The following is a 53,994-nucleotide window of genomic DNA, read 5'->3' as shown; positions in this document are numbered from 1 at the left end:
CCGATAGCCTTATATCCCCTACCTAAAGGAAGGGGCTTTACGGCTTCTTTGGTAATGTTGGTTATGCAGTTGTTACAACAGCTTATGCAGCAGCTGAATCAAACCAACACTCAGCAGCCCAGCACGCCTACACCTTTGACTCTAAGCCAATCTGAACAAAGCATTCTCAATAGCAGTTTTGCGGATACCAAAAGCAAAGTGCTGGCTTTAGATGGCAAGGATCAAGACGGTAAATTAAGTGTTGGCGATACGCTAATTGTCCAAAACCTAAATGGACAAGAATTAAACCGCAGCACCCTCACCACTGACGATATATATGAACTACGTTTTCGCGAAAATATGCTGAAAAATGGTTTAGCGGTTGAATCAGGTTGGGAATTTACGGATCAACTTATCCGCATTAAAGAGGGCGGCTTAGACCAACCTGAAACCCGTATGTTTACTGGCGCTAATGGTCAAACAGGCACCGAGCAAGTGTTAGAGCGTAATCAGTTTTGGGAAGTGGTCGAGCGTGATAACAATCGCTATTTGCTCATGCGTACTAGCAATGACCAAGGCCAAACTATTCAAGCCTCTGATGCGCTGAATGATATTTTCAGCCATCGCGATAGCTATGCCTTTGACTGCGCTAGCCCTATGTCACTACTTAATTTAAAAAGCAGCTTAGACACAATTGGCGTAGATGATTTTAACCGTCATGCTGGACAGTTAATGCTGGCCTCTTGGTTTGATCAATATGACTCTTCTAAGTTCGATGGTGGCTATCTCGCTAAAGTCAGAACTGCTGAAGCTGGTGAAATCACCATTAATGGGATTCGCAATTTAGCGGGAGAAACCGCACTGTTTGATCCAACTAAAGGCGATAAGCTGATTGCTGGCAATGCCTATTACTTTGACTTACCAGGTGATACCAGCTCAGCCGTACAAGGCTGGAACGCTTTGTACTTAGGTCAAAATGAAGATGGCAGCCATGACTTTTGGAGCAATAGTATTGGCGCGGTTACAGTAGACTTTGCCAATAATAGTTATCTAACAACTGGCTTCCTCAGTGGTTATTACCTAGGTGCAGTGGTTTCTGATCCCAACACGGCACGTTTACAAGCTTGGGACACTGATCAATCGGTCGTGAGTTAATGCAGATAAACGGCGTAATTTGCAGCTCAGAGTGCTTGTCTATAAACTTGGCTTATAAGAAATTTTATAAGCCAGTTGCACAATCTTTCACAAATGTACCAGCAAGCGATGTTCAACGAATAGAGCTTGGTATGGGTCTGGACATTGTAGGCCATAAAGATAATAACAATGACTGATGAACGCCGCCGTATAAAGCTTAAACCACTTGACCCACCCTCATGGACACCTGCAGCGGTGCGCATGAATAATTTGCTGTTGAATAAAACGCAACCCTTTGCATTTTTTCTCAGTGAAACTAAAGCTTTTCGCCTACAGATTTTTCCTACTGAGCCAGATGCTCCCGCGGTTTTACCCATTGGCCTTACCTTAGGTATTGGAGATACGACTGCTGGTCTATGGTTATCTGACTGGCCCTTACTCGATCAAATTCGCACCTTTATTCCGGAAGGAATGCTAGCACGCCTACCAGAAAACTTAGGGATTGCTTTAGCTGAAAATGCCCTCGATCTACTGATTACGCGGATTGAAAATGGACTAGGAAGTAAGATCAAAATTCAATCTTTATCAGCTGATAAAAACAGTAAGGTCTATACCTTACCACTTAGTTTTGAGTTACTCGAAGGTCGACGTGATGCACCACAACAGGAACAGATGACCCTCATTCGTGGCTTATTAATGGTTGAGGAGCGCCTTTACCCATTGATTCAAGAGCGCCTACGCTTTTGGCCCTCTGATAGCGAAGCGCAATGGGAAAGTTTGGAGGCTAATCTCTTTCTCGAAATTGGCACTGCCACGGTTTCCGTACAAGAAGTTAATAACTTTGAAGCTTCCGACATCATTTTATTAGATGAAAGTGGCTTCCGCAGTGAAGGTTTAATTCGTCTACGTCTCAATACCCTGCTTTATTGTGGGGCACAACTTATTGCTGAACCCAACCGGCAGATCACCATTACGACGGACTGGAATATTATGAGCGACAATGATCAAAAACAAAGCGTCCAACAAATCAATCAACTGCCTGTGCAATTGTCGTTCGATTTAGGGCAGAAAACACTGTCATTTAATGAAGTAAAGCAGCTACGCCCTGGCTATGTCATTGACCTCACCCAAAGCTTGCCTGAAGTTGTTCAGATTCGTGCCCAGAATAAACTGATTGGCACCGGCGAGTTAGTCGATATTAGTGGGAGAATTGGGGTGCGTATTCTCAGCCTGTTCGGTAATCGCTCGAAAGCAGGTTAGGCAGCATGGATGGAACATTTCCGAATCCCATATTACTAGTTGGGCTGCTGACACTATTAGCCTTAGCACCCTTTCTAGCAATCTTGGTGAGTTCTTTTATTAAGCTAGTGGTTGTCATGCAATTGACCCGCAGTGCCTTAGGTCTACAACAAGAACCACCGAATATGGCTATCAGCGGTATAGCGATTATTCTGTCGATTTACATTATGGCTCCCGTTGCAATGGAGACTTATGAAATCTTTCAGAAACAAGGGGTGCAGATCACTGATATTCAAAACCCGAATTTCACCACGGCTTTAAGCGAAAGTGCGACACCTTTACAAAACTTTTTGACTAAGCACTCTTCTGAAGCAGAACGTAATTTTTTTGTTAAAACCACTCAACAAATTTGGCCAGCTAAATACTCGCAGGATGTGACTGAACGGCATTTACTGGTCTTGATTCCAGCTTTTCTAGTCAGTGAGTTGACCCTAGCTTTTCAAGTAGGCTTTCTCATTTACCTGCCCTTTATTGTGATTGACTTGATCGTTTCAAATATTTTGCTTTCTTTAGGCATGATCATGGTTTCACCTGTCACCATTTCTTTGCCGTTTAAATTGCTGCTATTTGTGATGATTGATGGTTGGTCACGTTTAATTCATGGCCTATTACTGAGTTATACCTGACATGGATGAGAATAGTTTTTTATTTTTCACTGCTCAAGCCATGAAACTGGTGTTGTACTTATCGATGCCCGCGATTGTGGTCGCTACTTTAGTTGGCTTAATCATTGGTTTATTTCAAGCTTTAACCTCGATTCAAGAACAAACCTTACCACATGGTTTTAAGTTAGTAGCAGTGATGGTAGCCATTGGCGTCACGGTACGCTGGCTAGGGCCTGAACTCTACAATTATACGATTGGCATCTTTGATCAAATCGCCTTGGTGCATCGATGATTGATGTCTGGCACGCTTGGTCATTAGCTCTGATTTTAACTGCCCCTAGAATTTTAGTGGCCTTCATGGTCATTCCCGTTTTTTCTCAGCCGATTTTTCCTGCCATGATTCGTAATGGGGTCATGGTGATCATTTCACTAAGCCTAGTACCACTCACTAAAGAGCAGCTCACGGGGATTACCTTAGACATCCCGATGTTTGCGCTCTTAATCTTTAAAGAGTCAGTCATTGGTTTATTACTAGGTTATGCGATGAGTTTGCCTTTTTGGGCAGCACGTGGAGCGGGTTTAGTGATGGACATGCAGCGTGGTGCGATGACGGGTATGTTTTTTTCGTCTGCACTCGGCAATATGGTTTCACCTTTGGCTAATCTATTAGGGCAACTCGCAATCACTTTGGTGTTTACCAGTGGCGGATTTATGTTGTTGCTGCAAACCTTGATGTTCAGTTATCAAGTTTGGCCTTTGGATAAATTTTTTCCTGATCTCACGCCTGAAGCAGCGAGCTTTTTCGTCAAGCAGTTAGATGCATTGATGTATACCTCGCTCCTCATTGCGGGTCCTTTTATCGGCATTATGCTTATCATTGATATTGGCACAGGTCTGGTTGGGCGCTATTTGCCACAACTTAATATTTTCTTACTTTCAATGCCGATTAAAAGCGCCTTGGTGTTTTTAATTTTAATCGTTTACATCGGCATTATTGGCCGTTACTTACATGATAGTTTCCTAGATTTCGGTGCCAACCTAAACCTACTGCAAAGGTTAGTTGATGGCGGAAAGTAGTAGCGAAAAAACCGAAAAGGCTACCCCCCAGAAAATTCGCGATGCGAAGAAAAAAGGGCAGGTGCCAAATAGTAAAGATATTCCCGGTACACTAATTTTATTAGTTTCTATCATCTATTTGTGGGTGATGGGTGATTGGATTTTAGTCAAGATGACTGAACTCTATATGATCAGCTACCAACTGCCTACCCTTCCCTTTAATCAAGCTCTAAGTGCTGCACTGAAAGTTTCTTTAGAAATTGGCTTATTTACGATTGTTTTACCCTTTGTGGGTTTAGCCACCATCATGGGAATTCTTGGAAATATTGTACAGTTCGGTATTTTATTTTCCTTTGACCCAGTTATTCCACGTTTGAGCAAGGTCAATCCGGGTGAAGGCTTCAAACGCATCTTTTCCATAAAGCAGTTTGTTACTACCCTGCTTTCTTTGGTTAAAACCTTAGCTATCGGCCTAGCACTTTATATTGTCATGCATGTCGGTTTCTTTCAGTACATGAATGAGATCAAGCAATGCGATATTCCCTGCCAAAAGGAAATCACGGTTGAGCTTCTCAAAAAGCTGATGATGATGATTTTGCCTTTAATCATCACGCTTGCTGCACTGGATTATATTTTTCAAAAAGTTCAGTTTGAAAAAGATCAACGCATGACTAAAGAAGAAATCAAGCGTGAGATGAAAGATGCCTATGGCGACCCACATGTACGGGGTGCTCGTCAAGGCATGCGTCGTGAGCTAACGGAGCAGGACATTCATTCAAGGATTAAGACAGCTCGTCTGGTGGTCATAGACATCGGTCTAGCTGTTGCTCTTTACTATGAGCAGGATGTTACGCCTTTGCCAGTTGTCGTTGCGATTGGTAAAGCGGGTATGGCGCGTAAGATGATTGAGATTGCTCAGATTGAGAATGTACCAATTATCAGTGATGCGCGCTTGATAGCTGATTTGATTGAAGAGGGAAAAATTGATCAGTATATCCCCGCATCCACTATCGACCGAGTCGCTAAAGCTATGCGCAATAATAATAAACGATAATTGATAACTCGGTTGCTCCCTATACCTGCATATTAGACAGAGACGATGGATACTCAGGAACAACAAACAGCCAGTGTCAACAGGGATAATGCTACAACCAAGGATGGAAACAAAGCTAGCCAACTCTTAACGAGTACGCTAGATCGGATTCGTTCAGGCGAGCTAAAAGCACGCTTGCACTATTTCCTTTTTCAGCAAACTCAGCAAGCTAAAGAATCAGACAGCCTACTCTCCAAATATAAACGACGTCTATTGGATGATTGGCAATTATGGCTTGGGTTAGGCATGTTCTTAACTGCTTTAATGATGTTTGCCAGCCCACAGAAAACTTGGATTTGGCAATTACCTTTAGTGCTGTTTTCAGTGGTATTAGCACCCATTGTGTTTGAAATTCCTGCTGCCCTAAATAGCTTATTTGGCCATACAGAGCATCAACATTTAGTAGGTAAAATCGTCACTTTGACCCGGCCGATTGTTGATCGGCGGGGGCAAACTATTTTAGAAGGCCGCGAATGGTTAGTTTCTGGCCCAGATTGCCCTACAGGTGCTGAAGTTAAGATTGTTACCTTAGATGCCAAAACCCTTTATGTCATCCCAAAAGCAGGCTTAAGACGAGCAAACGCATGAGTATCGCTGAGAATAGTATTCGTATTGCGCGCCAAACTGACCACACTGTAATTACTTTGCAAGGTGTGTTAGATCAAGAGCTAGCGGGTAATTTAGTACCCCTGGTTTCAAAGGTGTCACCACCTATTACTTTTGATTTACGCCAAGTCAGCTATGTGACTGCAGCTGGCTCACGAGTCATTTTGGGGTACTACCAAACCTTTGGGGTTAAACCAGTTTTACGCAATGCGAATCAGAATATCATCGACTTGCTAGAGCTAAGTGGCACTTTGAATTATGTCAGCCTCGCTGAAGACGAGTCTGCCTCTACAGCAAATTAAGCGAGGTTTCTATGCAAACGGCTCAATCGCAAAGCTTGCTTCATAAAATTACTCGACGTAGTGACTTGGCCTTAGCAGTTTTGCTGGTCATGGTTATCTTTATGATGATCATGCCACTCCCTACTATAGTGATTGATACCTTAATCGCTTTTAATATGTCACTAGCTATTATTATGTTGATGCTAGCGATTTATTTACCCTCGCCGCTTTCCTTTTCATCTTTTCCTTCGGTATTGCTCTTAAGCACACTGTTCCGCCTCTCCCTAAGTATTGCAACCACACGGGTGATTCTAAGTGAAGGTGAGGCCGGCCATATCATTCAGACCTTTGGGGAGTTTGTTGTAGCGGGTAATATGATTGTGGGGATTGTTGTCTTCCTGATTATCACTATTGTGCAATTCATTGTTATTACCAAAGGCTCCGAACGGATTGCCGAAGTTAGTGCCCGTTTCTCTTTGGATGCGATGCCAGGCAAGCAAATGAGTATTGATAGTGACCTGCGTGCTGGAGTCATTACTATGGCTGATGCACGAAAACGTCGCTCTAACCTAGAAAAAGAAAGTCAACTTTTTGGTTCTATGGATGGTGCGATGAAGTTCGTTAAAGGCGATGCAATCGCGGGCTTAATTATTATTATTGTCAATATTATTGGTGGTATCGCCATTGGTAGCTTCCAGCGTGGTATGCCCATTGGTGAGGCAATGCAGCTTTACTCCCTACTCACGATTGGTGACGGTTTAGTTTCACAGATTCCTGCACTCTTTGTGTCTATTACTTCCGGTATTATTGTCTCACGTGTGACTGTCGATGAAGAAAGTAACCTTGGTGAGGATATTGGGCGTCAACTTTTAGGTCAACCCAATGCACTTTTGATTGGTGCGACTGTAGTTACCTTGATGGGTTTAATCCCCGGTTTTCCTACTATTGTCTTTTTCTTTTTAGGTGCAGTCCTAGGTTTAACTGGCTTCCTCTTAAAAAGAGTCCAAAATCGTTTTGAGTTTGGTGCAGCAGACGAAGTAACCGTAATTGGCAATCAACGTGCAGAACTCTTAGCTAGTGGTGGTACTTCATCTGATATGGATGCTTTAGATGTCATGCAGCCTTTAGCTCCGGTATTAGTTGAGTTACCTGAAACCGCCCGCGACAGCATTTCTTTACCTGAACTCAATACTAGCTTTGTCTCAGTGCGCGAAGATTTCTATAAAGATTTAGGTGTTAGCTTAGAGGGTATAAGTATCAGCTTATCTAAGCAAATCGAGGACGATACTTATCGCATTTCGGTTCATGGTATTCCAGTGGGTCAGGGACAATTAGGCATTAAAAAACCACTATTAGCTCAAACTGAAACCAGTACTAGTCCCAATAGCAGCCAAAACGCTTTACCACAAGTTTTGAGTCGTGGCTTAGACAAACTCAATCCCAGTCAAATTCTCACTCGTCATGTCGCTTATATTCTGCGCCGTCAAGCACCAGAGTTTATTGGTGTGCAAGAAATTCATGCACTGATGGGTAAATTAGAAGCGGCTGGTTATGCGACCCTTGTGCAAGAGGCTCAACGTGCTGTCAATAAAACTCGTATGGTTGATATTCTAAAACGATTATTAGGCGAGGGTATTTCAGTTCGTGATATGCGCCAGATTCTGGGTACTATGGTCGAGTTTGGTGAAGCTGAAAAAGATAATGGCGTGCTCACTGAACGTGTCAGAATTGGGATGAAGCGCCAATTATCTTATACCTATACCAATGGTACTGGACGTTTACCCGTGTATCTCTTCGATCCAGAAAGCGAAAAACTGGCTCAATCCAGTGTGCGGCAAACACCTGCAGGCGTGCATTTAGCACTTACGCCAGATGTCAGCCGTAATTTAACTAATAACCTACGCATGTTAGAAGAGAATAATCGCCAGTTGATGAATGAAGGCTCGCGCCCAGTAATTCTCACCAGTCTTGATTTACGTCGGCATTTACGTACTCATTTAGCGGCCGAGTTTCCCGATCTACCGATTATGTCCTTGCCTGAGCTGACACCTAATGTCTCAGTGCAGCCAGTTGGTGAAATCCGTTTAACGCAGTAGGTACATTTATGTCTTTAGAATACATTCCTACTCGTATGAAAACCTCCATCAAGAGCCATAATATGTTGGTGCTACATGGAAGAATTGTACAAGTCACTGGCACTATCGTGCGCGCCATTATTCCTAAAGTAAAACTGGGCGAACTTTGCATGCTACGTAATGGCAGTGATGATCCACCTGTTCCTGCTGAGGTGATTGGTTTTGAGCAAAATATTGCCTTACTTGCTCCTATTGGTGATATGCAAGGTGTATCAGTACATACCCAAGTTACTGCCACAGGCGAAATGTTAAGAGTTGGCGTGGGCGAAGATTTAAAAGGCTGTGTACTAGATGGCATTGGGCGCATTCAAAGCATGGGTGGCAAATCGGATATTGCCATTCAAGAGTATTATCCTTTATACGCCTCACCTCCTGATCCTCTGACTCGGCAAATGGTACATGAACCTCTAGTATTGGGGGTTCGTGCCCTAGATGGCTTAATTACTTGTGGGGTTGGTCAACGCATTGGTATTTTCGCGGGGGCTGGGGTGGGTAAAAGCTCGCTCCTCAGTATGCTAGTCAAACATGCCGAGGTGGATGTGTATGTGATTGCTTTAATTGGCGAGCGTGGCCGTGAGGTACGCGAGTTCATTGAGGAATCCTTAGGTCCCGCAGGGATGGAGCGCACGATTTTAGTCGTGGCAACTTCAGATCGCCCACCAATTGAGCGCTTAAAAGCAGCCTACGTAGCTACGGCAGTTGCTGAGTTCTTCCGTGATCAAGGTAAAAAAGTCTTATTGATGATGGACTCACTCACCCGCTTTGCACGTGCTCAACGTGAAATCGGCTTAGCTGCTGGCGAAGCACCAGCTCGGCGTGGTTATCCGCCGTCAGTGTTTTCAGAACTACCTAAATTAGTGGAACGTGCTGGTTGTGGTGCACAAGGCTCTATTACTGCTTTTTACACTGTACTAATTGAGGGGGATGATATGTCTGACCCAGTGGGTGACGAAGTACGCTCCCTGTTGGACGGGCATGTGATTTTATCGCGTGATTTAGCCTCCTCTAATCATTATCCAGCGATTGACTCCTTAGGTAGTTTAAGTCGCTTAATGCAACGCATTGCCGCACCTGGCCATCGTCAAGCGGCTGCACATATCCGTAAACTCTTAGCCAAACATAAAGAAATCGAGTTCTTAGTCCGTGTGGGGGAATATCAACGCGGTGCTGATCCACAAGCCGATGAAGCTTTAGCTAAAATTGACGCCATCAATAAATTCTTGAAGCAAGATCCCGATGAACACTCTAGTTTCCAAGAAACGGTTGGGCGCTTAATTCAAATTGCTGGATTTACCGGATGAGTCTTGTCGAGCTACAGAAGATTCGCGAGCGCCGCTTAGAAAAAAAGCAGACTGAGGTCATGCAATGCAAACAAGCGGTGGCAGATGCTGAAAGAAACTTGGCGCAAACTATTGTCAAAGTTGACCAATTTCGGCAGTTTCGCCTGAATCACCAAGAAGAATTATTCAAAGGTTTACAAGCACAAGTCTGTACGCCGCATGTCATGCAGGAATATCAAACCAAACTATTTGCACTTTCCCAACAAGAAGAACACTTACGCGCTGCTATTCCTAATGCACAGAAATTACTAGAGCAAGCTAATCAAACCCTTGCTAAGGTACGTGCTGAGATGAATGCTTTAGCGATGAAGAATGAAAAAACCAAAGAAATTGTCGAAACCCAGCACAAAGCTGAAGTGCAACTAGCATTATATGTTGAGCAAAACCAAGACCCTTAATGCAGAAAATTCAGCATCAAACCTCACTCCACATTCTCACTAAATTGCTATAAGCCGTACTCAGTTGCGCAAGCTCATCTCGCGGATAACGCTTGATGGTGCTTAACTTGTTGTGCTGCTTTACCTCAGCTACTCTGCCATCCAGAAAATCCGCATTACGCAATAAACCCTGCACTTCCTGTAAGCGCACGGCATCTAGGATATTTGGAATCACTAATAGCATTAGCCTCTTCTCATGGCTTTGAGGCCATCAGCTAAGCTCGGATACAAAAGTTGCAGATTCAACTCTTTTAACAGTTTAGAGTTATGAATCCGGCGCGACTCTTGTAAATAAGACAGCATGCCCGCACTCACCACACTACTCGCTTCCGCTAAACTGACCTGCGGTGGTCGCGCTAACTGTGCAAAATCTGCAATTTGATTAAAGTAGTCTGTCAGGGTGGAAGGATGGCCATCACAAGCATTATAGATACTGTGCTTAGGCGCAAGCTGCATCGCTTGCACACAGATACGCGCTAAATCATCAGCATGAATCCGATTCGTCCACGGCGCTTCAGCTGCTAATAACACAGGCTCAGCGCGGTGTAAACGCTCTAGAGGTAAGCGTTCGGCGGAATAAATTCCAGGAACTCGTAAAATGACCCAATCACCTTGATAGGTTTCACCCCATTCTTGTAAGGCAAGCTCAGCATCTACGCGACGTTTGGCTCGGTCAACCATAGGCTTAAGCGGTTCAGACTCATCAATCCACCGTCCCTCACAATCGCCATATACACCTGTGGTCGAAATCAGTAGGATCCGTTTGGGGGCTTTTTGTACGGCTAGTAGAAAACGGCGTAAGCGACTATCAATCAAACCCTGATTGGGTGGTGGCATGAACCAAAAAATCTCAGAGCCTTCAAAGGCGTTTCTTGGAAAAAAACAGCCTTGATCCAGATCACCTAGGCGCATGGCAATGCCTTGTTGCTCACCTAAAGCTAAAGACGCTTGCCCACGTACCCAGCCAGTAGCCTGCACGCCCTGACTTTGATATAAACGAGCAACGCGCCGACCTATATCGCCGCACCCCATTATCCATACTCTCTTCATGAGCACTCCCAATGATTGATGCAGGCAGTATAAACGAAATCCCTTTAGGCAAAACTAAGCGTGTAGCACTAGGTCAGGGGCAACGTATCTTGATTTGCAATGTGCATGGCGAACTATTTGCGGTGGATGATCGCTGCACCCATGAAGATTCTTCGCTGTATTTAGGCTGCTTAAAAGGTGAGATTATTCACTGCTCATTGCATGGTGGGCAATTCAATGTAAAAACGGGTGCAGCCGTAGCTGAACCCGCCGAAGGTAAACTGAAAACTTATCGCCTGACCATCAAAGATCAGCGTATTTATATTGATCTCGAGGCTTAGGGCTTACGGAATTTTTGTAACTCCGTTAATAACCAAGTTGAACTCGTTTGTTTGGCCTCATTCGGGCATTGCACCTGATAAGCAAGCCCCGTCAATTCACTTTTGGTCGCACATAAGCGTACAAAATCTTCAGCCGTCTTGATCTTGTCTTTGAAATAATCGTATTTACGTTGTACATGCACGACCGCTTCACTACCCTTATAGCTCAAGCCATTGCGTTCATACTCACAAGGCGTGGTCTTGATGTAGCTTAAGAGGTGTTGGATTTCTGTATTGGCATCACCCGCCCAAGCCTGTACAGCCAACATGCTCCACAGCCCTACTAAACCTAAAAGAATACGCTGCATCGAGGAAACTCTTCTGATTAATGATCTTCCGCTTAGAAGGTGGGATTTTCGATAAAGTTCAGTACAGGACAGAGTAAATATTTACCGCTAAACTTAAAGCATGAAACCATTGCTGATCATTGCTAATACGCCTTCACCCAATACTTTACAACTGCGTACTGCCGTTGCTACTGGTGCTGCGTCAGCAGAGATCGAGTTAATCGTTTTGACACCCTTTGAAGCTCAGCCGGAACATATTTTGCAAGCAGGCGCTTTGATTTTAGGCACGACTGAAAACTTTGGTTATATGAGTGGTGCAGTCAAGGATTTCTTTGAGCGGATTTATTACCCATGCCTTGAACACACTCAAGGTTTACCGATAGCGCTGTATGTGAAAGCAGGCAATGATGGCACTGGCGCTTTAACGAGTATGGAGCGAATTATTCTGGGCTTGCGTTGGCGGCAAGTCCAAGCTCCCTTGGTTATGAAAGGAGCAGTGAAGCCAGAGTTTTTCGAAGCCTGTACCGAATTAGGTGCAGGCATGGCAGAAGGTTTAAAGCTAGGGATTTTCTAGCGAGTTAAAATGGTATGCAGCATTTTCAAGCTTAAGCCAATCAATAACACCGCAAAGACCTTTTTCAAAGTCGCCACCGGCAACTGATGCGCAAGCTTAGCCCCCAAAGGTGCGGTGAATACACTGACTAAGGCAATCGAAGCGGCAGCGGGTAAATAGATAAAACCGAAAGTGTATTTCGGCAAACCTTCCACCCCCATCCCACTGACTAAATAGCCAATCGTGCCCGCAATCGCTATCGGCAAACCAATTGCAGCAGAGGTGGCAATTGCTTGCTGAATCTTCACATTACACCAAGTCATAAACGGTACTGACAACGAACCACCACCAATCGCAACTAAAGCAGACACACCACCAATAACTAAGCCTACTCCACTTAAACCTAGCGGGCTTGGTAATTGGCGTGAAGGTTTAGGTTTCACATTCAACCACATTTGCACAGATACATAAGCCATAAAGACAACAAAGAAAATCGCCAATGGCAAAGAAGGAATATAAGCCGCAAGCATGGCTGCACCAAATGTACCCAACAAAATCCCAGGCGTAATGCTTTTGACAATAGGCCATTGAATCGCCCCATGTTTTTGATGCGCGCGTAAACTTGACGCAGACGTGACCACAATCGCAGCCATTGAGGTGGCGAGGGAAACATGTACTAAATGCTCAAAGGGCAAACCTTGAGCAGCAAACATCGCGGTTAAAGCCGGTACCATAATCCCACCACCTCCAACCCCTAGTAACCCTGCAAAGAAGCCAACCACAGCCCCTAAGGCTAAATAAGCCATAAACCATTGAATATCAATCATTTAAAATACTCTTCATTCCACAGGTTAATTGGCGCAAATCCGCCTCAGACATTAAATAGGCTGGCATGATGTAAACTAATTTACCAAAGGGTCGAATCCATACGCCCTCTTCTACAAAGCGCGCTTGTACTTCAGCGACCTTCACAGGCGCATGCAACTCAATTACCCCAATCGCACCGAGCACACGCACATCCGCAACTTTCGGATGGCTTAAAACGGGCAATAATTCTTCCTGCAAAATCGCTTCAATCTGCTGTACTTGAGCCTGCCACGGTGAGGACAAAAGTAATTCAATACTGGCGCAAGCCACCGCACAGGCGAGCGGATTTGCCATAAACGTCGGGCCATGCATGAGCATCGGCGCTTCACCTTGGGAAATACCCATTGCGACTTTGCGGGTGGCTAAGGTCGCAGCCAAACTCATATAGCCACCCGTCAGTGCTTTGCCGACGCACATAATATCCGCGCTAATACCAGCATGCTCTGAGGCAAATAACTTTCCCGTTCGCCCAAAGCCAGTTGCAATTTCATCTAGAATCAGCAGCACTTCGTATTCATCACACAAACGCCGTACTTGGCGTAAATACTCCGGCGAATAGAACCACATGCCGCCTGCACCTTGGACGATAGGCTCTAAAATTACGGCGGCAATTTCAGTTTGATGCGTTTTTAGTAACTGTTCAAATTCGACTAGATCTTCTGGACTCCAAGGTTCGGCAAAGCGCGTTTCTGGGCGCGGTGCAAAGATCTGTTTAGGCAGGATGCTTTGAAAAATATGGTGCATTCCATTGACAGGATCGCAAACACTCATACAAGCAAATGGGTCACCATGATAGCCACCACGAATCGTAAGTAGTTTGTGCTTATTGGCTTGGCCTTGCGAATACCAATATTGCAGTGCCATTTTGATTGCCACTTCAATTGATATTGAGCCAGAATCGGCTAGAAAAACATGCTGGAGCGGCTCTGGGCTTAAATCGACTAGATATTTACCTAAGCGCGCCGCAGGTTCATGCGTGATCCCACCGAACATCACATGACTCATTTTGCCTAGTTGAGTTTGAATAGCTGCATTTAAATAAGGATGGTTATAGCCATGAATCGCACACCACCATGAACCCATGCCATCAATCAGTTCACGCCCATCGGTAAGCTTTAAACGTACTCCATGCGCAGACTCGACTGGGTAGCACGGTAACGGATTATGCATGGAGGTATAGGGATGCCACAGATGCTCACGGTCAAATTGAAGCCAGTCTTCAACCGTGTTAAACGCTGGTGTATTCATAACAAACTACTTAGTGAGCCACAAAAAAAACGGGGAGCAGCCTGATGGCTCTCCCCGCTTAGACTATAACCAAGTTTTAGCCTAGCGTCACTCTTGAGTAGTAGCTTGCCCAGTGACAATCGGTTGAGCTGCCGCAGTTGTTGCTTCTGGCTCAGCCTCTTCAAGCGCTGGCACGCCACTATCGACTGTTTCAATCGAATCGGTTTCTTCTGCAGGCATATTTTCAGCGACACAAGCATCAACAAATTCAGGCACTTTTTCTTCAGCAACTTTTTCATCGGTTGCGAACTCTTCGCACGCAATCCGAATCTCTGCTTGGAGTTCAGCTAAATCCATTTCTGGATTAGTGGTATCGACCGCATCCGCTGCCTCATCAGTGACATTAGCTGTTTCTAAGACTTCTGGCGCTACTTCAGTAGCGGCTGCTTGGCTTGTTGTACCTGCAGCGAACACGCTCGCAGAGCTTAGGCAAAAGAAAATGGCCGCAAGGGCTAAGTTTGTTTTTGTTAATTTCATAATAAATCGGTTTCCTGAACAATATACTTTCTAAATCTAAATTTAAGCCCCAATCGGCGTAAAACTGCTACTTGATAGACTCAAACCCTGAGCTTAAGTTCCACGCTATGCTGGCTCTTATACGCCAGTCCTCAGAGGCTCGCAATAGGACTTCTGCACAGCAAATGCGCTAAACTTTAGTCTTCCTAATTCTTTATCAAAGGCGAAGTTTATGACCGCAGCACTGCATCAGCTCAAAGTGATTGAAATGGCTGGTATTGGCCCCTGCCCCTTAGCCGGGCAACTCTTGGCTGATTTAGGTGCAGAGGTCATTGTAATTGATCGTGCCTCAACGCCCGCTGACCCGACTGATATTAATCGTCGGCATAAACGTTCGATTGCCCTCAATTTAAAAAGTCCCGAAGGTTTAAAAGCTGCCCAGCAATTGATTGCCCAAGCCGATGTTTTAATTGAAGGTTTCCGTCCCGGAGTCATGGAAAAACTGGGTTTAGGCCCTAATGAATCGTTAAGTGCCAATCCTAAACTTATCTACGGGCGTATGACGGGTTGGGGGCAAACGGGGCCTTTAGCCCAAACCGCTGGACATGATCTAAATTACTTAGCCATTACGGGTGCACTGCATCCAATTGGAGCAGCCGAGCAGCCACCCGTTCCACCTTTGAATTTAGCCGCTGATTATGGTGGTGGCACGATGTTTTTACTGCTGGGTATCTTAGCCGCTTTATACGAGCGCAATACCTCAGGCCAAGGCCAGGTGATTGACGCGGCGATGGTGGATGGTGTACCTGCGATGATGGGTTTATTGCATACCTGGTTTGCCCGTCAATGGTGGACAACTGAACGCGAATCTAACTTCCTTGATGGGGGTGCACCTTTCTATCGTTGTTATACGACAGCGGATAATAAATACATTTCAGTCGCGCCTTTAGAGCCACATTTCTTTAAAGAACTGCTCGCCCACGCAGATCTTCCGGCTGAGCACTACGACAGCCAATATCAAAAAGACAATTGGCCAGAACGCTCACAGCAATATGCAGACATCTTCCGGAAAAAAACTCAAGCCGAATGGCTAGCGATTTTTGAAGGTAGCGATGCTTGTGTAGCCCCAGTTCTAGATTTTAATCAGGTTGAAGCACATCCACATAATGCGGCGCGGGGAAGTTTTGTGCGAGTGGAGAATGTCTTACAATCTGCACCAGCTCCACGTTTTAGCCGCACGCCTGCAAAAGCACCGATTGCTCCTACTGCAGTGGGCGGCGATACCAATCTGCTCCTAGCGGAGCTGGGCTACAGCCCTGAGCAGATTGCTAATATGCGCACAACCGGCGCTCTTACTTAAACATTAAAAGCATTCCGAAAGCGTTGCTTAATCACTGTATCAATCGCTTGCTGAAGAACCTGTTTAAACACTTCAGCTTGCGGACTTGGCAGGTAGCTTAAATATAAAGAAGTAGTTAAAGCTTCGATGAATTGAGGCAATACCCGAACTAATTGCCCTGTTTGCAAAGATTCCTGTATCGCAAAATCGACTAACAGCGCTAAACCTAAACCCGCCTTAGCCCCCTCTTCTAAAGCAAAGGTATTGCCTAAGACGAGCGTACGATAGTCAGTCGTGAGGCTCAGGCCTTCACTAGCTAATAACTGATTCCAGCTAAAATATTGCCCTAGTCCGCGTACTAATATTTGATGGGATTTTAAATCGCTCAAGTTTTGTGGTGCAGAATATTGAGCTAAATAAGTGGGGCTAGCGACCACTGATTTATGCGCTTGTGCAAACAGTTCATGCTGCAAACGCTCCGCATAAGTCACGGTACGAATCGCAAAATCGAAGCCATCAGCAATTAGATCAACGACTGCATCGCTCACATCTAAGTCAATTTTTAAATGAGGCGCTTGAGTTTGTAACTCTCTAAGCACATAGGGCAGCACTTTGCTGGCAAAATCGACTGGCGCGGTTAGTCGCAAAGTGCCCGTTAAAGTTTGCGGTTGCAGGCTTTGTAGCACATGCTCCAAGCGTACTTCACAGGTTTGATATTCAGCCGCTAACTGCAAACCAGCATGAGTCAGATACACCCGACTCCCTGAATGACGTACTACCAAGAGCACATCCAGCTTCATCTCCAATTGACGAATTTGATAACTCACTGCCGCTTGGGAAACGAACAAGCTCTCTGCTGCCAGCGTAAAACTTTGATATTTCGCTACTGCTGCAAAATAAGGTAGATGCGCAATCAAATGAGCAGGAATCGCCATAAAATAAAATTTCTTTGTTTTTAAAATGAAAAAGATTCGTTTTATTTATTTTAAGAGAGCTTGCACACTAAGGCTATCAATTTTAGTGAGTGATAAACCATGCCTGCTGTAGGTTTAGCCCTGTTAGGTTTCTTTAGTTTTACACTGATGGATTTGAGTATTAAGTGGTTGTTGCAAAGCTATGGCCTGCTGCAAGTTACTTTTTTTAACTGCCTGTTTGGTTTGCTTGGTTTATTAATTTGGACGTATCCCAACTTTAATCTATTGAAAACACAACATCCTCGTATTCATATCTTGCGGGCTGTGCTTGTATTAATTGCAGACTTATTAGCCTTTTATAGTTACGGACAGCTACCACTCGCTGAAGCCTATACTTTGATTTTAACCATGCCTTTATTTACAGCCTTGTTTGCTTTCTTACTTCGCCAAGAGCAGGTCAGGCTGCAAACACTGTTACTAACTGTCTTGGGTTTTATAGGTGTCTATATCACCCTGAATCCAAGCTTTGGAAGTTTGAAACTGGCTCTGTTGACTGCTTTGGGTTGTGCAATTATTGAAGCTACTAGCTTTTTATTAATTGCTCGCTATCGAGAGCAAGAAACACCACAAAGCTTTGCCGTGTATAGCCTCAGTTTAGTTGTGTTAGTGACAGGCATTTATACTCTCTTCCATTACCAACCTATGAGTTTGATTGCACTGACGCTTAGTTTGGGTGGCGGTCTTTGCTATGCCCTAGCGATGGCCTTGGTGGTTTCCGCTTTCCATCGTGGTTCAGCTACAGCCGTCAGTAGTATGCAATACACCCAACTGCTTTGGGGAATGTTATTGAGCTTTTTGCTTTGGCATGAACTCCCCAGTAAGCACGCACTTGTTGGAGGCTTGTTAGTAGCAAGCGCGGGTTTGATGTTGCTTTACACGCAGCGCCCCAAGGCTAAGCAGATCAAGCAGCAGCTACTACCGGACGCATGACTCTCTGCTCGCGAATCGGTAAATTAGCAATCGCAGCCATCGCAGCTAGGGCAATATCGGCATACCACATCCAAGTGAAATCACCGAAGCGGGTAATCGCCCAGCCGCCTAAATAAGCACCAAGGAAGCCACCAATTTGATGCGTGAATACAGTTAAGCCAAATAAGGTCGCAAGATAACGCACACCGAATAATTTACTCACAATCGCTGCGGTTGGTGGCACAGTTGCCAACCAAGTAAAGCCTAAACCAATCGCAAAAATATAAAACGTCCATTCGGTACGGGGCATCATTAAATACCAAGCCACTAATAAAGCGCGCGAGCCATACATAGCAGCTAAGACATATTTACTGCGATAACGAGAGACACAATAACCGGCATAAAGACTACCAAAGATATTTGAAAGGCCAATAATTGCTAATGACCAACTAGCGACGGTCGGGGGCAAACCACATAAATTAACTTCACCAGGCAAATGCGTCACCAAAAAAGCAATATGGAAACCGCAGGTGAAAAAGCCTAAATGCAGCAGTAAATAGCTTGGGTCTTTCATTGCTACTTTGATCGCTTGCCAGACACCGCCATCATTAGTTTTCGGTGCAGGAACAAATTTCTCTTTCCCCATTAAACGTGCGATTAAGGGCAAAGCCGCTAAGGTCAGCACCATCATTGTCCACATCGCGCCCATCCAACCAAAGACTTGAATGCACTTTTGCATAATCGGGGCGAAGACGAATTGACCGAAAGAGCCACCTGCATTTATTACCCCTGAAGCTTCTGCGCGTGCTTCTACCGGCAAACGTTGTGCTGCTGCCCCAATTAATACTGAGAAACTTCCCGCACCCGAGCCAATCGACATTAATAAGCCTAAGGAGATAATTAAGCCAAAACCGGAACTCATGAAGGGCGTAATGCCGACGCCAATCGCTAATAGAATTAACGCAAACACCAAAATCGCTTGTGGGCCATAACGATCAGAGAGCGCTCCTGCCACTGGCTGAATCGCGCCCCAAGTAAATTGACCAATCGCTAAAGCTAAGCTAATCGTGGTAATTGCCAAACCCGTGCTGCTGGTCAGCGGTTCAACAAACAGTCCTAATGATTGGCGCGTCCCCATCGTAACCATCAAAATCCCAGCAGCTGCTAAAGTAGTGAGCAGTACATCGGGTCTGCGTAAAGCCTGAAACATGGCAAATCCTGCGGTGTGCTTTAAAGTGGAGTTATTTTAGAGAGACAAGTACAAAGAACATAGCCCATAATCAGCGTCACTCAGTCAACGGATCATTGACATGCAATGGCTTAGTAGTTGGGATAGTCTGGTAAAAACCGTCGAAACTGGCAGTATGAGTGCAGCCGCTTTACGTCTAAATTGCACCCGTGCGCAAATTAGTAAACAAATCGGTGACTTAGAGCGCAGCTTCGGCACTAAACTGTTTGAGCGCGCTCATCGGAAATTACAGCTCACACCTGCGGGCGAAGTCTTTTATCAACAAGCACGCCAAACCTTAGTTGCAGTGCGCAATACCGAAGTGGCGATGCAGAATTTGGGCGCAACCGAGCCGCAAGGCATTTTGCGAATTAGCGCAACAGTCACTCTAGGCCGTAAATATCTAACCCCGCTGCTACCCCAATTCACTGCACGCTATCCACGCTTGCAAGGTGAATTGATTTTGACCGATCAAGTCCTAGATTTGGTGGAACATAATCTCGATATTGCCTTACGTATTACTCGCCAGCCCCCTGAAGATGTGATTGTTAAACGTTTAGGTGCACTCAAACGTGCCATATGCGCAACCCCCGAGTATTTTCAACGCTATGGAATTCCCCAAACCCCTCCAGACTTAAGTGAGCATCGCTGCTTTAGTTATTTGTTGCTGGATAATTATCGTTGGCATTTAACCGATGCCGCAGGCTATGAATTCCATATTCCCATTCAGAATCGCATTCAATTTAATGACTTAAGCAGTATTTTCACCGCCACTCTTGCCGGTGAAGGGATTGCGATTCTGCCACGCTATCTGTGTGGTGATGCGCTCAAGCAAGGTCTATTGCAAGAAGTACTGAGTGACTACACGCCGCATCTAAATTTTGGTCAATATCTGTATGCTTGCTATTCCCCGAGTCGAGTGCGTGTACCGAAAGTACAGATTTTCTTAAGCGAGATTGAACATTTATTTAAGCTAGTGCTCGAATAAATCAAGTATAACTCGCGAGGACTGCTCATGTTTAAACCTATTCATCTCTTTCTCAGTTGTACTTTAGTGCTACTGACCTCAATGGCACAGGCTGAAGCACCCATATCAGCCAATAAACTTGAAACGATGCTCGCAGATGCTTTGCGCTATGACTCGGCTAAAGCAGAGCGGGTTGGCAACTCAGGTAAAGCCATTCAAGCTTATATGCGCGCAGGTATCGTGAATAAGAAACCGAATGTACGAGTTGACTACACCGACTATTACTTAGTGAAAAAGCCAGCAAGCTTTATGGGGCATGCGCTTTTTATGATCGAAGAAGAGTATATGACCCAGTATATTGGTTGCTGTGTGAGTGAAGGTGCAGGTATTACGGTACGAGTAAAAGGCGATGATACTGCGCTGAACGATTTTGCGAAACGCAATGCCTGCTCAGTAGAAAGCAAAGTGGATATGTCCGCGCAGTTGAAGTATTTAGGTCTCAAGGCAGAACTTCCAGCAGGTAACTATACTAGTCTAAGCTGCCGAGATCGGGATGTAGTCTTGAAAAGTGAATAAGTTTTAGTATTTAAAAACACCAGAGCCTAAGACTCTGGTGTAGCTGGTTTTATCCTTACAACCAAACCTTCGTGGGTGATGTGGATTTGGTTTCAGGATTTTGCTTTTGTGTTGATTGCGGAGGAATTCTGTGTTGATGCCTTGGAGTTGCTTGTCCAGTGGGAGGCTGCATTTGTAATGCTGGCGTGCCTTGGAAAAACTGCTGCATCATTTGCTGCATCCACGGATCATTCTTAAAAAAGGGGTCATTGAAAGGATCCAATGCCCCAAACTGCGAAGTGAAAACAGCATCTGGTTTTTCATTTAAAGCCTGTAGCAAAGTTTGCTTATGCGGCTCTGGTAAGGTTTTTAACTGCTGAATCTGTTGTTGAACCTCAGCATGCGTGCCTTCAAAGCTAAATTTTTGCTGCTGATTGACTTGATCTTGATAGCTAAAATCAACATGCACTTTGCCATCAGCTAAAGCCGTAATCTGAACCGACTGCGACTGCTCGACAGGTTCAGCTTGTGGTTCTAAATTTGGTGTGACTGGTTGATGTTGAGCAGGTGCTGGTGGGGCATGATGTTCTACTGCCCATAAAGGTGCTGCTAATAAAAGACTTAAACTGATTGGTAAAACATAACTGTACTTCATGATTGGCTCCCATTCTTAGAAACCGATCTGCTGTTCAGCAGGTCATGGCGGCAATTTTAGGTGTTTTTAGACGGGCGTCCAGTTACGGAAAAGTAAGCGGTTGGTAATGGAAAGGTAATGTTTTACGGCTGTTCAAACTTGTGTTTAGATTAATAGTTCAATTGCTTACACCACTGAGATCACTAGCAGCTTCGGCGGATTGTTTGGCTTGCTCTCGGCACAGGCTATCGACTAATTTTAACAAGGTTGGTAAGCGATGCACTCCATGCATTTTTAAAATAGCGCTTTTCGCCTCATCTAACTCAAGACCAAGACTACTGATAAATAAGGGATTTTGGCTAGCACCACGTAAGATTTTCGAATCCTCGCTAATTCCGATAAAAGCTCTTTTTGCCACACCTATAATTTTAACTTGCTGCTTAAGTGCCTTATACAGATAACTACCTAAACCAGCTCTACTCTCTCCAAGCATGACATAACCGTCAATAATAATGATTTCAGGTAGGAGCTTATGTTCCTCTAAAAGCTGCAAAATACAAGGTAGCTCCCTTTTATAAAATTGCCCTGGTTCATAGTCGGCGATCCCTGCTAGCTGAGTATGGTAAATATCCTCAGGCTGCTCAGTATTCCATTGAGTAAAGCTGAGCGCAGACCCAAAAGCCTGATCATTTAGATAATGCACATCTATCGCAAGAATCACTTGTTTAGTTCCTAAACTGTCTAAGCATCTCAAGTAGATAAAAGGTAGTGAGCCTCTAAAAATAACTTAGTATTTTATTGTCAATCTAGCATCTACTTGCACACTCAAGCTGGCTTACCTGACCATCTGCAGGTAATAGATTTTTTAGTCCTGACTCAATTCAATTAGATTGCTAATTAATGTATGAGGTTTTGCTAGGTATCTTGAGAAGGGGTAGCATTTAGCACTTTCAATTCGCGTTGTGAAAAATCATGCCAACCATCGAAACCTTGCTGACATTTCTTTTGGCTCTTTGTCTACTGGAGTTATCTCCGGGGCCAGATATGATGATGGTGATGGCGCGTGGGATTGGTCAGGGACGTAGAACCGCGCTTTTTACGGTGATTGGCATGATCTTTGTGTCAGGCGTGATTCAGGTATCTATGCTAGTCCTAGGCTTGGCAAGTCTCGTACATGCTTATCCCCTAGCCTTGGATTTACTACGCTGGGCAGGTGCTCTGTACTTAATATGGCTTGGCATAAAGCTATTAAGAGGCAGCCAATCTGCTAGCACACGCATGAACCAGAAAAAAGGAATTTCTGACTGGCAAGCCATCAAAGATGGTGCAGTAAATAATCTAACTAACCCCAAATCCTTATTATTTATGTTCGCCTTCTTGCCGCAATTTGTTGATCCTACGCAGGGGCCAGTATGGTCGCAATTACTACTTTTAGGCATCCTACAAAAACTGACCGGTATATTTTCATTAGGCTCAGTAGCCGTAGCCTCTGGAGCCTTAGGCCAATGGATGGCACGTCATGCTAGAGTCATGATATGGCAAGAAAGATTTACTGGCCTTGTGATGATAGGGCTTGGCGCTAGGCTTATATTCTCTGGAAACAATTTACCAAGCCTCTCTAAATAAATTTGCTACCACTTTTTAGGGGCAAGTCTTATTTACCCCTCTTAGTTTTAAAACTAGCAGTTAGCTTACAGCCTTTTTAGAAGTACCCAACCACCCACAACTACTATTTCATCGTCACCATTTCTTCCGCACTAACCGGATGAATCGCAATCGTGTCATCAAAGTCTTTCTTCGTAGCGCCCATTTTTAGCGCCACTGCAAAGCCTTGCATCATTTCATCCACGCCTTTGCCCATTGCGTGACAGCCAACGATTTTCTCATCTTTGCCGACCACAATCAGCTTCATATAAGTTTTTACTTTGTGCTTCACAAACGAGTAATACATGGAATTGAAGTCGGTTTGATAAACTTTGACTTCAGCGCCGTATTGCTCGCGGGCGGCTTCTTCGGATAAGCCAATCGTGCCAATCGGTGGGTGAGTGAACATCACAGTAGGGATTAAGTTGTAATCCACTTTGCGGTCTTTCATGCCGCCAAATAAACGATCTGATAAGCGCCGACCTGCGGCAATGGCAACGGGCGTTAATTGCACACCCCGCATATTAATAATATCGCCAATGGCATAAACACCTTTGACCGAGGTTTCCTGATATTCATTGACGTCAATTAAACCATTTTTTGCAGGTTTCAAACCGATTGTGTCTAAATCAAGATCATCCGTATTCGGAACACGGCCAATTGCCCAAAGTAATTGATCTAAATCTTTTAAGGTTTCACCGGTTTGATAGTGTACGGTTAACTGGCCATTCGCTTGTTTTTCAACGCTGGTGATTTTGTCATTATCATGGAAAATTAATCCATCGGCTTCCATTTGCTTACGCAAGCCGCGCTGAATCATTTCATCGAAGCCAATTAACACGGGAAAACCTTGATGCAGCACATGGGTTTCTGTGCCTAAGGCATTTAAAACACCGGCTAATTCCAAGGCAATATAACCGCCACCCACCACAGCTACTTTCTTTGGTTGCTCTTCTAAGGCAAAGAAACCATCCGAAGTAATACCTAATTCTGCGCCGGGGATATTTTTAATGTCTAACGGGCGGCTTCCGGTCGCAATCACAATATGGTCGGCAGTGTAGCGCTCACCATTCACTTCAAGTGTATGTGCATCCAGAAAACGCGCTTGGCCGTGAATGAGATCAATACCCGCTTTGGCTAAAAAGTCATCGCGATACCAGTCATTAATACCACCGATCATATTTTCACGTTTCATAACCAACTTCGTCCAGTCGACGCTGCCGGTTTTAATATCGAAACCATAATCCAGCATATGATGTTGCGCGTGAGCTAGTTCTGCGGCATACCACATCACCTTTTTGGGCACACAACCGCGATTCACACAAGTGCCGCCTAGATCGTCATTGACCTCAATGACGGCAGCTTTTTTGCCATAAGCCGCGGCTTTCTCGACCACCGACAAACCACCGCTGCCTGCGCCAATAGCAATCACATCATAATGCTGATTCATAAAACTCTCTCGATTGAATTGGTGGATAGTGCGGCTAGCCCGTGCCGCTAGAACAACGGGCTAGCGCAAATTGAATTAAGCTTTGGTCGCGAACCAAGCTTCTAACTTGTCAGAACCACCAATGTGTTCACCATTGATGAAAACTTGAGGAACTGAATCTTGACCTGCTACCGCACGCAAAGTCACATTACGATAGTCTTTGTTCAAAATCAGCTCATCAAACGCAATGCCTTTTTCTTTCAGCAGGGCTTTTGCTTTCGCGCAGAATGGGCAACCTAAACGAGTGAATACCGTCACATCTAAAGGCTTGTTCGCCTTAGGAGCAACGTAATTCAGCATGGTGTCAGCGTCAGACACTTCAAAGGGGTCGCCATCTTTTTCTGGCTCAATGAACATCTTGGCTACAACGCCATCTTTTACCAGCATTGAATAACGCCATGAACGCTTGCCAAAACCTAAGTTGTCTTTGTCAACTAGCAACCCCATGCCCTGAGTGAATTCACCATTACCATCAGGAATGAAGGTGATTTTGTCGGCTTCTTGTGCCGCTTTCCACTCGTTCATCACGAAGGTGTCGTTCACCGACATACAGATAATCTCATCCACACCATTCGCTTTCAGGGCATCAGCCAATTGGTTATAACGTGGCACATGAGTAGAAGAGCAAGTGGGTGTGAATGCGCCGGGTAAAGAGAACACTACCACGGTTTTGCCTTTGAACAATTCATCAGTGGTGACATCAACCCACGCATTGTCTTTGCGCGTGTGAAAGGTGACATTAGGAACTTTTTTGCCTTCACTATTCGGTAACATGACTTTCTCCTTAAAATGAGTAACTGAATTTTTAGTGCTTAAATCTAAGCAACTTCTGATGCAGTGCAGTATAAAGACAGTTGCAAACAAATAAAAATGAAATGTTTAGCTTAAAACATTCTATAAAAACGATTATAGGCTTATTCAAGAAAACGGCGCACACCCTACCGGACTTAAGCCGCTAAGGCGAATTCCAGTATAAATTCTGCACCGGTGTCCGCTGTGCCAAGATGAATGCTCGCGTTATAAGCTTTAAGGAGTGAGGCAACAATTTCCAAGCCTAAGCCGGTGCCGCCCTCATTACGCCGAGTGGTAAAAAAAGGTGTAAAAATACGTTCACGATTCGCTGCTGAGATGCCTTGCCCGTTATCGTGTACCGCAAGAATTAAGCTCGTGTTATTAGCCCCTGAATGCGCCTTTAAGCGGACTGCTGAAGCACCATGATGCAGACTATTATCAAACAGATTACCTAACACAGCTTCCAAGGCATCTGGCGCGATAGCCAACGGCACATTAGGCAAAGCTTCTGCCTCAATATCCAAACCACGTTCGTGATAACGATTCTGCATAGAGCGAATCAACTCAGGCAACTGACTACTTTGCTTACTCGGCTCTAAAGCATCCGCACGGGCTAACTCAAGTAAGCGATTGACTAAATTTTTTAAGCGCTGTGTATCACTGAGTAAATTATCCAAAAAGCGTTGACGACGCTCAGGTGGCATGGAATCGATATGCTCGTTTAATAACTCCAAAGCCCCTTGCATCGAAGTCAGTGGCGTTTTGAACTCATGTGAGACATGCGAAGCAAAGCGGCGAATATAATCTGAGCGCTCTGCTAGCGCTTGCGACATCCTCGCAAAACTTTCCGAAAGTTGTGCCAACTCATAGGTCACAGGGCTTTTCAATGGTTGCACATAGGGCAATTCACCTTCTGCTACTTGCTGAGTTTGGCGGATTAAATCACGGATTGGCCGCGAAAGAGTTGAAGACAGAAATAGCACTAAGAGCACCGCAACACTGAGCAAAATTCCCGCCGCCAGATACAGCTTGTCTTGGACTAAATACAGATGCTTGAGGATATTTTTCGGAGTACGCGAGAGATAAACCACTCCCTGTAAACGATTCCCTTCAATAATCGGAAAAGCCGCAAATACACGAATATGTGTGCCACGACTTAAAGAATACAAAGGGGGGGGAGGCTCATCGGAAATGCGCTGGCGAATCATGCTGGAATAATAGCCTTTAAGCGCTTGAGACACTTCTGGCACATGCGCTAAGGACATCCCCATTTCTTCCTTGCCTGCAACCACAATGCCACGCATGTCCAAAATCCGCACCCCTGCCAACATCACTTGTTGGGTATTCATAATAACTGGCGTGAGTAAGGCTCCCGCTTTACGCGCATAATCATCCGCCACTTGTGGGGTCACAATCGCTTCAGGGCGTGGTGCATAAACCGGCTTTACTAAGTCTAATTCAGGGGTAATAGGTGTGTAATAAGGGTCAAGCGTCTCATCACGCATATAGGAGCGGCGCTGACCTGGAATCAAGGGTGAATAGCCCAAGACATAGCCATAATCCACACTTTTCGGATTGGTCAGACGCATGATTTGCCGATAACTTGCGGCTAAAGTAGCACCTTGTGCAATCAGTTCTAGCTCGGTCTGGCGAACTAATTCATTTTCATAGATGCGGAAGAAATACAAGGTCGCTAGCGGGAGGAGCAACAAGGTCAGCATCATAATCAGCAGAATACTACGCAGACTAAAGCGCAGTTTTTTAGGCAGAGGTAGACGTGCGTTGACTAGCATGGTGCGAGTTTGTAACCGACTCCATGCACGGTATCAATAATATTTGCACAACCCACATCGACAAATTTTTGGCGAATATGCCGAATATGACTATCAATCGTGCGATCACTGACATACACATTATTATCATAGGCTTGCTGCATAATGTGATCGCGGTTAAACACTCGATTCGGATGACGTGCGAGCAGCATTAAAATCCCAAACTCAGTCGCTGTCAGATGGACGGTTTGCTGATCCCAAGCGGCTAAATGCTGCTGTGGGCTAATACTTAGTTTGCCCCGAATTAAATCGTCGGATTGTACTATAGGTGCTGCGGTAGTGGGCTGCAAACGTTTCAAAATGGCATTGATGCGAGCTACCAACTCACGTGGACTAAACGGCTTGGTAACATAATCGTCGCCACCAATCTCCAAACCTAAAATCCGATCAATCTCATCATCGCGCGAGGATAAAAATAGAATAGGTACATTGGAAGTTTTGCGCAATTCACGACAAACTTCTAAACCATCCATCTCTGGCATATTAATATCGAGCACTAATAAATCAGCGGCTTGCTCACGAAAACTGTGTACCGCTTCGCGTCCATCACTCGCTTGGCGTACAGTCATACCTGCTTTTTCGAGGGCAAAGCTAATCACTTCACGAATATGTAGATCATCATCCACGACTAAAATTTGCTTGCTCATAGGATTCAAGAGGCCTTGCGCTGAGTTAGAAACTGGTTAGGATTAATATAAAACAACTTCTTCCAAGCTTGGGGCTGATTGTGTTGATATTGCGCCAATTGCGGAAAAGGTGTCTGAATCTGGTAGTGTAAATGCGGTGGTTTGCCTTGGGCATTCCCCGAATCTCCCACTTTACCTAATACGCTACCTGCCTTTAACCAATGTCCGCTACTTGTGTCGATAGACTGCAGATGTGCGTAATAATGAACACGCCATTTCGCTCCCAGCACTAAAACATAATTACCACCTAAACTATCAAATCCGGTGCTGAGTACCAAACCATCGGTGGCAGCCAGTGCCGGTGTACCTTTCGGCGCAAAAATATCAATGCCTTTGTGCGTACCAGAACGACCCCAGGGATAATACCAGAAGGATTGAGGGTTCCAGTCAGCGGCTGTTGCTCCACTCACTGGAACCCTTGAAGTTTCAGGGATCATAAATCCCACCATGAAAACGGACAGTAACACCAAAACTGTTATTTTTCTCATCCTCACGTTTCCAGGTTTTCGGTTGGAGTCAAGTAGTTTTAGGAGTAAAGACTACCGAGCGAGTGTGCAGACCCTATCGATAGCTTGCGGAAACTTCACGAAGATATTTTGCAAAAACTGTGCAGCGGTTTAAGGCTCAAAACTGAGTGGATCATCAATTCGGCAAGGTGTCCAAGTCTGACTCGCTTTAAACTTCTCAACTTTTTTCATATGCCGCGGACTCGACATACTCCCTGAAGTGACTTCACGCTCACCTTGATCCAGATTAATTACCGTTTCATTAAACATGCCAGTCGCAGGTTTCACCTTGTAACGCTGGAAGCTACTTAACACAAAACGGTGTCCCTCAGGCTTAAAGGTATAAGTCACATAGGAACGCCCTGCATTTGGCGGTTTGAATTGAACCTCAATCAAGCCCTTGTTAATCGCTAAATAAGCTAAGGGTTCTTCACCTTCAGGAGTAGGGAGTGGAATAAAGCGCCAGTATTGCTGAGCTATTTTCAATCCACCATCCGCATCTGGATCGCTTAGCATAATCAACAAACGACGCGTGGCCGGTTTAGTCTCTGAAGCTAAACGCTCTACCACCACGACATAATCGAGTTTTCCATCACTGTTTAACTCGCCAGACGCGAGGTTAAGAATACTGAATTTTTTTGGTAACAAATGCTGGATGGCAGCAACATCTGTAGTTGCTGCTGGCTGCGAATCCTGCAATTGACTTGCAGCCATTAGACAAGGTAATAAACTTACGATTACTAGAGCACGCATGTATTGACTATAGCATAGAGTAGAGCCTCCAAAGCAGTGGACTCTATCATTCTAAGATCTAAAATTGATCTAGTTAAGAAGTCCTTTAAGTCCTTATTAATTATAATAAAAGCCTCAATACGCGTCTTTTATTACCCTAAGGCTCTAAGTGTTCTTAATAAAAATTCCTAGTTGCTTAACAAACGCTGTGGTTCTTTTCCAAAACTAATTAAATAGGAACTAACTAGAGTATTTTAGCAGTTTAGTTCCTTTTTAACTCAAACTTGCTTTAATAAAACGCAGAGCTCGTCTAGAATTTTCTATAGGCATTGATTTGGCTTACCCCGACATCCCCTAATTACCTGGACTTATCATGAAGTTACGTATTAGTACTCATGAGGCGGCTCGATTGCGTAGTCGTATTCAGCATCTTGGTCTTACACAAAAGCAAATTGCTGAGCAATTAGGTGTTAGTGATCGTTATATTCGTGAAATTCTTTCTTTAAAAAAAGACAAGCCGATTCGCGTTGATCCAGCCAAACTTGAAGAGTTAATGGCTATCCTAGGAATTGGCTATGAGCATATTTTTCAAGAAAAGCTTGATCTTATTAGTGTTCCCCATCCACAGATTGATGGTTACGTCAGACATCTAAAAACGCGGATGTATCACCTACTTAGTAAGGATAGTACTGAAAACACACACAATCAGCAGCTAGCACAATACCTTCAGGATGATAAAGCGGTAAATAAAACAATGGGCTTTTGGTATACCTTGATCGTCAAGACCATTGCCGATAAATACAAAGTCATGCGACATTTTTTTAATGAGAATGACTTTTTCAACATAATTCCCAAGCAAGGTTATTGGCGTAAATTTAGGCATGATGCTAGCCAACAGAAAAATTGCTATTTTAGCTTTAAACTCATCCCCTCTAAGCCGAACAGCTTATTCAAAATTGCGTATACCTTAGAAAGCCCAATACCAATTAACCCCATGATTCCACGCAAGATTAAAATTGTGTTTGGACAAATCGAACAGCTCAGTGAATACATCTTAGTTACTCAGTTTCACGACACACCTGGGTCTTACAAAATCAAGTCTTCTCAAGAAATTATTGTTACTACTTGGCTAGATGAGGCTAATCATGACTTCATCTTGTTGTGTGAGAATGACTTCCATTTAGAAACCATTAATCCACCTCAACCAGAAAAATATATCCTAGGCGTAAAAACCAAACGTGAAGTACGAGAGATGTTTCATGAATTAGAAACTGTTTTATTCCCAAGAAACCATCTCTTCCATCGCCTTGGTAAACAGGATATGGGCGATGACCCGATTTTCTTTTGGAACAACCTTAAATTTCTCGAATTAAATGCCGACCTATTGAACAACTTGTTGGACGATGCCCCAAGCGCATCATGAAGGGAGCACAATTATGAACCAAATTCTAATTACCGATGATCATCCAATTTTTGTAGAGGGTTTAGAAAGTATCTTACGCAAAGCCCACCCTAACTTAAAACTTTATCATGCTGAGCACATAGAACCTGCTAAGCAACAGCTACGTTGCAACCCTAGTATTCTGTTGATGCTACTTGATCGTACTTTACCGGGTGTTGATAGTTTGGCTCACCTGCAAGAATTTTTAGCTATCAATCCTAATTTGCGTATTGCAATTATCTCGGCTCACGAATCTCAACAACAAGTCAGCGAAGCTATCGAAGCAGGCGCTGCTGGCTTTATTCCTAAAAGCTCACCGGTGGATTGTACTGTGAAAGCCATTGATTTACTTTTGAAAGGTAATATTTATATTCCAAAACACTTACTCGGCAGTGCTTATAAGCAATACCGCAAAAAAGAAGACCTGACTGCACGGCAAATTGAAATTCTTTCGCTTGCAGCATTGGGGCAACCCAATAAAAAAATAGCCCTTAACCTGAACCTTACTGAAGGAACCATTAAACAACACTTCAATGCGATTTTAAGAACCTTGCATGCTGATAATCGTACCCATGCAATTCAGTTAGCGCGTTTACGGGGTTTCATTGCTTAATGAGCGGGGTCTTGTTCCCACAAACCCAATTAAAGGCAGAAGATGTACTCAGTGAACGTATCCGTTTAGAAAGTATTAGCACCGCCATTGGTGCTAGTGGCGTAATGGCCATTGCTTGTGTCATGTACTTTATCTTTCCTGATGATTTAGTACATGGCGATTACTTAGGACTATGGTTAGTTGCTCAATTAGTAGTCGGCACTATTTGGTTAGCTTTTATTTATAAACATAAACAACAAGCTACACCTATAACTTTAAAGCTTTGGCCCTACTGTTCGACAATCGTCTGTTCATTTTATGGTCTGATCTGGGGAGCAGGCTGGGTCTTTTTTATTAGTGATACCAATGCGTATCAGATAAAAGCTGCCGTGATTTTCACTATTACTTTGGGGGGTGTCTTTACTGGGGGGGTATTAGCAACTTTATTTCACCTACCCTCACTCCTATCTTTTACTTTATGCTCACTGCTTCCACCCTTAATCAGTAGCTTTATTCATGCTGGCATTTTTCATAATTGGTTTGGCTTGAGTTTATGTGTCTACATGCTGGCCTGCGCAGCTTTTGCGCTAAACCTGCATCGCTTTTTATTAGAAACTTTGGAACAACGCGAAGATAAAAAACGTCTTGCCCAGCAACTCGAAGAAGAAAAACAGCGTGTTGAACGCATTAGCCAAGATAAAACGCGATTTCTAGCAGCGGCTAGCCACGACTTACGCCAACCTTTACAAGCCTTGCAGTTTTTCCATCAAGCTTTAAAAGACACCCCAAACCAAGCTCTGGAAACTCAGCCCTTTATTGCAGGGATGGAAACGTCTTTATCTGCGTTAAAAAGCTTATTAAATGGCATGTTAGATATTGCACAATTAGATGAAGGTCAGCAAAGCGTGCACAAGCAGGTATTTCCCCTGAATGCTTTATTTCGCCGTATTCATCAACAATATGAGCCACTAGCCGCAGAAGCTGGCATTGAGTTTTATTATAAAAGTAATCACTACTGGGTAGAGTCTGATCCCTTATTAATCGAGCGGATTATTCAAAATTTAGTTCATAATGCGATTAAACATATGGGCAAAACAGGCCGCATCCTGCTTGGGGTTAAGCGGCATCAAAATAATATTTGTATTCAAGTTAGAGATAATGGCATTGGTATACCTCGTGCTGAACAAGAAGCTATCTTTAAGGAATTTTATCAACTTCATAATCCAGCGCGCCAACGCAGTCAAGGTGTGGGCTTAGGACTATCTATTGTTAAGCGTTTATCTCAATTATTAGGGCATAACTTGAGTCTGTGGTCACAAGAAGATCAAGGCTGTATTTTTAAACTTGACGTACCTCTGGTAGCTAACTCAGTTATTAATTTAAACGCTACCAAGAACCCAGCAGCTTCAAATGCAGCATGCGCTAAAATGAAAGGAAAAATTTTAGTGATTGAGGATGATGAGCAGGTTTTAGAAGCGCTTAACTTATTGTTACAACTCTGGGGGTATGAAGTTGTTATAACTGCAAACCCAGAACCTCAAACTTTGATGAACGAGCATGCCAGCTTTGATTTTATTATTAGTGACTATCAATTAGGTTCTACGAAAACAGGTATTGATATAATTCAACAACTTCGACTACTGAGCCAGCATCCAATACCTGCGTTATTATTAACTGGCAATACCTCTCCGGCTTTACTTGAACAACTGCAAGAAATCGACATTGCTGTTAGTTATAAACCAATTAATCCTCTCCAAGTTAAAAATATTATTATCGCGGCTAACTAACGCCAACTACAGATCTCCTGCGAAATTCAAAAATTGATCAATTTTAACTTTTCTATCAGCCCCTTCTGTACATAGAGTTTTGATTAAATTTGATCTATTTTTGATCTAATAATTTGCTTAAAAATTGACTTTCGCAGAAGGTCTATTGGTTGCTATTCAAATACTTAGCTTTAAGCACTTAACTTAAATAATAGAACTTATGCTAAATCCAGAGCAATGAAAAAACCTATAAATATGATAGTTTTTTCTAATCTTAATTTTCAAAAAACCAATCTTATAGCAGTACTTGCCATGTCCTAATTTAACAGTTTAAACAACTGCAAAATTAGTATACTTTCTCAGATTAGCTGGTTGAAATCCGATTACTATATCTTCGCGGGCAATGCTTTTATCCATTAATTCCTGAGCCAAATCCAATTCAGTTCCATTATATTGCAACCAAACCTTACTACCGATTAAATCAATATGAATCACTGATCCATATACTCGCAAACCACGCTCCCAACCTACAAACATTAATTGATAATGCCCATGTTCATCATCAAAAATCACCTGGGTTTCTACCTCGCCACGCGAGGGAGACAGTGACGCGTAGTTACTAATTAATTCCTTAATGGCTTGACGATAAAGAGTTAATTTTTCCATTTAACAATGACCTCATCATCAGGTTTAAAAACAATTAACTTCACATTATTACGTTCAATAACTGCCTCTATAAAACGTTGTGAGAAAAAGGTTTCATACGTGTTATAGGGAACTGCTAAATACAAAATTCTATCTGGCTCTTGTTCGGCTAAAGCAATACTGTAATTAATATACTGACCTAAGGCAGAGTGAAACTCACTTATATCTGAATTTTGATTAAAGCATTTTACTTCAATGGCTATTTTTTCAACACCATTTTCAGCGACGATGAGACGCTCCACCCCAAATCGATATACATCAGGAAGCCACCAGCACGTAAAGTGTAGGGATCATCGGTTACTGTCCATCCCTCTTTCTCTAGGGAATGACGTACTGCTAAGTGATAAATATCGCGCGCAGGCATAAATGCTCTAAATTTTTAGTCACATATAGATATATTCTAGCAAAAACTCTTTAGAGCGCGTACTGCCGCTTGGAGAAAAAGCTAAGGTAAAGTTGTGTGCTGTTCTTTTAGGAAGGCCTGGTAGTTGGTTTATGAAACCTGCCGATAATACCCCACGCCTTTCTCATCCAAATCCATCTGCAACCGCCCAGCCTGTACCAAATAATTCAAATGCGCCCGCGCCTCACCCGTGGCAAAAATCAAAGTACGCTTAGTTACTGGATTTTTAAATAAAACGGGAAACACATCGACCACCCGCTTAGGCTCAGCACATACTTCATATAAATCATTGAGCGCCTGTTCATGCTCGGCAATTAAACTATCTAGGCGTGGATGTGCACCATAGAAAGGTTTACCATGTGCTGGGAGCACTAAGATATCTGCAGGCAAACGTGCTCGCAGCAGATGGCAGGACTCAATCCAATCTTTAAGTGGATTAGCATTCGGTTCAATTGGCCAGACACTCACATTAGAAGAAATCGTAGGTAGTAGTTGATCGCCTGCGATGAAAACTTTTTTCTCAGCACAATATAAGCAAACATGCTCAGGACTATGACCTTGACCGATAATGACCTCCCAATCGACGCCATCAATCTTGAGTTTATCGCCATTCACTAAACGTTGATAAGCATCTGGCAAAGCACCTACAAAGCTGCCATAACCACCGAAATGGGCACGATAAATCCCAATTGCTTCCTCATCAAAGCCAGCATGTCGATAGAAATTAATCGCCGCTTCGGGGACTTCTTTGTGGGTATCTGAAAGTAAAGTACGGCAGAGGAGGTATTCCGTGCGGGACATATGCAAAGTTGCACCCCATTCATGAGTCAACCAACCAGCCAAGCCCACATGATCAGGATGCAGATGAGTGACAATCAAGCGAGTCACTGGAGCACCACCTAAATAAGACTCAAAGATGGTGCGCCAATATTCGATCACGCTGGATTCAACTAAGCCCGTATCAACCTGTACCCAACTGTCGCCATCTTTTAAGAGCCATAGATTGATATGATCAAGCGCAAAGGGCAGCGGCATACGTACCCAGTAAACGCCCGCAGCAACCTCAACGATTTCTCCGCCTGCAGGTATGGGGAGTTCAGGGTAACTGACGGCTGAACTTGCTTTGGGATCTACTGAACTCATGGCAACTTACCTTTACGTTAAGGTTAAATTACTAAATTACCATGCTACTAGCCCTTAGGTAGTAAAAACCCTAGGAACTCTGTGCTTGCTCGCGTGCAATCGCACGATGACCAATATCAGTACGGTAATAAACCTTATCCCACTGAATCGTTTTAACTAATTCATAAGCTTGCGCTTGCGCGGCTGTGACTGAATTACCTAAACCCACTGCACACAAGACGCGCCCACCATTGGTAACCACTTGCCCTGCTTGATCGGCAGTGCCGGCATGAAATACTTTACCCGCAAGTTGTGCTGCTTGCTCCAAGCCCTGAATCACTGCACCTTTGGCATAAGCATCAGGATAACCACCTGCAGCTAAGACCACACCAACCGCAGCACGACTATCCCACTCTGCGTTTACTTGATCTAAGCGTTTATCCACAGCAGCTTCGAGCAACTCGACAAAATCGGATTTTAAGCGCGCCATAATCGGTTGGGTTTCTGGATCACCAAAGCGGCAATTGAACTCTAAAACTTTTGGCGTACCGTCTGCCGTAATCATCACTCCTGCGTACAGGAAGCCCGTATAAGGAATACCATCAGCCTCCATACCGCGCACTGTAGGATAAATCACCTCCTGCATAATGCGGTCATGCATCGCCGGAGTGACTACCGGTGCCGGTGAATAAGCCCCCATCCCACCCGTGTTAGGGCCTTTATCGCCATTATCCCGCGCTTTATGATCTTGCGAGCTAGCCATTGCCAGCACATGCTCACCATCCACCATCACAATGAAACTGGCCTCTTCGCCGACTAAAAACTCTTCAATCACTACCCGGCTACCTGCAGCCCCAAAAGCATTACCGGCCAACATATCTTGAACCGCAGCCATGGCCTCATCCTCAGTCTGAGCCAGAATAACTCCCTTCCCTGCTGCTAAGCCATCTGCCTTAATCACAATGGGCGCACCCTTGGCACGAATATAAGCAAGCGCAGGCTCTAGCTCTGTGAAATTAGCGTATTCAGCGGTGGCGATATGGTGACGTGCTAAGAAATCTTTAGCAAAGGCTTTAGAGGACTCTAATTGAGCCGCCTGCTGGGTTGGGCCAAAGCAGCGCAAACCGGTTGCACGAAAACGATCCACAAGACCTTTGGATAAAGGAGCCTCAGGGCCAACGACGGTTAAGTCAACTTCTTGGTCTTGGGCGTAATACACCAAAGCATCAATATCTTCTGCTGCAATCGGCAAGTTGCGCATTTTAGGTTCCCGAGCAGTACCTGCATTGCCAGGGGCAACTAATACTTCGGTGACACGCGGTGATTGGGCTAATTTCCACGCTAAAGCATGTTCACGCCCACCACTTCCAACAACTAGAACTTTCATTTTGGCTCCTGCTTATGACACCCAAATTTAAACTGCGTCATTAAAACCAGAATGATGCAGGGTTTCAACCGTGAATGACCGATAAGAAGTAAAAACATCACTTCCACTCCAAAAGCCATTGCTGAAAATCAGCCTCTCAGCCAAATAGAGAGAAGAACTTAGGAGACTGCCCAAACTTTGTGGTGACCAGCAGGCATATAGGTAAAAAACAAGCGAGTACCGCATGCGTGGCATATTTTATTTTTTCATTATTTTTAGCACTACCTTACTAACAGCCTGTACAGATAATGGCAATATTTTAACCATTGCTGATTTGAGTAGCCGCCCAATTGCCACCGTGTATAAAGTAAATACTGTGGCAATTAATTATGCCCCTATTGAATGCCGACGCAATCCTGCACAAAATGCTGATGTGATGATTCGCTTATATAATGGCAGTCTAGTTGACCTAGTCGCTATGGAAGAAGGTATGCTCAAACGCGATAACGCTTATTGGTTACATGTTTACCCGCCCTTATCGCATCGGCCTTCTTGTTATATTGATGTGCGCTATTTAGTGCCCTACGCTTAAACCCTTTCCCTTATCCTTGATAGCGCTGCTGGAAGTCTCAAATTATTTGCCGTAAAGTGCTAAAGCTTTAATGACTTCCCCACGACTTTATGGCCGAAATTATCCGCATCGCCACTCGTACTAGCCCGCTTGCTTTATGGCAAGCTGAGCATGTCGCCGCCCGCTTACAAGCTTTGCATAGCGATTTACAAGTTGAATTAGTGGGTATGACCACCCGCGGTGACAAAATTCTCGATAGCCCCTTATCTCGCATTGGCGGCAAAGGATTATTTGTTAAAGAACTTGAAGTCGGCATGCTCGAAGGTAGTGCGGATATGGCTGTGCACTCCATGAAAGATGTACCAATGGAATTTCCCGAGGGCTTACATCTGGCTGTGATTATGGAGCGGGAAGATCCGCGTGATGCTTTCGTGTCTAATCACTATCAATCTTTGGATGAGCTACCAGAGGGAGCTGTGATCGGTACTTGTAGCTTACGCCGCCAAATGCAGTTACTGGCGCGTTATCCTCAGCTGAAAACCAAAGACTTGCGCGGCAATATCAATACCCGCCTCGCTAAATTAGATAATGGCGAATACGACGCCATTATTCTCGCAGCAGCTGGACTTATCCGTATGCAATTTGCAGCACGGATTACCAGCTATTTATCCCCTGAGCAAAGCTTGCCTGCTGTCGGTCAAGGTGCGATTGGGATTGAATGTCGAGTGAACGACCCACGCATTCAGGAGCTGTTAGCGCCCTTGATTCATCCAGCGACCTTAATTCGCGTTCGTGCTGAGCGTGCCATGAATCATCGCCTGCATGGAGGTTGCCAAGTTCCGATTGCAGGTTTTGCCGAACTCCAAGATGGTGAATTGCGTATGCGCGGTTTGCTAGGTTATCCCGATGGCTCAGCCCTGTTTAGAGCTGAAGCAGTCGGTGATCCACACAATCCAGAAGCTTTAGGGATCTCCATTGCTGACTCCTTACTTGCCCAAGGTGGCGATAAAATCCTGAGTGTTTTAGGTATAGCTCAGCACTGAGCTATGAATTTGCCGCTGACAGATATTCAAGTACTCGTCACCCGCCCAGCACATCAAGCGGGGCGTTTTTATGAGCTGTTATTAGCAGCAGGCGCCAAACCGCAACTTTTTCCCGTGATGGCGATTGAACCGATCAATCAAGCGCCCGATAGTCTATTAGCTATTCATCAGCAAGCTTATGATTGGGTCATTTTCATTAGCGCGAATGCAGTGGAGTACGGCCTAAACTTTTTTCACGATTTGACCTGTTTCAAAGCCACTAAGCTAGGGGCAATTGGTAAACAAACGGCTGCTAGTTTAAATAAATATGGTTTACAACCCAATTTAGTGCCCGAACAAGGCTTTACCAGTGAAGATTTTTTAACTTTGCCACCAGTGCAGGATCTGACAGGGCAGCAGGTGTTAATTGTGCGTGGCGATGCCGGACGTGAGGTCTTAGCCGAAACCTTAAGCGCTAGGGGTGCCAAGGTCAGTTATGCCACGGTCTATCAACGTAGCGTAACGGGATCAGCTCAAACTTTAAAACAACTCCATGACACTCACGGCCTTGATATAATCTGTATAACCAGTAGCGAGATTTTGCGTAACCTCTTGCAGCTTTTAGAACCAGAAACCTGGATTTATCAATACCCTATCGTTGTGGGCAGCGAGCGAATCAGTTTTTATGCTCAGCAACGTGGCTTTAAACATAAAATAATTGTTGCCCGAAGCCCTGCGGATGACGAGATGCTGGCAGCCTTAATCCAGTGGCAACAGGACAATCAAGAATGATCGAAAAATCTGAAACCACAGTCTTTACTGAGCCTCACTATCTCAGCACTGTACCTAAAGCCAAAGGTACTAGCTTTGCGCTCTTTATTGCTTTTTTAGCTCTATTTTTCACTGTAATTGGAATTGCTACCGGTTATAAACATTGGCAGCGTATGAACACCAAGGCCAACGACAGCCAAATCCGCATTGCCAATTTAGACAAAATGCTTAGTCAAAAAGCAGATAGCAGTACGTTGGAAGCGTTACGCAAGGATGTGAAGCAAACAGTGGATAAGTTATCCACCGATGCCAGTACAAATTTACAAAAAATGGCGCAAATGCATAATGAAACCCGCCAATTTGCTGAAACCGTTACTGCCCAAGTTGAACAAGTCACAAGCCTACAAGCACGCTTGCAACAATCAGTAGCACCCAAAACTGACCATGATTGGCAAATTGAAGAAGTTGCTTTCCTGTTACGGATGGCAAATCAGGAGCTGCACTTAACGGCTAACAAAGGCGCTGCTTTAGCTGCTTTAAAAGAGGCAGATTTATTGTTAGGTAAACTAGGCTCGGTCACTTATTTACCAGTGCGCCAGCAATTAGCTAGGGATATTGCGAGTTTAGAAGCCTTTGCTGAACCAGACTTACTCGACCTCTCCCAACGCATTAATACTCTAAGTTTGACGCTTTCTAACCAGCTCGCAAAAGCTTTGCCAAGCCAAACTTTAAGAGCCAATCCAAGCACTACTAAGACCAATGACACCCATGCGAATCAAGACAATTCACTCTGGCAAGAATATAAACAAAAAGCGCTCAATACTTTAAATGAAGCGGTAGTGGTGCATCAAATCGACCAGCCTTTAGCAAATGCTTTAGATACAGAATCACGGCAAAGCTTGCACCAATTGATCTTATTGCGCCTAGAAAACTTACGTCTAATGGCATTACAGCGGCAGGACAACAACTACCATCAGCAAATTGCTCTGATCCGCGATACCTTGCAAGCCTATTACCCTAAAGACCAAATGGCTGGTTTAATAGAACCACTCATGCAGCTCGACCAAGTAAACTTACAACCTGCTTTGCCCGATATTTCAGCGAGCTTGCATCAATTGGAAAAAGCTCGTAATACCGCTTTAGCTGGAGAACCTAAACCATGATGCGTTTTATTCTCTTATCCATTTTATTAGGTTTAAGTGGATTTTGGGTCACTCAGCAGGTCTTAACCCATTCTGGTCCAAGTTTTATTAAATGGGGTAGCCAAGTTTATGAACTCACTACGGCTACTCTCGCTTTGTTAGTGTTAGGAGCTTGCATGGCCTTTTATTTAGGCCTTACCCTAGTGCGCGAACTGTTAGGTTTAAGACGCCGTTTGCATCGCTTACGTGATCATCGCTTACATACCAAAGCTAACCACAGCCTCAATCAAGGCTTAATCCAATTAACTGAAGGCCATTGGAGCAAGGCTGAGCAGCTACTTACCGAGCATGCTGAGCGCAGTGAAACACCCTTATTAAATTATTTAGGAGCCGCCCGAGCTGCACATATGCAGGAAGCTCCTGAACGCCGTGATGAGCTTTTGAAAAAAGCCATTGAGAGTGATCATAGTGCGCAAATTGCTGTAGGTGTTTCCCAAGCAGAGATGCAATTATCGGCTGAGCAATTAGAACAAGCGCATGCCACGCTCCTAAATCTGCGGAGCCTTGCCCCCAAAAATGCCTATGTGACTAAATTGCTAGCCAAAGTTTTGTATAAGCAGCAAAACTGGGAAGCTTTGCTTGATTTACTGCCTGATCTACAAAAACTCAATCTGCTAAATAGCGAAAGTATGAGTCATGTACAAGCAGCTACTTTAGTCGGTTTATTCAGTAAATATGCGGAACAAAAAAATACCGAGAAGCTACAAACTCTGTGGAAAAGATTGCCCACTGCGATTCGCGAGCAATCTGAAGCTATGAACGTATACACTAGGGCTTTGCATCAAGCGGATGCAGATGCTTTAGCTGAACAATTTATTACGACTGTACATGCCAATGCTTGGTATCCGCAGCTAGCAGATTTGTACGGTCGTCTTGAGCATGCCAATCTTGCTAATGCAGTACAAAATGCTGAAAAATGGTTAGCACCACAGCCAGCAAATCCAGTGAGTTTATTATTATTAGCACGTTTACATCGGCAGCAAAAACTGTGGGGAGTTGCCAAATCCTATTATGAAACCAGCCTGAATCAAGCCCCTGATCCAGAAGCTTATTTAGAGTTAGCGGAACTCTTAGAAGTGATGGGTGAGACTAGTAATGCAGAACATTGTTATAAGCTTGGCCTGCGCTATTGCATTCGCCAACAGGGGGAGCGCTTAGTCCTAGCAGCCTCGCAACATCCGAAAAAACCCGTTGAAACTAGCTATCAACCAGCTCCAACTTTTTAGCAAATTAAGTTGAAGTGACACATACCGAGCTATTTTTCCGTCTTCCCATGCATCACCATAATGGTTTGTTGCATCAACGCACATAAGGCTTCTTTGCCTTGTTTCACTGCAAATACCTCAGCCTTGGTGACAATTAAAGTACGCCCAGAGCGAACCACTTGGCCACGAGCAATCAGTTTCTCGCCATCAGCGGGTGCAACTAAATTCATTTTGAATTCGACAGTCAGCACAGATGCCGTTGCAGGCACCATCGTCATAGCAGCATAACCAGCGGCAGAATCAGCAATCATCCCCACTACACCACCATGAATAAATCCATGTTGCTGTTCCACGCCTTGCCAATGCGGAAGATGAATTTCTGTTAGACCTTGCTCAACGACTGGCAAACTGGCTTGAATTAGGTGCATGGCATTCTGACGTTGAAAACTGGCTGTTACACGCTCGACAAATTCAGCCGGTATAGCTTGACTCATGTTCACTCCTCCAAGAATTAGCATTAGAAGCTCTAACTCTAGCTAGAAATTAACGTTTACGTCAATGGAAGGGTTTTATGCAGAAATAAAAACGCCCCAGCATTGGGGCATTTTAGAAGCTAAAACTAAATACCTTGAGTGCTTATTTCTGAAATTTCAGGTAATAAAGCTAGTATTTATTTGCCGCGTGAGAAACGACGATTGAACTTGTCGATCTGACCAGCAGTGCTCTTCACAGCTTGTTTGCCAGTATAGAAAGGATGAGATTGGCTAGAAATCTCCACTTTCAGTAAAGGGTAAGTAGCCCCTTCATACTCGATAGTTTCACGAGTTTCTACAGTAGAGCGGGTCAGGAAAGTGAAGCCGCTGGCGAGATCTTGGAATACGACTTCTCTATAATTAGGGTGAATTTCGGGCTTCATGCCGAGCGTCCTCAAAATTTATCGGTTAATACGAAAAGGGCGCTATGGTAACAAACACCGCACCCTGACCGCAACACTATTTATAAAGCCAACAAAACTAGTTGTTTTGGTTAAGATAAATACAGAATTTATTAAAAATCTAGTGCTTAGAAGCTAGCCGTATTCATAAATAGCCCTACGCGCAAGTCTTGTGCGGTATAAATTTCACGCCCATCGACTTCAAGGCTACCATCAGCAATCCCCATCACTAGTCTGCGGGTAATCACACGCTTTAGATTAATTTTATAAGTTACTTTTTGTGCATTAGGTAAGACCTGCCCGAAAAATTTGACCTCTCCAACCCCCAAAGCGCGTCCATGTCCGGGACTACCCAACCAAGCTAAATAGAAGCCAACCATCTGCCACATTGCATCCAAACCTAAACAACCAGGCATGACTGGATCACCCGGAAAATGGCAATCAAAAAACCATAAATCAGGTTTCACATCAAGTTCAGCAAGAATTTCTCCTTTCCCGTGGGTACCACCTTCATCACTAATATGCACAATGCGATCCATCATTAGCATATTAGGCACAGGCAACTGGGCATTACCCTCGCCGAACATTTCTCCACGACCGCATTGCAATAGCTCTTCGCGGTTAAAACTTGATTGTCTGGACATAGCAGGCTCAAAAGCTCCGAACATAAAGATGCCGATTGTAGCGGAATTTATTCTACACCGAAAACCGTTAAGGCAGACTATAACTCAAGACAATCCCAATAAATAACACCAGTCCGACCCAATTATTATTCAAAAAGGCCTGTAAACTTAACCAGCGCTCTCGATGCCGGATTAAGTATTGTTGATAACCAAAAAATCCAAGTGCTACTACAAGACTCAGCCAGAACCAAAAATTTAAGTCAGCTAAGTGACCTGCCCAAACCAATAAACCTACAGTAGCTACTTGTAAGACCCCTACCATTAAGCGGTCATACTCACCGAAAATAATCGCGGTGGATTTGACACCGATTTTTAAATCATCTTCACGATCACACATGGCATACATGGTGTCATAAGCTGTCGTCCAAGCTACATTCGCAGCCAACAAGACCCAAGCAGCTAAAGGTGGAGGCTGGTTTTGGATAGCCGTAAATGCCATCGGAATACCCCAAGCAAAAGCGATACCCAAATAGACTTGAGGCCAATGATGATAACGCTTCATAAAAGGATAACTAGCCGCAAGGACTACCGCTAGCAAAGAAAAACCGACGGTTAAAACATTAAGTTGCAACACTAACAGGAAAGCTAGAAACAATAAGCAGCCAAACACACCTAAAGCTTCCTTCACCGAAATCGCACCCGTTGCTAACGGACGTAACTTAGTACGCTCCACATGACCATCTACTTTTCGATCTGCAATATCATTGATAGCACAGCCGGCCGAGCGCATCAGAAAAGTACCTAGACTGAAAATAATTAATAGCTTCCAGCCCGGAAAGCCTTGGGCAGCTATCCATAAAGCCCAGTAAGTTGGCCACAAGAGTAGCAAGGTACCAATTGGTCGTTCGAAACGAATCAAGCGACCATAATGCTTTAAGCGCTCAGTTAGCATGCAATATCAATCCAATAATAAGCGTTCCACTGGCTTACCATTCACTAAATGGCTTTCAATGATTTCATCAATGTCGGTTTTATCGACCCAAGTGTACCAAGTAGCCTCAGGATAAACGACAACCACCGGCCCAAGCTCACAACGGTTTAGACAACCTGCGCTATTAATACGCACTTGCTGATCTTTATGCAGCCCTAATTCTTTACAACGTTGTTTAGCATAGTCGCGCATTTCAGCCGAATGAAAATCCTGACAACTAGTGTCGCCATTCGTGCGTTGATTAGTGCAGAAAAACACATGGTGTTTGTAGTAAGACATAGCATGATCCTTGATGAACAATTAAGGAATTATGCCAGAGCTGAAAATAAATGCGGGATTTCAAATAAAAACAGGGTGGAAAACCACCCTGCTATTAAGACTCAAGCAAGCCCAATAAGCTTATTGTGGCTTTGGAGCTTCGCCAGCTGCTGGAGCAGTTGTTGCTGCTGGAGCAGTTGCTGCCGCATCAGCAGCTGGAGCTGCAGCTGGAGCAGTTGTTGCAGCAGGAGCTGCTTCAGTTTTTGGGGCTTCGTCTTTCTTACCACAAGCAGTCAAAACAAAAGCAGCCATTAAAGTAGCTAGAACAACACGATAATTCATTGGTAAATCTCCACAAAAGCAAAAAACATCAGGAAGAAACTTAATTGATGCACTGCCGCATCATAACTGTTTTTTTTTCACAACACCATGTGTCTATAACAGTAAAATGTCATCAAAATAGAGGCTAGCACTATTTTGATAACCTTATGTATTTTTTTTAGCTTTTTATAGTTTTTGTTCTGCCTGTCCTAAAGATACTAGCATTCCATTCACACTAGCACCTTGTTCAACTAAAATTTCGGCGTAATGAATATTCCCTACGACATCCGCACTAGATTTTAAAGTGACCCGCCGAGTAGAGTAAATATCTCCAGCAACTCGTCCGGATACTACCAACGTCGGTGCACGAATCTCGCCATTCACCTCGCTATGCTCTTGCAAAAAGAGAGAAGCTCCTGACTCGCCTGGAGCCATAATATTACCGTTTACGCGTCCTTGTAGATATAACTCACCCGCAAATGAGATATCACCTACTACCTCGATATCAGCCTCAAACAGAGAAGCTGCGCCGGCTCCCTTTTTAGCCATATAAAATTCCTCAATAGTTATGTTATTAGTTTATGTTAGTTAATTATGACCGGGCGCGTAAGGTATCAAGCTCCTTTTCCAAAACCGCGATCGTGTCATCACGTACCTGCAAATCATCTAATAAAGCTTGGACGCGCCCCTCAGCAGCTTGTAAGCGCCCCACCATATCACCCTCACGAGTTAGCTCTTTAGCTTTCCGCAATTGCTCTAGCTGATCTTCAGTTTCGCGCAAATCACGACGTAACGCAGCATTATCCCGATGACATTGCTCTAAGCGTGAACGTGCTCCAAAAGGATCCGTTTCTTCTTCATTATTAGTAGCTTGTGGGCGGAGGTCAGCCATCAGACCTCGCGACCACCAACCTAAACCTAAACCGGCAAAAGTTGCAACCAAAACAATAACTAATATTTGTCCAATTAGATATAACACGCTACACCCCAGTTTCCTCTATTTGACCGCAATGCTGACTTAATAAGACTACAACATCAAGCTTTGCACCTTAGTTGCCATTGATCCAAAAAACTTTTCTGTAGCATTTTATAGGTTATCATTCAAAAAGCTGTATCGTCTTTATAGTTAAACACTATAAAATATTAAAATTTTTTAGCTGCCCTTGGCCTGATATGCTTGAAAAAATGTTTCCCGGTGGAAGTTCGGCTGCTTCCGTTGCTTTGCCTTTAGCTTTCCGTATGCCGGATGAAAAGAACTTAAGACTCTCGCCAACCTATGATGCATTACAAACTTGGCGATTTTTGTCGCATCAAATTCGCCGTTATCCCTTAGATCTTCGAGCGCATGTGCAACGAATTCTATTGACGCATACTGAAGGGCTAACTGACCGGATGGAAGGCAGCTTAATGGATCTTTATCTCGCTTTAGGAAAGGAAGCGGGGATCATGCTCAAAGACCGAATGCTGGAACAATGTACTCCCTATTTATCTATGGAAGCGGTACAGTTTTTTAAAGAACTGCAAACTGAGAGTACCCAGCAAGGACTAGATCGTGAGTGGCGCTTAGGCTCGGTATTAGCAACTGGGGAAAACCAAGTACACCGTCCCCTGATTACAGTGGAACGCCAAGTTGAAATTAGTCGCTATAACTCGATCCTAGAAGAAGCACAAGCTTGCCTAGAATATGGACAAATTGATATTGCACAGGAGTTGCTAGAAAAAGAAATCCTAGCAGGTTCTAATGACCCTGCACTTGAGCAAGAGCTCTTAAATATTTACCAATATACGCGCAATAAGGATAAACTGACCCAATTGACTGCTGAATTAGTAGCAGCTGGTATTGAGCCTTCAGAGACTTGGCAGGCTTACCAAAGTGAGGCAAACAATTGGTGAGGACTAATTATAATGGGCAGGACGTATGCTGAATTCATCAGGAAATCCTCTACGGATTGCATTGTTAAGTATTAGCCCGCACAACCGGGCGATACTGGAGTTTTTCTTTGCTGGGGCTGGCAAGCAGCTGTTCAAAGTAACTTCGCTAGCAGATGCTGAAACCTTAATTATTGATTTTGACCACCCAGGTGCTGACCTTGAATGGCAAGACCGTACTGAGACTGCCAAACCAGGCATTATTTTGTCCGTACGGGAAATTCAATTACCGAATACTATTTGGGTACCTAAGCCCTTAACTTCACAAGCTCTAACTAAAGCTGCTGAGCAAGTACGTGCTTTATTACCCAAAGGGGCAACCGCCAACACCGAACGAGAGTACACACCACCCTCTACCTCGCAACCGGCAGCGCAAAAACCGCCGACTGCAGCGCATCCTTTCGGTTTAGGTCAACGTAAAACCCGCCCATCCCAATTATTAGATTTTGGTAAAGATGATGCAGACACTATTACCAAAACTAAACCAGCTGTTACGGAAAAACCATCTGCACCAACAACTACCAAAGAACCTGTTAAGCCGATAATCCCTGCTAAATCATTAATTCGTGACCCAGCTAAACCAACGCCTGTAGAAGAAGCTACTGATAATAGTTTCTTAAACTTTGGTGCCATTGCCTTACCTGAGAAGAATCAAGAACAATTAGAGCGACGTTGGCAATTACTTTGTGGAACTCAAGCAGATGTTAACCCTGCTAATGCACAAACGGCGATGCAGCGCTTTACACCAGATAATTTTTTATTGAAGCTATTACTAAATGCTTTACAGCAAGCTAAACAATCAGGCACTCCTATCCAGCTAAAATTTGACACTTATGATCAAATTTTATTATTACCTAACTTGAATATGGCTTATTGCAGTTTCGATTTGACCTCTGACAAATTTGCAACACTTTGTAATACCCCAATTCAAGCAGGCAAGGTACACTTACACACGCCAACCGCTGCTGAAATGCCTACTTTAGAGCAGGCCTATCGAGCTGATAAACAACATACCCATGATTTAGAAAGTATCCTGTGGCTTGTAACTTTATTAGCCTCACATGGACGCTTAAATCGGGATGTGAATATAAATCAGCGATGGGTTGTAAAGCACTGGCCAAATTTAACAAGAGTTGAAAATATTCCGCATGTCATGCGTATTGCAGCAGCTTGGCAGCAACGCCCAGGCACTGTGTTTGATGTCGCTAAATGGTTAGACATCCCACAGCGTCATGTCTTTGCTTTCTTCACAGCAGCTAGCGTATTAGGGCTAATGGCAATGGATGAAGGCAAAGTCGAATATCAAGAGAAAGAAGTACCACAGAAAAATCGTGGCTTATTCTCACGGCTGTTGAAACGCTTACTCGGAGGGGGCGGAAACTAAGGCTTATGAGTATCACCAACAAAAAAATCATCTTTACGGGACCGGTGGGGGCAGGTAAAACCACTGCGATTGCGTCGATCAGTGATATTGCAATCGTCACTACAGATGAACAAGCCTCCGACATGACTAAAAGTCGTAAACCGCAAACTACAGTAGCGATGGATTACGGCTTAATTCATTTAGGTGATAAAGAGCGTGTCCATTTATATGGGACTCCTGGCCAAGAACGCTTTGACTTTATGTGGGATATTCTCACTAAAGGTGGTATTGGTCTGATCTTATTATTAGACAATACCCGCAAAGATCCCTTCCAAGATATGCGATTTTATACTAACGCCTTCCGGCAGTTCATTGAACAACAACAAATGGTTGTCGGGGTAACGCGTATGGATATTCAGCGCTCACCTAATCTATATGATTACCGCCAATGGCTAGATCAACTTTCGCTGAAAGCACCTATTTTTGAAGTCGATGCCCGCAGCCGTGCTGATATTACCGCCTTGGTACAAGCCCTTCTGTACTCACTCGACCCTGGGGTGAATGCCTGATGAGCGAATACATTCTTAATGAAAATCTCTATCTTGGCGCGACGCCTGGTGGCGTTTATTATGCCGTCCAAGATAATACGCCAGAATCAGGGCGTGATTTCATCCACAAATTGCTCCAGCATCCTCAAACACCCTTGTTTAATACAGAGGTTGCTTGTGAACTGAGCAATCTTAAAAAGAAACGTGCCCTCGAATTTGTGCATTGGTTGCAGGAAGCAGGTCTAATTATTGGTTTGGAGCATAGCGAACAAGCGCCACCAGAAACATTAGAGCGTCTTCTGCCACAACTACTTCGCAATTTGTCTGATGAAGGCAAAGCAGTTTTAGCGGAAAGTCGCGGGCTGTATTTGGGAAGTGCTGGATTTCCGCATGAAGCTGCCGAAGAACTGGCGGCTTTAAGCGCGAATCTCACCGCAGTTTATGCTCGTCATAAAGAATTGCTACAAGGTAACTTGGGCTATCGGCAACGAGCTTGGGGGTTAATTGATGCTAGTGGAAATAGCGAAGTGGGATTTTGGCCTATCTATATTGGGCAAAACCGCTTTACTCTAATCATCGGTGGCATCCCCCAACTAAACCAACCAGCCTTTAAACAGCTGGTTTGGGCCTTAGAAATGCGCTATGGCAATAGCGAGCTAGGCTCCATATAAAATTGGGCAGTTTGTGCAAAAAAAGCTCAAACTATTAAAAATTATTGCATATACTTTTAATTAATTACGAATGGAGACTCATCAATGCGCTCTGAAATGCTGCATTCTATACTCAGTGATTTAAATGGCTCGTCTGCAGATATTGAAGCATCAGCAGTCTTATCCACCGATGGTTTAATGATGGCCTCTATGCTGCCTTCTGGCATGGATGAAGATCGTGTAGGTGCTATGAGTGCGGCAATGCTCTCTCTAGGTGATCGTACTGCTGAAGAGTTAGCTCGCGGTGGACTTGAGCAAGTCCTAATTAAAGGAGGCCACGGCTACATTCTCATGACACATGCAGGCAAAGATGCTGTTGTGACAGTTTTAGCTAAACCTAATGCACGCTTAGGCTTAATTTTCTTGGATGTTAAGCGTGCGTCAGAGAGCATTGCGAAGCTTATCTAGAGGATAAGCTTTTTTACTGGATAGCTTTATCTAACTATAAACAATAAATAAAAATAGCATCCACTTCGACTTAGAGGGTCCAATGATAAGCCCATTCGTGCAGTTAATTTATCACGATGGCACTATGCGAGAAGTGCTCATCAAGAATGAAGAAATACCCTTCCCTGAAGGGAAGCTCATTGTATCACGTACCGATTTGGCAGGGATCATTACTCACTGTAATCCTTCATTTATAGAAATGTCAGGGTATCAACATGAAGAGTTAATTGGGCGACCACATCATATTCTCCGCCACCCAGATATGCCCGCCGCTGCTTTCCAAGATCTTTGGGATACCATTCAACAAGGTAAACAATGGCATGGTTATGTAAAAAATTTGCGCAAAGACGGTTGTTTCTATTGGGTCTATGCCACCGTTATTCCTAATATTCGGGATGGCAGTATCATTGGTTATACCTCCGTACGCCGTAAACCCTCCCGTGCAAAAGTGCAGGAATGTATTCAACTTTATGCACAAATGAATGAAGCAGGAGCCGCAGTATGATGCGCCCAGTGATGACCATAAGCCCTGATATTGGCCCCGATCGAATTGCGGGTTGGTATATTTTTAACACTTGGTTACAAAAGCAATGGGGTCACCCGATCCGCTTAGAGTTATTCCCTAGTTTCCAAAAGCAACGTGAAGCCATTCAACGCGATGAAATTGGGATTATTTATGCCAATCCTTTTGATGCTGCCATGCTAGTGCGTGAAAAAGGTTTCAAGGCGATTGCCGCAGCCGTTGGCAAATCCGATGAGGCAGTGATTGCAGTCAATGTAGATTCCTCCGTGAAATGTATTGAAGATTTACCAATTACTTGCCGAGCCGCTGTGACAGAAGCACCAGATGTGAATACAATAAGCTCTATTCTGTTAGAGCCTGCTGATATTACACGCCAAACCCTACAGAGCGTCATCGCAGATACTTATGTAGTGGTTGCTAAATTAGTTCTCCAAGGCAAAGTAGATGTCGGCTTTTTCTTAGCAGAAGCTTATGATGGCTTGTCTCGGGTTGTGCGTAGTCAGTTACGGGAGCTACTCCGTAGCCAAATTTACGACATTCGGCATGTTTTACTTGTAGAACCCCATTTACAAGCAGAGTATGAAACCCTGAAAACGATACTAGCTAATATGAGCTCCGATGCAAAAGGTCGCGATGCCCTACACAATTTGGGCTTCACTGATTGGGAAATCCTGCAGCAGGAAGACACGGAGTTCATGATCGATTTAATGGATACTTTGGTGACCTAAATGAATAGCTTGCTCCGTACCCCTGCCTTGACTTTAACAATCAGTTTGCTTGCCTTAAATGCGTTTAATGTAGTACAGGCCGAAGAGAAAACGATCGAAGTCAAAGCAGGTGATACTTTAAGCACTATCATCGCAGAGCACTATCCTAGCTATAAAACTAGCAAGACTTTAACCCAAGCTATCTTTGAAGCTAACCTGGCAAGCTTTAAAAATCAAAGCGTACACCAACTGATCGTTGGTAAAACCTTACGTTTGCCTGATCCAAAAACCATTGTCGATTTACAAGCACCTGAGGCTGCTCCAGAAACTATTCCTACCAATTCTAATGATAAGGAATTAGCTGATTTAAAGAGCCGACTCAAAACCTTAGAAGCAGAAAAAGAGCAATTAGCTAAGCAACTTAAAGACCTAAATTCAACTGCTACTGCAGCAACGAATCCTGTAACACCAAGTGCGGACACAGAAAAACCTGATCCAGCAATCTTGATGCAACAGTTGGATGAAATTGAAAGCGCCAATGAACAGATTTTGGCTGATAAAAATAAACTGCTTAAAGAACAGGAGGATTTAAAAAAGCAACTGCAAACGCTTGAGGCTGACAAAAAACAACTAGAAACTAAGCTCGCTAACCAAGCGACTCCTGCTGCTACCAATGAAGCAGCTAGTACTCCGGAAACCACTACAGCCGAAGCGCCAGATCCAGCGATTTTAATGCAACAATTAGATGCAATTGAAAGCGCGAATGAGCAGATCCTTGCCGACAAAAAACAATTAGAACAAGAACGAGACCAGTTAAAACAGCAACTACAAACCCTACAAGCTGGTAATAAACAGGCTGAAGCGACAGCAGCATCCCCAACTGCTGCTGCGACCACCGAGACTGCAAATGCTACCCCAGATACACCTGATCCTGCCATTTTAACGCAGCAATTAGACGAGATCGAGGCGGCGAATGAGCAACTCATTAATGCTAAAAATAAGCTCCAATCTGATTTAGAAACAGCGCAACAACAATTAAAAGAGCGTGATCAAACCATGTCGGTCTTAACAGGACAAGTTAACGAAACTAAAGAACAACTAGATAACTCTCAAAAAGAACTCTTACTCGCTAATGCAGCCCGTGCTAGTGCTGAACTAAATAAAGCGAGCCTAGAAAAACAGCGTGGCTCTTGGCTACCTTGGTTATTATCTCTCATCGCATTGCCGATAGGTTGGTTATTAGGACGAAGGAGCAAAGAAGTAACTCCACCGCTCCCTGAAGCAACGAAAACCGCTACTACTAACACACCAGTTGCTACTAGCGCTCCAACTCCTCTCGCATCTCCTGAACTCCCTAATGCAGCTGAGCTCTCACCTTTAGCACCTACTGCCACTGTTCAAGCTATAGCTGCCAATGACGATAATATGGATGCTGCTATCAAATTAGACATTGTACGTGCTTACTTAGACCTGCGCGATTCCACAGCAGCCAGTTCCTTGCTAAAGGAAGTACTGCGTGAGGGTGGTCAGCGTCAACAACAAGAAGCTCGAGAAATTCTCTCATTTTTAGGTTGAATTTATATCAGCAAGGTTGAGCCTCTCTTCTCAACCTTGTAACAAGATTGACTAATCAACAACAAGCTGCTTTATTAGACTCTTTTGCCTATCCTTAGACTAGGCAGGCTCGAAACTGGTTAGGCTTGTTCCAGCCCTCTTGATCTGTACCAACACTATTGAGTGTACTAATCTGTTACTAGAGCCTAATTTTTAATTTAACCCGATTTACCGCGGAGTTTTTATGCTTGGCAAAAATGACTATGAGCATCAAATTTATATGCGCTTATCTATTTTAGCGCTATTAATTGCTTTTAGTTTGACGGGATTAGCTTTACTTTGGAAACAATCTGCTATTGAAAATGACTTAGCCCAAAAAGCTCGAACGGCTCTAGCTGAAGCTAATTTACCTAGCGTTAATGTACATTTTCAGGGGCGTGATGGTAATATTAGCGGCATTCTGACTCAAGAAACTTCTCTAGAAGCGATTTTAGAAATTGTAAGTGGGATTCAAGGTGTGCGCACTGTAACTAACCAAGTGACCCTTGCACCAGCAATACCCGCAGTGAGCCAAACGGATCAACCTAAGCCTACCGAAATAGCACCGGGTAGTTTATATATACCCTCCAAAAAACACGCACTTGAACAATTTGATTTAAGCAAAATTGAATTCGTTCCCACTCAAGCAATATTAACCGAAGAATCTTATCCAATTCTCGATCAATTAGCCGAGCTGCTCAAACAATATCCACAAGCATTGGTAGAAATATCTGCTCATACCGACAATCAGGGGACTGCTCTCGGTCAAACAGCACTTACTCAGGCAAAAGCGGAAGCTGTGCTTCAATATCTTCTAACAAAAGGTCTTGATTTGAATCGAATTAAAGCCCAAGGTTATGGATCAACCCGCCCTGTTGCCAGCAATGAAGATGAGGCAGGACGGACTCGTAATCGGAGGGTTGAGTTGACTGTCCTTAAGGAGTAAGCATGCATGCCCTCAGTTTTCAGCTCTCAGCGTTTGGAATAGGTTTATTGTTATTAGGTTTGGGCGCGGGCTGGTGGGCTGCACAGTTCTTCCAACAACATTCGCGTACTGCTTGCTATCAAGAACTAGTCCGCTTACGTTATGCGCATCAACGTTTACAGCAAGATTTTGCTGAACTTAATCAATACGCTAGCTACTGTGTAGTTGAGAAAGAACAAGCACTCAGTGAATTACGTCATTCAACTGATTTAAAAAACTTTGAACAGCTACGTTTGCAATTAATGCATACTCGCAATCAATTAAGAGAAAGTACTACTGTATTAGCAAAACGCGAACAGCAACTACGCCGCCTCAATGATTTAGCCAAGCTACTAAAAAAACATGTACATATTCCTATTTCAGTAGCAAATCAGGCCAACTTTAATCGGGCTACCTCTCCATGCCATGAATTGAACTGCCTTGAAGGAATTGACTCAAGCAGTATTCAAAAGCTACATATGTTAGGTATTTTAAACTGTGAGCAATTAGCAGCTTGTAGCACCGAACAGTTAAAATTAATTCAGCGCCTTATTAGTGAAGAGCGTATTTTACCTTTAGCTAAATGGGTAAAAGCTGCACGCCTACTAACTCATTCTAATCAAGCCATTGCTTAGCAAATTAAATTCAGCAAACTATTAAAAACTATTTTTAGTTTTATCATTGACAGTTTCTATGGCCTTAACGATTAAATAACCCTTTTGCTGCTCTTCATTGTAAACTAAGGAAAGTATACGATTTTCTGTCTTACCAGAAAAATAAGTTTCGCGCTTTAGCTCTACAGGCTG

General features: G+C 44.0%; 64 protein-coding genes and 1 pseudogene (1 of these 65 running past the window's edge). 36 read left to right on the top strand and 29 right to left on the bottom strand.

The annotated features are described in order from the left end of the window. From Q0230_RS03490 to Q0230_RS03440, 11 genes are all read left to right on the top strand, one after another. On the top strand, positions 1 to 1,134 hold a 1,134-nt coding region (locus Q0230_RS03490; protein WP_298608207.1), incomplete at its 5' end, for a hypothetical protein. A gap of 168 nt (positions 1,135 to 1,302) precedes the next feature. Beyond that, on the top strand, positions 1,303 to 2,373 hold the full coding sequence (gene sctQ / locus Q0230_RS03485) for a type III secretion system cytoplasmic ring protein SctQ (protein WP_298608205.1): 1,071 nt from the start codon (positions 1,303 to 1,305) through the stop codon (positions 2,371 to 2,373). A gap of 5 nt (positions 2,374 to 2,378) precedes the next feature. Beyond that, positions 2,379 to 3,038, top strand: coding sequence for a type III secretion system export apparatus subunit SctR (gene sctR / locus Q0230_RS03480; protein ID WP_298608203.1), 660 nt, complete (start codon positions 2,379 to 2,381; stop codon positions 3,036 to 3,038). Position 3,039: 1 nt separating this feature from the next. Then, positions 3,040 to 3,309, top strand: coding sequence for a type III secretion system export apparatus subunit SctS (gene sctS / locus Q0230_RS03475; RefSeq protein ID WP_298608201.1), 270 nt, complete (start codon positions 3,040 to 3,042; stop codon positions 3,307 to 3,309). Next, positions 3,306 to 4,094 (top strand): type III secretion system export apparatus subunit SctT, encoded by a 789-nt coding sequence (gene sctT, locus Q0230_RS03470; RefSeq protein ID WP_298608199.1) that lies wholly within the window; start codon positions 3,306 to 3,308, stop codon positions 4,092 to 4,094. The genes sctS and sctT overlap by 4 nt, the downstream gene beginning before the upstream one ends. Continuing rightward, positions 4,081 to 5,127 (top strand): EscU/YscU/HrcU family type III secretion system export apparatus switch protein, encoded by a 1,047-nt coding sequence (locus Q0230_RS03465; protein WP_298608197.1) that lies wholly within the window; start codon positions 4,081 to 4,083, stop codon positions 5,125 to 5,127. Before sctT ends, Q0230_RS03465 begins: the two co-directional genes overlap by 14 nt. A 45-nt stretch (positions 5,128 to 5,172) precedes the next feature. After that, on the top strand, positions 5,173 to 5,754 hold the full coding sequence (locus Q0230_RS03460) for an NfeD family protein (RefSeq protein ID WP_298608195.1): 582 nt from the start codon (positions 5,173 to 5,175) through the stop codon (positions 5,752 to 5,754). Then, entirely contained in the window at positions 5,751 to 6,074 is a 324-nt protein-coding gene (locus Q0230_RS03455; RefSeq protein ID WP_298608193.1) for an STAS domain-containing protein, read from the top strand. Before Q0230_RS03460 ends, Q0230_RS03455 begins: the two co-directional genes overlap by 4 nt. A gap of 11 nt (positions 6,075 to 6,085) precedes the next feature. Beyond that, the gene (gene sctV, locus Q0230_RS03450) at positions 6,086 to 8,149 is read left to right on the top strand and encodes a type III secretion system export apparatus subunit SctV (protein ID WP_298608191.1); all 2,064 of its coding nucleotides are present in this window, start codon (positions 6,086 to 6,088) and stop codon (positions 8,147 to 8,149) included. An 8-nt stretch (positions 8,150 to 8,157) separates the two neighbouring features. After that, positions 8,158 to 9,489, top strand: coding sequence for a type III secretion system ATPase SctN (gene sctN / locus Q0230_RS03445; RefSeq protein ID WP_298608188.1), 1,332 nt, complete (start codon positions 8,158 to 8,160; stop codon positions 9,487 to 9,489). Further along, the gene (locus Q0230_RS03440) at positions 9,486 to 9,926 is read left to right on the top strand and encodes a YscO family type III secretion system apparatus protein (protein ID WP_298608186.1); all 441 of its coding nucleotides are present in this window, start codon (positions 9,486 to 9,488) and stop codon (positions 9,924 to 9,926) included. The genes sctN and Q0230_RS03440 overlap by 4 nt, the downstream gene beginning before the upstream one ends. Positions 9,927 to 9,942: 16 nt before the next feature. Here Q0230_RS03440 and Q0230_RS03435 read toward each other — a convergent pair whose 3' ends face one another. Further along, positions 9,943 to 10,149 carry a hypothetical protein gene (locus Q0230_RS03435; protein ID WP_298608184.1) on the bottom strand — a complete coding sequence of 69 codons (207 nt, stop codon included), beginning with the start codon at positions 10,147 to 10,149 and terminating at the stop codon, positions 9,943 to 9,945. Beyond that, positions 10,149 to 11,015, bottom strand: a complete 867-nt coding sequence (locus Q0230_RS03430; RefSeq protein WP_298608182.1) for an NAD-dependent epimerase/dehydratase family protein — start codon at positions 11,013 to 11,015, stop codon at positions 10,149 to 10,151. Before Q0230_RS03430 ends, Q0230_RS03435 begins: the two co-directional genes overlap by 1 nt. 11 nt (positions 11,016 to 11,026) lie before the next feature. Between Q0230_RS03430 and Q0230_RS03425 the strand changes: the two genes are divergently transcribed. Further along, positions 11,027 to 11,335 (top strand): non-heme iron oxygenase ferredoxin subunit, encoded by a 309-nt coding sequence (locus Q0230_RS03425; protein WP_298608180.1) that lies wholly within the window; start codon positions 11,027 to 11,029, stop codon positions 11,333 to 11,335. Here the strand turns inward: Q0230_RS03425 and Q0230_RS03420 are convergent. Then, the gene (locus Q0230_RS03420) at positions 11,332 to 11,682 is read right to left on the bottom strand and encodes a DUF5329 family protein (RefSeq protein WP_298608178.1); all 351 of its coding nucleotides are present in this window, start codon (positions 11,680 to 11,682) and stop codon (positions 11,332 to 11,334) included. The two genes, Q0230_RS03425 and Q0230_RS03420, sit on opposite strands and share 4 nt — an antisense overlap. A gap of 100 nt (positions 11,683 to 11,782) precedes the next feature. On the opposite strand from Q0230_RS03420, the gene Q0230_RS03415 reads away from it, so the two are divergent. After that, entirely contained in the window at positions 11,783 to 12,235 is a 453-nt protein-coding gene (locus Q0230_RS03415) for a flavodoxin family protein (RefSeq protein ID WP_298608176.1), read from the top strand. Here the strand turns inward: Q0230_RS03415 and Q0230_RS03410 are convergent. From Q0230_RS03410 to Q0230_RS03400, 3 genes are all read right to left on the bottom strand, one after another. Continuing rightward, positions 12,232 to 13,041: a sulfite exporter TauE/SafE family protein gene (locus Q0230_RS03410; protein WP_298608174.1), complete on the bottom strand. Its 810-nt coding sequence runs from the start codon at positions 13,039 to 13,041 to the stop codon at positions 12,232 to 12,234. The two genes, Q0230_RS03415 and Q0230_RS03410, sit on opposite strands and share 4 nt — an antisense overlap. Further along, positions 13,034 to 14,329, bottom strand: coding sequence for an adenosylmethionine--8-amino-7-oxononanoate transaminase (gene bioA / locus Q0230_RS03405; RefSeq protein ID WP_298608172.1), 1,296 nt, complete (start codon positions 14,327 to 14,329; stop codon positions 13,034 to 13,036). Before bioA ends, Q0230_RS03410 begins: the two co-directional genes overlap by 8 nt. A gap of 87 nt (positions 14,330 to 14,416) precedes the next feature. Continuing rightward, positions 14,417 to 14,845 carry a hypothetical protein gene (locus tag Q0230_RS03400; RefSeq protein WP_298608170.1) on the bottom strand — a complete coding sequence of 143 codons (429 nt, stop codon included), beginning with the start codon at positions 14,843 to 14,845 and terminating at the stop codon, positions 14,417 to 14,419. Between the two features lie 211 nt (positions 14,846 to 15,056). Between Q0230_RS03400 and Q0230_RS03395 the strand changes: the two genes are divergently transcribed. Continuing rightward, a complete protein-coding gene (locus Q0230_RS03395; RefSeq protein ID WP_298608168.1) occupies positions 15,057 to 16,184 on the top strand; it encodes a CaiB/BaiF CoA-transferase family protein in 1,128 nt (375 codons plus the stop codon). Here the strand turns inward: Q0230_RS03395 and Q0230_RS03390 are convergent. Continuing rightward, positions 16,181 to 17,098, bottom strand: a complete 918-nt coding sequence (locus Q0230_RS03390; protein ID WP_298608166.1) for a LysR family transcriptional regulator — start codon at positions 17,096 to 17,098, stop codon at positions 16,181 to 16,183. The genes Q0230_RS03395 and Q0230_RS03390 overlap by 4 nt on opposite strands. Before the next feature lie 99 nt (positions 17,099 to 17,197). Between Q0230_RS03390 and Q0230_RS03385 the strand changes: the two genes are divergently transcribed. Next, positions 17,198 to 18,067 (top strand): DMT family transporter, encoded by an 870-nt coding sequence (locus Q0230_RS03385; protein WP_298608164.1) that lies wholly within the window; start codon positions 17,198 to 17,200, stop codon positions 18,065 to 18,067. On the opposite strand, the gene Q0230_RS03380 is transcribed toward Q0230_RS03385, so the two are convergent. Continuing rightward, entirely contained in the window at positions 18,039 to 19,256 is a 1,218-nt protein-coding gene (locus Q0230_RS03380; RefSeq protein ID WP_298608162.1) for an MFS transporter, read from the bottom strand. The genes Q0230_RS03385 and Q0230_RS03380 overlap by 29 nt on opposite strands. A gap of 100 nt (positions 19,257 to 19,356) precedes the next feature. On the opposite strand from Q0230_RS03380, the gene Q0230_RS03375 reads away from it, so the two are divergent. Both Q0230_RS03375 and Q0230_RS03370 read left to right on the top strand, forming a co-directional pair. Continuing rightward, the gene (locus Q0230_RS03375) at positions 19,357 to 20,262 is read left to right on the top strand and encodes a LysR family transcriptional regulator (RefSeq protein WP_298608160.1); all 906 of its coding nucleotides are present in this window, start codon (positions 19,357 to 19,359) and stop codon (positions 20,260 to 20,262) included. Positions 20,263 to 20,289: 27 nt separating this feature from the next. Further along, entirely contained in the window at positions 20,290 to 20,817 is a 528-nt protein-coding gene (locus Q0230_RS03370) for a hypothetical protein (RefSeq protein ID WP_298608158.1), read from the top strand. A gap of 55 nt (positions 20,818 to 20,872) precedes the next feature. Here the strand turns inward: Q0230_RS03370 and Q0230_RS03365 are convergent, their stop codons facing one another. Beyond that, complete coding sequence (locus Q0230_RS03365; protein ID WP_298608156.1) at positions 20,873 to 21,451, bottom strand: hypothetical protein; 579 nt, start codon at positions 21,449 to 21,451, stop codon at positions 20,873 to 20,875. A 157-nt stretch (positions 21,452 to 21,608) separates the two neighbouring features. Then, positions 21,609 to 22,151, bottom strand: a complete 543-nt coding sequence (locus Q0230_RS03360) for an endonuclease V (RefSeq protein ID WP_298608154.1) — start codon at positions 22,149 to 22,151, stop codon at positions 21,609 to 21,611. Between the two features lie 251 nt (positions 22,152 to 22,402). On the opposite strand from Q0230_RS03360, the gene Q0230_RS03355 reads away from it, so the two are divergent. Beyond that, positions 22,403 to 23,056 carry a LysE family translocator gene (locus Q0230_RS03355; protein ID WP_298608151.1) on the top strand — a complete coding sequence of 218 codons (654 nt, stop codon included), beginning with the start codon at positions 22,403 to 22,405 and terminating at the stop codon, positions 23,054 to 23,056. A 103-nt stretch (positions 23,057 to 23,159) separates the two neighbouring features. Here Q0230_RS03355 and gorA read toward each other — a convergent pair whose 3' ends face one another. The 6 genes from gorA to Q0230_RS03325 form a co-directional block, all read right to left on the bottom strand. Next, entirely contained in the window at positions 23,160 to 24,524 is a 1,365-nt protein-coding gene (gorA, locus tag Q0230_RS03350) for a glutathione-disulfide reductase (protein WP_298608149.1), read from the bottom strand. A gap of 75 nt (positions 24,525 to 24,599) precedes the next feature. Continuing rightward, complete coding sequence (locus tag Q0230_RS03345) at positions 24,600 to 25,337, bottom strand: glutathione peroxidase (RefSeq protein ID WP_298608146.1); 738 nt, start codon at positions 25,335 to 25,337, stop codon at positions 24,600 to 24,602. Positions 25,338 to 25,510: 173 nt separating this feature from the next. Beyond that, on the bottom strand, positions 25,511 to 27,148 hold the full coding sequence (locus Q0230_RS03340) for a HAMP domain-containing sensor histidine kinase (protein ID WP_298608144.1): 1,638 nt from the start codon (positions 27,146 to 27,148) through the stop codon (positions 25,511 to 25,513). Next, on the bottom strand, positions 27,142 to 27,834 hold the full coding sequence (locus Q0230_RS03335; protein ID WP_298608143.1) for a response regulator transcription factor: 693 nt from the start codon (positions 27,832 to 27,834) through the stop codon (positions 27,142 to 27,144). The genes Q0230_RS03340 and Q0230_RS03335 overlap by 7 nt, the downstream gene beginning before the upstream one ends. A 5-nt stretch (positions 27,835 to 27,839) precedes the next feature. Then, positions 27,840 to 28,361: a M23 family metallopeptidase gene (locus Q0230_RS03330; RefSeq protein ID WP_298608140.1), complete on the bottom strand. Its 522-nt coding sequence runs from the start codon at positions 28,359 to 28,361 to the stop codon at positions 27,840 to 27,842. Positions 28,362 to 28,490: 129 nt separating this feature from the next. Then, positions 28,491 to 29,132, bottom strand: a complete 642-nt coding sequence (locus Q0230_RS03325; RefSeq protein ID WP_298608139.1) for a hypothetical protein — start codon at positions 29,130 to 29,132, stop codon at positions 28,491 to 28,493. Between the two features lie 352 nt (positions 29,133 to 29,484). On the opposite strand from Q0230_RS03325, the gene Q0230_RS03320 reads away from it, so the two are divergent. Genes Q0230_RS03320 through Q0230_RS03310 form a run of 3 tightly spaced genes read left to right on the top strand, consistent with a single transcriptional unit; the run spans position 29,485 to position 32,931 of the window. After that, positions 29,485 to 30,534: a helix-turn-helix transcriptional regulator gene (locus Q0230_RS03320; protein WP_298608137.1), complete on the top strand. Its 1,050-nt coding sequence runs from the start codon at positions 29,485 to 29,487 to the stop codon at positions 30,532 to 30,534. 13 nt (positions 30,535 to 30,547) lie between these two features. Continuing rightward, entirely contained in the window at positions 30,548 to 31,165 is a 618-nt protein-coding gene (locus Q0230_RS03315) for a response regulator transcription factor (RefSeq protein ID WP_298608135.1), read from the top strand. An 11-nt stretch (positions 31,166 to 31,176) separates the two neighbouring features. Continuing rightward, positions 31,177 to 32,931, top strand: coding sequence for an ATP-binding protein (locus Q0230_RS03310; protein WP_298608133.1), 1,755 nt, complete (start codon positions 31,177 to 31,179; stop codon positions 32,929 to 32,931). A 309-nt stretch (positions 32,932 to 33,240) separates the two neighbouring features. Here Q0230_RS03310 and Q0230_RS03305 read toward each other — a convergent pair whose 3' ends face one another. The 4 genes and pseudogenes from Q0230_RS03305 to purD form a co-directional block, all read right to left on the bottom strand. Then, complete coding sequence (locus tag Q0230_RS03305) at positions 33,241 to 33,576, bottom strand: XisI protein (protein WP_298608131.1); 336 nt, start codon at positions 33,574 to 33,576, stop codon at positions 33,241 to 33,243. Continuing rightward, positions 33,564 to 33,979, bottom strand: a pseudogene (locus Q0230_RS03300) (XisH family protein). Before Q0230_RS03300 ends, Q0230_RS03305 begins: the two are co-directional and overlap by 13 nt. A gap of 129 nt (positions 33,980 to 34,108) precedes the next feature. After that, complete coding sequence (locus Q0230_RS03295; RefSeq protein ID WP_298608129.1) at positions 34,109 to 35,161, bottom strand: MBL fold metallo-hydrolase; 1,053 nt, start codon at positions 35,159 to 35,161, stop codon at positions 34,109 to 34,111. A gap of 70 nt (positions 35,162 to 35,231) precedes the next feature. Next, the gene (gene purD / locus Q0230_RS03290) at positions 35,232 to 36,527 is read right to left on the bottom strand and encodes a phosphoribosylamine--glycine ligase (protein WP_298608127.1); all 1,296 of its coding nucleotides are present in this window, start codon (positions 36,525 to 36,527) and stop codon (positions 35,232 to 35,234) included. Positions 36,528 to 36,750: 223 nt separating this feature from the next. Between purD and Q0230_RS03285 the strand changes: the two genes are divergently transcribed. From Q0230_RS03285 to Q0230_RS03265, 5 genes are all read left to right on the top strand, one after another. Next, a complete protein-coding gene (locus Q0230_RS03285; RefSeq protein WP_298608125.1) occupies positions 36,751 to 37,098 on the top strand; it encodes a hypothetical protein in 348 nt (115 codons plus the stop codon). An 89-nt stretch (positions 37,099 to 37,187) separates the two neighbouring features. Further along, positions 37,188 to 38,120: a hydroxymethylbilane synthase gene (hemC, locus tag Q0230_RS03280; RefSeq protein ID WP_298608124.1), complete on the top strand. Its 933-nt coding sequence runs from the start codon at positions 37,188 to 37,190 to the stop codon at positions 38,118 to 38,120. Between the two features lie 3 nt (positions 38,121 to 38,123). Beyond that, positions 38,124 to 38,891, top strand: coding sequence for a uroporphyrinogen-III synthase (locus Q0230_RS03275; RefSeq protein WP_298608122.1), 768 nt, complete (start codon positions 38,124 to 38,126; stop codon positions 38,889 to 38,891). Continuing rightward, positions 38,888 to 40,033 carry a uroporphyrinogen-III C-methyltransferase gene (locus Q0230_RS03270; protein WP_298608120.1) on the top strand — a complete coding sequence of 382 codons (1,146 nt, stop codon included), beginning with the start codon at positions 38,888 to 38,890 and terminating at the stop codon, positions 40,031 to 40,033. Before Q0230_RS03275 ends, Q0230_RS03270 begins: the two co-directional genes overlap by 4 nt. Beyond that, positions 40,030 to 41,298, top strand: coding sequence for a heme biosynthesis HemY N-terminal domain-containing protein (locus Q0230_RS03265; protein ID WP_298608119.1), 1,269 nt, complete (start codon positions 40,030 to 40,032; stop codon positions 41,296 to 41,298). Before Q0230_RS03270 ends, Q0230_RS03265 begins: the two co-directional genes overlap by 4 nt. A gap of 29 nt (positions 41,299 to 41,327) precedes the next feature. Here the strand turns inward: Q0230_RS03265 and Q0230_RS03260 are convergent, their stop codons facing one another. The 8 genes from Q0230_RS03260 to Q0230_RS03225 form a co-directional block, all read right to left on the bottom strand. Further along, a complete protein-coding gene (locus tag Q0230_RS03260) occupies positions 41,328 to 41,771 on the bottom strand; it encodes a PaaI family thioesterase (protein WP_298608117.1) in 444 nt (147 codons plus the stop codon). Between the two features lie 176 nt (positions 41,772 to 41,947). Then, the gene (locus Q0230_RS03255) at positions 41,948 to 42,193 is read right to left on the bottom strand and encodes a type B 50S ribosomal protein L31 (RefSeq protein ID WP_298608115.1); all 246 of its coding nucleotides are present in this window, start codon (positions 42,191 to 42,193) and stop codon (positions 41,948 to 41,950) included. Between the two features lie 146 nt (positions 42,194 to 42,339). After that, the gene (fabA, locus tag Q0230_RS03250; RefSeq protein WP_298608113.1) at positions 42,340 to 42,855 is read right to left on the bottom strand and encodes a 3-hydroxyacyl-[acyl-carrier-protein] dehydratase FabA; all 516 of its coding nucleotides are present in this window, start codon (positions 42,853 to 42,855) and stop codon (positions 42,340 to 42,342) included. Positions 42,856 to 42,922: 67 nt separating this feature from the next. Continuing rightward, positions 42,923 to 43,786, bottom strand: a complete 864-nt coding sequence (ubiA, locus tag Q0230_RS03245; protein WP_298608111.1) for a 4-hydroxybenzoate octaprenyltransferase — start codon at positions 43,784 to 43,786, stop codon at positions 42,923 to 42,925. A gap of 6 nt (positions 43,787 to 43,792) precedes the next feature. Continuing rightward, positions 43,793 to 44,104: a ferredoxin gene (locus Q0230_RS03240; RefSeq protein ID WP_298608109.1), complete on the bottom strand. Its 312-nt coding sequence runs from the start codon at positions 44,102 to 44,104 to the stop codon at positions 43,793 to 43,795. 120 nt (positions 44,105 to 44,224) lie between these two features. Beyond that, positions 44,225 to 44,425 carry a hypothetical protein gene (locus Q0230_RS03235; RefSeq protein ID WP_298608107.1) on the bottom strand — a complete coding sequence of 67 codons (201 nt, stop codon included), beginning with the start codon at positions 44,423 to 44,425 and terminating at the stop codon, positions 44,225 to 44,227. Positions 44,426 to 44,590: 165 nt separating this feature from the next. Further along, entirely contained in the window at positions 44,591 to 44,953 is a 363-nt protein-coding gene (locus Q0230_RS03230) for a polymer-forming cytoskeletal protein (protein WP_298608105.1), read from the bottom strand. A gap of 43 nt (positions 44,954 to 44,996) precedes the next feature. Next, positions 44,997 to 45,383 carry a hypothetical protein gene (locus Q0230_RS03225; RefSeq protein ID WP_298608103.1) on the bottom strand — a complete coding sequence of 129 codons (387 nt, stop codon included), beginning with the start codon at positions 45,381 to 45,383 and terminating at the stop codon, positions 44,997 to 44,999. A 194-nt stretch (positions 45,384 to 45,577) separates the two neighbouring features. Between Q0230_RS03225 and Q0230_RS03220 the strand changes: the two genes are divergently transcribed. The 10 genes from Q0230_RS03220 to Q0230_RS03175 all read left to right on the top strand — a co-directional run bounded on the left by Q0230_RS03220 (position 45,578) and on the right by Q0230_RS03175 (position 53,823). Further along, positions 45,578 to 46,297, top strand: a complete 720-nt coding sequence (locus Q0230_RS03220) for a hypothetical protein (RefSeq protein ID WP_298608101.1) — start codon at positions 45,578 to 45,580, stop codon at positions 46,295 to 46,297. Positions 46,298 to 46,322: 25 nt separating this feature from the next. Further along, positions 46,323 to 47,717, top strand: coding sequence for a hypothetical protein (locus Q0230_RS03215; RefSeq protein WP_298608099.1), 1,395 nt, complete (start codon positions 46,323 to 46,325; stop codon positions 47,715 to 47,717). A gap of 5 nt (positions 47,718 to 47,722) precedes the next feature. Beyond that, positions 47,723 to 48,265, top strand: a complete 543-nt coding sequence (locus Q0230_RS03210) for an ATP/GTP-binding protein (protein ID WP_298608097.1) — start codon at positions 47,723 to 47,725, stop codon at positions 48,263 to 48,265. Then, positions 48,265 to 48,915: a hypothetical protein gene (locus Q0230_RS03205; protein ID WP_298608095.1), complete on the top strand. Its 651-nt coding sequence runs from the start codon at positions 48,265 to 48,267 to the stop codon at positions 48,913 to 48,915. Before Q0230_RS03210 ends, Q0230_RS03205 begins: the two co-directional genes overlap by 1 nt. A gap of 84 nt (positions 48,916 to 48,999) precedes the next feature. Next, on the top strand, positions 49,000 to 49,362 hold the full coding sequence (locus Q0230_RS03200; protein ID WP_298608093.1) for a roadblock/LC7 domain-containing protein: 363 nt from the start codon (positions 49,000 to 49,002) through the stop codon (positions 49,360 to 49,362). A gap of 82 nt (positions 49,363 to 49,444) precedes the next feature. Then, positions 49,445 to 49,906, top strand: coding sequence for a PAS domain-containing protein (locus Q0230_RS03195; protein ID WP_298608091.1), 462 nt, complete (start codon positions 49,445 to 49,447; stop codon positions 49,904 to 49,906). Next, on the top strand, positions 49,903 to 50,652 hold the full coding sequence (locus Q0230_RS03190; protein WP_298608089.1) for a PhnD/SsuA/transferrin family substrate-binding protein: 750 nt from the start codon (positions 49,903 to 49,905) through the stop codon (positions 50,650 to 50,652). Before Q0230_RS03195 ends, Q0230_RS03190 begins: the two co-directional genes overlap by 4 nt. Further along, on the top strand, positions 50,653 to 52,206 hold the full coding sequence (locus Q0230_RS03185; RefSeq protein ID WP_298608087.1) for a FimV/HubP family polar landmark protein: 1,554 nt from the start codon (positions 50,653 to 50,655) through the stop codon (positions 52,204 to 52,206). A 223-nt stretch (positions 52,207 to 52,429) separates the two neighbouring features. Then, the gene (locus Q0230_RS03180; protein ID WP_298608085.1) at positions 52,430 to 53,170 is read left to right on the top strand and encodes an OmpA family protein; all 741 of its coding nucleotides are present in this window, start codon (positions 52,430 to 52,432) and stop codon (positions 53,168 to 53,170) included. A gap of 2 nt (positions 53,171 to 53,172) precedes the next feature. Then, on the top strand, positions 53,173 to 53,823 hold the full coding sequence (locus tag Q0230_RS03175; RefSeq protein WP_298608083.1) for a hypothetical protein: 651 nt from the start codon (positions 53,173 to 53,175) through the stop codon (positions 53,821 to 53,823). A gap of 21 nt (positions 53,824 to 53,844) precedes the next feature. Here the strand turns inward: Q0230_RS03175 and Q0230_RS03170 are convergent, their stop codons facing one another. Continuing rightward, on the bottom strand, positions 53,845 to 53,994 hold the 3' portion of the coding sequence (locus Q0230_RS03170; RefSeq protein ID WP_298608081.1) for a hypothetical protein. It continues 360 nt past the right edge of the window; the window shows 150 of its 510 coding nt (coding positions 361-510); its start codon lies beyond the right edge, outside the window — the gene reads right to left on this strand; it ends in the stop codon at positions 53,845 to 53,847.

The sequence above is a fragment of the uncultured Thiothrix sp. genome (genome assembly GCF_937876535.1).
Classification (GTDB): domain Bacteria; phylum Pseudomonadota; class Gammaproteobacteria; order Thiotrichales; family Thiotrichaceae; genus Thiolinea.
The sequence above is the reverse complement of the archived record's forward strand: the minus strand, read 5'-3'. Positions and strand labels throughout refer to the sequence as shown.

Coding starts and splice junctions, on each gene's coding strand:
- Q0230_RS03455 (WP_298608193.1), top strand. CDS start 5,751: ATGAGTATCGCTGAGAATAGTATTCGTATTGCGCGCCAAACTGACCAC.
- Q0230_RS03390 (WP_298608166.1), bottom strand. CDS start 17,098: ATGGCGATTCCTGCTCATTTGATTGCGCATCTACCTTATTTTGCAGCA.
- Q0230_RS03180 (WP_298608085.1), top strand. CDS start 52,430: ATGCTTGGCAAAAATGACTATGAGCATCAAATTTATATGCGCTTATCT.
- Q0230_RS03220 (WP_298608101.1), top strand. CDS start 45,578: ATGCTTGAAAAAATGTTTCCCGGTGGAAGTTCGGCTGCTTCCGTTGCT.
- Q0230_RS03435 (WP_298608184.1), bottom strand. CDS start 10,149: ATGCTATTAGTGATTCCAAATATCCTAGATGCCGTGCGCTTACAGGAA.
- sctQ (WP_298608205.1), top strand. CDS start 1,303: ATGACTGATGAACGCCGCCGTATAAAGCTTAAACCACTTGACCCACCC.
- sctT (WP_298608199.1), top strand. CDS start 3,306: ATGATTGATGTCTGGCACGCTTGGTCATTAGCTCTGATTTTAACTGCC.
- Q0230_RS03265 (WP_298608119.1), top strand. CDS start 40,030: ATGATGCGTTTTATTCTCTTATCCATTTTATTAGGTTTAAGTGGATTT.
- Q0230_RS03215 (WP_298608099.1), top strand. CDS start 46,323: ATGCTGAATTCATCAGGAAATCCTCTACGGATTGCATTGTTAAGTATT.
- Q0230_RS03320 (WP_298608137.1), top strand. CDS start 29,485: ATGAAGTTACGTATTAGTACTCATGAGGCGGCTCGATTGCGTAGTCGT.
- fabA (WP_298608113.1), bottom strand. CDS start 42,855: ATGTCCAGACAATCAAGTTTTAACCGCGAAGAGCTATTGCAATGCGGT.
- Q0230_RS03395 (WP_298608168.1), top strand. CDS start 15,057: ATGACCGCAGCACTGCATCAGCTCAAAGTGATTGAAATGGCTGGTATT.
- sctR (WP_298608203.1), top strand. CDS start 2,379: ATGGATGGAACATTTCCGAATCCCATATTACTAGTTGGGCTGCTGACA.
- sctN (WP_298608188.1), top strand. CDS start 8,158: ATGTCTTTAGAATACATTCCTACTCGTATGAAAACCTCCATCAAGAGC.
- Q0230_RS03380 (WP_298608162.1), bottom strand. CDS start 19,256: ATGTTTCAGGCTTTACGCAGACCCGATGTACTGCTCACTACTTTAGCA.
- Q0230_RS03325 (WP_298608139.1), bottom strand. CDS start 29,132: ATGCGTGCTCTAGTAATCGTAAGTTTATTACCTTGTCTAATGGCTGCA.
- hemC (WP_298608124.1), top strand. CDS start 37,188: ATGGCCGAAATTATCCGCATCGCCACTCGTACTAGCCCGCTTGCTTTA.
- Q0230_RS03305 (WP_298608131.1), bottom strand. CDS start 33,576: ATGGAAAAATTAACTCTTTATCGTCAAGCCATTAAGGAATTAATTAGT.
- Q0230_RS03420 (WP_298608178.1), bottom strand. CDS start 11,682: ATGCAGCGTATTCTTTTAGGTTTAGTAGGGCTGTGGAGCATGTTGGCT.
- Q0230_RS03195 (WP_298608091.1), top strand. CDS start 49,445: ATGATAAGCCCATTCGTGCAGTTAATTTATCACGATGGCACTATGCGA.
- Q0230_RS03385 (WP_298608164.1), top strand. CDS start 17,198: ATGCCTGCTGTAGGTTTAGCCCTGTTAGGTTTCTTTAGTTTTACACTG.
- Q0230_RS03400 (WP_298608170.1), bottom strand. CDS start 14,845: ATGAAATTAACAAAAACAAACTTAGCCCTTGCGGCCATTTTCTTTTGC.
- Q0230_RS03335 (WP_298608143.1), bottom strand. CDS start 27,834: ATGAGCAAGCAAATTTTAGTCGTGGATGATGATCTACATATTCGTGAA.
- Q0230_RS03210 (WP_298608097.1), top strand. CDS start 47,723: ATGAGTATCACCAACAAAAAAATCATCTTTACGGGACCGGTGGGGGCA.
- Q0230_RS03275 (WP_298608122.1), top strand. CDS start 38,124: ATGAATTTGCCGCTGACAGATATTCAAGTACTCGTCACCCGCCCAGCA.
- Q0230_RS03410 (WP_298608174.1), bottom strand. CDS start 13,041: ATGATTGATATTCAATGGTTTATGGCTTATTTAGCCTTAGGGGCTGTG.
- Q0230_RS03185 (WP_298608087.1), top strand. CDS start 50,653: ATGAATAGCTTGCTCCGTACCCCTGCCTTGACTTTAACAATCAGTTTG.
- Q0230_RS03270 (WP_298608120.1), top strand. CDS start 38,888: ATGATCGAAAAATCTGAAACCACAGTCTTTACTGAGCCTCACTATCTC.
- Q0230_RS03255 (WP_298608115.1), bottom strand. CDS start 42,193: ATGAAGCCCGAAATTCACCCTAATTATAGAGAAGTCGTATTCCAAGAT.
- Q0230_RS03295 (WP_298608129.1), bottom strand. CDS start 35,161: ATGAGTTCAGTAGATCCCAAAGCAAGTTCAGCCGTCAGTTACCCTGAA.
- Q0230_RS03460 (WP_298608195.1), top strand. CDS start 5,173: ATGGATACTCAGGAACAACAAACAGCCAGTGTCAACAGGGATAATGCT.
- Q0230_RS03235 (WP_298608107.1), bottom strand. CDS start 44,425: ATGAATTATCGTGTTGTTCTAGCTACTTTAATGGCTGCTTTTGTTTTG.
- Q0230_RS03260 (WP_298608117.1), bottom strand. CDS start 41,771: ATGAGTCAAGCTATACCGGCTGAATTTGTCGAGCGTGTAACAGCCAGT.
- purD (WP_298608127.1), bottom strand. CDS start 36,527: ATGAAAGTTCTAGTTGTTGGAAGTGGTGGGCGTGAACATGCTTTAGCG.
- Q0230_RS03315 (WP_298608135.1), top strand. CDS start 30,548: ATGAACCAAATTCTAATTACCGATGATCATCCAATTTTTGTAGAGGGT.
- Q0230_RS03375 (WP_298608160.1), top strand. CDS start 19,357: ATGCAATGGCTTAGTAGTTGGGATAGTCTGGTAAAAACCGTCGAAACT.
- Q0230_RS03240 (WP_298608109.1), bottom strand. CDS start 44,104: ATGTCTTACTACAAACACCATGTGTTTTTCTGCACTAATCAACGCACG.
- bioA (WP_298608172.1), bottom strand. CDS start 14,329: ATGAATACACCAGCGTTTAACACGGTTGAAGACTGGCTTCAATTTGAC.
- Q0230_RS03175 (WP_298608083.1), top strand. CDS start 53,173: ATGCATGCCCTCAGTTTTCAGCTCTCAGCGTTTGGAATAGGTTTATTG.
- Q0230_RS03330 (WP_298608140.1), bottom strand. CDS start 28,361: ATGAGAAAAATAACAGTTTTGGTGTTACTGTCCGTTTTCATGGTGGGA.
- Q0230_RS03285 (WP_298608125.1), top strand. CDS start 36,751: ATGCGTGGCATATTTTATTTTTTCATTATTTTTAGCACTACCTTACTA.
- Q0230_RS03190 (WP_298608089.1), top strand. CDS start 49,903: ATGATGCGCCCAGTGATGACCATAAGCCCTGATATTGGCCCCGATCGA.
- sctV (WP_298608191.1), top strand. CDS start 6,086: ATGCAAACGGCTCAATCGCAAAGCTTGCTTCATAAAATTACTCGACGT.
- ubiA (WP_298608111.1), bottom strand. CDS start 43,786: ATGCTAACTGAGCGCTTAAAGCATTATGGTCGCTTGATTCGTTTCGAA.
- Q0230_RS03200 (WP_298608093.1), top strand. CDS start 49,000: ATGCGCTCTGAAATGCTGCATTCTATACTCAGTGATTTAAATGGCTCG.
- Q0230_RS03365 (WP_298608156.1), bottom strand. CDS start 21,451: ATGAAGTACAGTTATGTTTTACCAATCAGTTTAAGTCTTTTATTAGCA.
- Q0230_RS03465 (WP_298608197.1), top strand. CDS start 4,081: ATGGCGGAAAGTAGTAGCGAAAAAACCGAAAAGGCTACCCCCCAGAAA.
- Q0230_RS03415 (WP_298608176.1), top strand. CDS start 11,783: ATGAAACCATTGCTGATCATTGCTAATACGCCTTCACCCAATACTTTA.
- Q0230_RS03430 (WP_298608182.1), bottom strand. CDS start 11,015: ATGAAGAGAGTATGGATAATGGGGTGCGGCGATATAGGTCGGCGCGTT.
- Q0230_RS03230 (WP_298608105.1), bottom strand. CDS start 44,953: ATGGCTAAAAAGGGAGCCGGCGCAGCTTCTCTGTTTGAGGCTGATATC.
- Q0230_RS03425 (WP_298608180.1), top strand. CDS start 11,027: ATGATTGATGCAGGCAGTATAAACGAAATCCCTTTAGGCAAAACTAAG.
- Q0230_RS03345 (WP_298608146.1), bottom strand. CDS start 25,337: ATGTTACCGAATAGTGAAGGCAAAAAAGTTCCTAATGTCACCTTTCAC.
- Q0230_RS03355 (WP_298608151.1), top strand. CDS start 22,403: ATGCCAACCATCGAAACCTTGCTGACATTTCTTTTGGCTCTTTGTCTA.
- gorA (WP_298608149.1), bottom strand. CDS start 24,524: ATGAATCAGCATTATGATGTGATTGCTATTGGCGCAGGCAGCGGTGGT.
- Q0230_RS03205 (WP_298608095.1), top strand. CDS start 48,265: ATGAGCGAATACATTCTTAATGAAAATCTCTATCTTGGCGCGACGCCT.
- sctS (WP_298608201.1), top strand. CDS start 3,040: ATGGATGAGAATAGTTTTTTATTTTTCACTGCTCAAGCCATGAAACTG.
- Q0230_RS03370 (WP_298608158.1), top strand. CDS start 20,290: ATGTTTAAACCTATTCATCTCTTTCTCAGTTGTACTTTAGTGCTACTG.
- Q0230_RS03440 (WP_298608186.1), top strand. CDS start 9,486: ATGAGTCTTGTCGAGCTACAGAAGATTCGCGAGCGCCGCTTAGAAAAA.
- Q0230_RS03340 (WP_298608144.1), bottom strand. CDS start 27,148: ATGCTAGTCAACGCACGTCTACCTCTGCCTAAAAAACTGCGCTTTAGT.